47 protein-coding genes (1 of these 47 running past the window's edge) are annotated in these 57,671 nt (G+C 35.8%); 25 read left to right on the top strand and 22 right to left on the bottom strand.

What is annotated here, in order from left to right; genetic code table 11:
- Positions 1-21: 21 nt before the first annotated feature.
- A complete protein-coding gene (gene ribH, locus AO058_RS11090) occupies positions 22-519 on the bottom strand; it encodes a 6,7-dimethyl-8-ribityllumazine synthase (protein ID WP_075326620.1) in 498 nt (165 codons plus the stop codon).
- A 2-nt stretch (positions 520-521) separates the two neighbouring features.
- On the bottom strand, positions 522-1,295 hold the full coding sequence (locus tag AO058_RS11085; protein ID WP_075326619.1) for a tetratricopeptide repeat protein: 774 nt from the start codon (positions 1,293-1,295) through the stop codon (positions 522-524).
- A 146-nt stretch (positions 1,296-1,441) separates the two neighbouring features.
- On the opposite strand from AO058_RS11085, the gene recF reads away from it, so the two are divergent.
- The 6 genes from recF (at position 1,442) to AO058_RS11055 (ending at position 5,044) form a co-directional block, all read left to right on the top strand.
- Positions 1,442-2,521: a DNA replication/repair protein RecF gene (gene recF / locus AO058_RS11080; RefSeq protein ID WP_075326618.1), complete on the top strand. Its 1,080-nt coding sequence runs from the start codon at positions 1,442-1,444 to the stop codon at positions 2,519-2,521.
- On the top strand, positions 2,518-2,952 hold the full coding sequence (locus AO058_RS11075; RefSeq protein ID WP_083634172.1) for a lipocalin family protein: 435 nt from the start codon (positions 2,518-2,520) through the stop codon (positions 2,950-2,952). Before recF ends, AO058_RS11075 begins: the two co-directional genes overlap by 4 nt.
- Positions 2,936-3,232 (top strand): DUF721 domain-containing protein, encoded by a 297-nt coding sequence (locus AO058_RS11070; protein ID WP_075327954.1) that lies wholly within the window; start codon positions 2,936-2,938, stop codon positions 3,230-3,232. Before AO058_RS11075 ends, AO058_RS11070 begins: the two co-directional genes overlap by 17 nt.
- Positions 3,233-3,242: 10 nt before the next feature.
- Positions 3,243-3,815, top strand: a complete 573-nt coding sequence (locus tag AO058_RS11065) for a pseudouridine synthase (protein WP_075326616.1) — start codon at positions 3,243-3,245, stop codon at positions 3,813-3,815.
- Between the two features lie 76 nt (positions 3,816-3,891).
- Positions 3,892-4,683 carry a HipA family kinase gene (locus AO058_RS11060; protein ID WP_075326615.1) on the top strand — a complete coding sequence of 264 codons (792 nt, stop codon included), beginning with the start codon at positions 3,892-3,894 and terminating at the stop codon, positions 4,681-4,683.
- Positions 4,661-5,044 carry a DUF3037 domain-containing protein gene (locus AO058_RS11055; RefSeq protein WP_075326614.1) on the top strand — a complete coding sequence of 128 codons (384 nt, stop codon included), beginning with the start codon at positions 4,661-4,663 and terminating at the stop codon, positions 5,042-5,044. Before AO058_RS11060 ends, AO058_RS11055 begins: the two co-directional genes overlap by 23 nt.
- 137 nt (positions 5,045-5,181) lie before the next feature.
- Here AO058_RS11055 and wrbA read toward each other — a convergent pair whose 3' ends face one another.
- The 6 genes from wrbA to AO058_RS11025 form a co-directional block, all read right to left on the bottom strand.
- A complete protein-coding gene (gene wrbA / locus AO058_RS11050; RefSeq protein ID WP_075326613.1) occupies positions 5,182-5,784 on the bottom strand; it encodes an NAD(P)H:quinone oxidoreductase in 603 nt (200 codons plus the stop codon).
- An 86-nt stretch (positions 5,785-5,870) separates the two neighbouring features.
- On the bottom strand, positions 5,871-7,589 hold the full coding sequence (ggt, locus tag AO058_RS11045; RefSeq protein ID WP_075326612.1) for a gamma-glutamyltransferase: 1,719 nt from the start codon (positions 7,587-7,589) through the stop codon (positions 5,871-5,873).
- A gap of 147 nt (positions 7,590-7,736) precedes the next feature.
- Positions 7,737-8,306, bottom strand: a complete 570-nt coding sequence (locus tag AO058_RS11040; RefSeq protein WP_083634171.1) for a biliverdin-producing heme oxygenase — start codon at positions 8,304-8,306, stop codon at positions 7,737-7,739.
- Positions 8,293-8,847, bottom strand: a complete 555-nt coding sequence (locus AO058_RS11035) for a response regulator (RefSeq protein ID WP_075326611.1) — start codon at positions 8,845-8,847, stop codon at positions 8,293-8,295. Before AO058_RS11035 ends, AO058_RS11040 begins: the two co-directional genes overlap by 14 nt.
- 49 nt (positions 8,848-8,896) lie before the next feature.
- Entirely contained in the window at positions 8,897-11,110 is a 2,214-nt protein-coding gene (locus AO058_RS11030; RefSeq protein ID WP_075326610.1) for an ATP-binding protein, read from the bottom strand.
- Between the two features lie 6 nt (positions 11,111-11,116).
- Positions 11,117-14,758 carry a chemotaxis protein CheB gene (locus tag AO058_RS11025; protein ID WP_075326609.1) on the bottom strand — a complete coding sequence of 1,214 codons (3,642 nt, stop codon included), beginning with the start codon at positions 14,756-14,758 and terminating at the stop codon, positions 11,117-11,119.
- Positions 14,759-15,146: 388 nt separating this feature from the next.
- Between AO058_RS11025 and AO058_RS11020 the strand changes: the two genes are divergently transcribed.
- From AO058_RS11020 to AO058_RS11010, 3 genes are read left to right on the top strand one after another with little or no spacing between them, the layout of a single operon-like run.
- The gene (locus AO058_RS11020) at positions 15,147-15,926 is read left to right on the top strand and encodes an MlaE family ABC transporter permease (RefSeq protein ID WP_075326608.1); all 780 of its coding nucleotides are present in this window, start codon (positions 15,147-15,149) and stop codon (positions 15,924-15,926) included.
- Positions 15,927-15,928: 2 nt separating this feature from the next.
- Complete coding sequence (locus tag AO058_RS11015) at positions 15,929-16,660, top strand: ABC transporter ATP-binding protein (RefSeq protein WP_075326607.1); 732 nt, start codon at positions 15,929-15,931, stop codon at positions 16,658-16,660.
- A 6-nt stretch (positions 16,661-16,666) separates the two neighbouring features.
- The gene (locus AO058_RS11010; protein WP_075326606.1) at positions 16,667-17,653 is read left to right on the top strand and encodes an MlaD family protein; all 987 of its coding nucleotides are present in this window, start codon (positions 16,667-16,669) and stop codon (positions 17,651-17,653) included.
- 60 nt (positions 17,654-17,713) lie between these two features.
- Here the strand turns inward: AO058_RS11010 and AO058_RS11005 are convergent, their stop codons facing one another.
- Both AO058_RS11005 and AO058_RS11000 read right to left on the bottom strand, forming a co-directional pair.
- Entirely contained in the window at positions 17,714-17,977 is a 264-nt protein-coding gene (locus AO058_RS11005) for a zinc ribbon domain-containing protein (protein WP_075326605.1), read from the bottom strand.
- A gap of 56 nt (positions 17,978-18,033) precedes the next feature.
- Complete coding sequence (locus AO058_RS11000) at positions 18,034-18,444, bottom strand: hypothetical protein (RefSeq protein ID WP_075326604.1); 411 nt, start codon at positions 18,442-18,444, stop codon at positions 18,034-18,036.
- Positions 18,445-18,762: 318 nt separating this feature from the next.
- Between AO058_RS11000 and AO058_RS10995 the strand changes: the two genes are divergently transcribed.
- A complete protein-coding gene (locus AO058_RS10995) occupies positions 18,763-19,770 on the top strand; it encodes a Crp/Fnr family transcriptional regulator (protein ID WP_075326603.1) in 1,008 nt (335 codons plus the stop codon).
- 337 nt (positions 19,771-20,107) lie between these two features.
- Here AO058_RS10995 and AO058_RS10990 read toward each other — a convergent pair whose 3' ends face one another.
- Positions 20,108-20,731 carry a WG repeat-containing protein gene (locus AO058_RS10990; RefSeq protein ID WP_198036108.1) on the bottom strand — a complete coding sequence of 208 codons (624 nt, stop codon included), beginning with the start codon at positions 20,729-20,731 and terminating at the stop codon, positions 20,108-20,110.
- A 181-nt stretch (positions 20,732-20,912) separates the two neighbouring features.
- Here AO058_RS10990 and AO058_RS10985 point away from each other — a divergent pair, with 181 nt between their 5' ends.
- From AO058_RS10985 to AO058_RS10940, 10 genes are all read left to right on the top strand, one after another.
- On the top strand, positions 20,913-21,767 hold the full coding sequence (locus AO058_RS10985) for a universal stress protein (protein WP_075326601.1): 855 nt from the start codon (positions 20,913-20,915) through the stop codon (positions 21,765-21,767).
- Between the two features lie 12 nt (positions 21,768-21,779).
- Complete coding sequence (locus AO058_RS10980; protein WP_075326600.1) at positions 21,780-22,628, top strand: universal stress protein; 849 nt, start codon at positions 21,780-21,782, stop codon at positions 22,626-22,628.
- A gap of 2 nt (positions 22,629-22,630) precedes the next feature.
- Positions 22,631-23,464: a universal stress protein gene (locus tag AO058_RS10975; protein ID WP_075326599.1), complete on the top strand. Its 834-nt coding sequence runs from the start codon at positions 22,631-22,633 to the stop codon at positions 23,462-23,464.
- 36 nt (positions 23,465-23,500) lie between these two features.
- Positions 23,501-24,337 carry a restriction endonuclease gene (locus AO058_RS10970; RefSeq protein WP_075326598.1) on the top strand — a complete coding sequence of 279 codons (837 nt, stop codon included), beginning with the start codon at positions 23,501-23,503 and terminating at the stop codon, positions 24,335-24,337.
- Between the two features lie 4 nt (positions 24,338-24,341).
- Entirely contained in the window at positions 24,342-25,715 is a 1,374-nt protein-coding gene (locus tag AO058_RS10965; protein WP_075326597.1) for an MBL fold metallo-hydrolase RNA specificity domain-containing protein, read from the top strand.
- Positions 25,716-26,177: 462 nt separating this feature from the next.
- Positions 26,178-26,981: a pyrroline-5-carboxylate reductase gene (proC, locus tag AO058_RS10960; RefSeq protein ID WP_075326596.1), complete on the top strand. Its 804-nt coding sequence runs from the start codon at positions 26,178-26,180 to the stop codon at positions 26,979-26,981.
- A gap of 40 nt (positions 26,982-27,021) precedes the next feature.
- Entirely contained in the window at positions 27,022-27,792 is a 771-nt protein-coding gene (proB, locus tag AO058_RS10955) for a glutamate 5-kinase (protein ID WP_075326595.1), read from the top strand.
- Between the two features lie 45 nt (positions 27,793-27,837).
- A complete protein-coding gene (locus AO058_RS10950) occupies positions 27,838-29,037 on the top strand; it encodes a glutamate-5-semialdehyde dehydrogenase (protein ID WP_075326594.1) in 1,200 nt (399 codons plus the stop codon).
- A 143-nt stretch (positions 29,038-29,180) separates the two neighbouring features.
- Complete coding sequence (locus tag AO058_RS10945; RefSeq protein WP_075326593.1) at positions 29,181-31,046, top strand: M61 family metallopeptidase; 1,866 nt, start codon at positions 29,181-29,183, stop codon at positions 31,044-31,046.
- A gap of 111 nt (positions 31,047-31,157) precedes the next feature.
- Positions 31,158-33,161 carry a monovalent cation:proton antiporter family protein gene (locus AO058_RS10940; protein WP_075326592.1) on the top strand — a complete coding sequence of 668 codons (2,004 nt, stop codon included), beginning with the start codon at positions 31,158-31,160 and terminating at the stop codon, positions 33,159-33,161.
- Here the strand turns inward: AO058_RS10940 and AO058_RS10935 are convergent.
- The gene (locus tag AO058_RS10935; protein ID WP_083634170.1) at positions 33,158-35,404 is read right to left on the bottom strand and encodes a bifunctional SulP family inorganic anion transporter/carbonic anhydrase; all 2,247 of its coding nucleotides are present in this window, start codon (positions 35,402-35,404) and stop codon (positions 33,158-33,160) included. The genes AO058_RS10940 and AO058_RS10935 overlap by 4 nt on opposite strands.
- Before the next feature lie 198 nt (positions 35,405-35,602).
- Here AO058_RS10935 and AO058_RS10930 point away from each other — a divergent pair, with 198 nt between their 5' ends.
- A complete protein-coding gene (locus tag AO058_RS10930; protein ID WP_075326591.1) occupies positions 35,603-37,273 on the top strand; it encodes an ABC1 kinase family protein in 1,671 nt (556 codons plus the stop codon).
- 57 nt (positions 37,274-37,330) lie between these two features.
- Positions 37,331-38,827, top strand: a complete 1,497-nt coding sequence (locus AO058_RS10925; RefSeq protein ID WP_075326590.1) for a S10 family peptidase — start codon at positions 37,331-37,333, stop codon at positions 38,825-38,827.
- Positions 38,828-38,959: 132 nt separating this feature from the next.
- Here the strand turns inward: AO058_RS10925 and thrC are convergent, their stop codons facing one another.
- The 5 genes from thrC to AO058_RS10900 form a co-directional block, all read right to left on the bottom strand.
- Complete coding sequence (gene thrC / locus AO058_RS10920) at positions 38,960-40,255, bottom strand: threonine synthase (protein ID WP_075327951.1); 1,296 nt, start codon at positions 40,253-40,255, stop codon at positions 38,960-38,962.
- A gap of 95 nt (positions 40,256-40,350) precedes the next feature.
- Positions 40,351-41,274: a homoserine kinase gene (locus tag AO058_RS10915; protein ID WP_075326589.1), complete on the bottom strand. Its 924-nt coding sequence runs from the start codon at positions 41,272-41,274 to the stop codon at positions 40,351-40,353.
- 3 nt (positions 41,275-41,277) lie between these two features.
- Complete coding sequence (thrA, locus tag AO058_RS10910; protein WP_075326588.1) at positions 41,278-43,725, bottom strand: bifunctional aspartate kinase/homoserine dehydrogenase I; 2,448 nt, start codon at positions 43,723-43,725, stop codon at positions 41,278-41,280.
- A 331-nt stretch (positions 43,726-44,056) separates the two neighbouring features.
- Positions 44,057-45,520, bottom strand: coding sequence for a magnesium chelatase (locus tag AO058_RS10905; protein ID WP_075326587.1), 1,464 nt, complete (start codon positions 45,518-45,520; stop codon positions 44,057-44,059).
- A 146-nt stretch (positions 45,521-45,666) separates the two neighbouring features.
- Positions 45,667-46,797: a vWA domain-containing protein gene (locus AO058_RS10900; RefSeq protein WP_075326586.1), complete on the bottom strand. Its 1,131-nt coding sequence runs from the start codon at positions 46,795-46,797 to the stop codon at positions 45,667-45,669.
- A gap of 190 nt (positions 46,798-46,987) precedes the next feature.
- Between AO058_RS10900 and AO058_RS10895 the strand changes: the two genes are divergently transcribed.
- Entirely contained in the window at positions 46,988-47,803 is an 816-nt protein-coding gene (locus tag AO058_RS10895) for a phosphatase PAP2 family protein (protein WP_075326585.1), read from the top strand.
- Positions 47,804-47,871: 68 nt separating this feature from the next.
- On the top strand, positions 47,872-48,948 hold the full coding sequence (locus AO058_RS10890) for an endonuclease/exonuclease/phosphatase family protein (RefSeq protein WP_075326584.1): 1,077 nt from the start codon (positions 47,872-47,874) through the stop codon (positions 48,946-48,948).
- On the opposite strand, the gene AO058_RS10885 is transcribed toward AO058_RS10890, so the two are convergent.
- The 4 genes from AO058_RS10885 to AO058_RS10870 form a co-directional block, all read right to left on the bottom strand.
- On the bottom strand, positions 48,945-49,355 hold the full coding sequence (locus tag AO058_RS10885) for a response regulator (RefSeq protein WP_083634169.1): 411 nt from the start codon (positions 49,353-49,355) through the stop codon (positions 48,945-48,947). The two genes, AO058_RS10890 and AO058_RS10885, sit on opposite strands and share 4 nt — an antisense overlap.
- A gap of 23 nt (positions 49,356-49,378) precedes the next feature.
- Entirely contained in the window at positions 49,379-51,133 is a 1,755-nt protein-coding gene (locus tag AO058_RS10880; protein ID WP_075326582.1) for a PAS domain S-box protein, read from the bottom strand.
- Positions 51,134-51,261: 128 nt separating this feature from the next.
- Positions 51,262-53,433: a PAS domain-containing sensor histidine kinase gene (locus AO058_RS10875; RefSeq protein WP_075326581.1), complete on the bottom strand. Its 2,172-nt coding sequence runs from the start codon at positions 53,431-53,433 to the stop codon at positions 51,262-51,264.
- A 27-nt stretch (positions 53,434-53,460) separates the two neighbouring features.
- A complete protein-coding gene (locus tag AO058_RS10870; RefSeq protein ID WP_075326580.1) occupies positions 53,461-54,819 on the bottom strand; it encodes a capsule assembly Wzi family protein in 1,359 nt (452 codons plus the stop codon).
- Positions 54,820-54,895: 76 nt separating this feature from the next.
- Here AO058_RS10870 and AO058_RS10865 point away from each other — a divergent pair, with 76 nt between their 5' ends.
- A complete protein-coding gene (locus tag AO058_RS10865; protein WP_075326579.1) occupies positions 54,896-55,627 on the top strand; it encodes a tyrosine-protein phosphatase in 732 nt (243 codons plus the stop codon).
- Between the two features lie 47 nt (positions 55,628-55,674).
- Here the strand turns inward: AO058_RS10865 and AO058_RS10860 are convergent, their stop codons facing one another.
- Positions 55,675-57,671: the 3' portion of a GumC family protein gene (locus AO058_RS10860; protein WP_075326578.1), read on the bottom strand. Its footprint extends 406 nt past the window's final position; only the last 1,997 of its 2,403 coding nucleotides appear in the window; its start codon lies off the right edge, out of view; its stop codon occupies positions 55,675-55,677.

Genomic DNA, 57,671 nt, shown 5'->3' with positions numbered 1-57,671 from the left:
AATGCCGATGTATATTTTTATTTAAAATCTGGCGTCCTGGCGTAATTTAGCCATTTTAATAGCAGCTATGGCAGCTTCAGTACCTTTATTACCGTGCTTGCCGCCACTTCTATCAATGGCCTGTTGCATATTTTGATCGGTTAAAACACAAAAGATAATTGGAGTATCGTTTTGTACGTTCAAGTCTTTTATACCCTGGGTAACGCCTTCACAAACAAAATCAAAATGTTTTGTTTCTCCTTCAATTACGCTTCCAATAGCAATAATCGCATCAAGCATATCATAACTTTCCTGCATTTTTTTGCAACCGTAAATAAGTTCAAAACTGCCGGGTACATTCCACCGAACAATTCTCTTTTCCTGCACCTTATTTTCTATAAGCGCGTTAAAAGCGCCTTCATAAAGGCCTTCGGTAATTTTATCGTTCCATTCTGAAACAACAATCCCGATGCGAAAATCACTCGCATCGGGAAGTTGGTCTTTATCGTAATCTGAAAGGTTATTTCCTTCTGTAGCCATAATTATTGTTTTGCAGCACGAGCCTGCCCCATATAGATTGGCACCTGCTCAGCTTCTGGAGCTTCTGGATACTCATCTTTTATTTTCTGAAGGTGTTCTTCAGCTTCAGCTGGTTGCCCTACTTCTAAAGCGGTTATTGCTGCTTTAAGTAAAAATTTTGGTGTTGTAAATTCATTAGAACGCATAGAAGCAGCCTTTTCGTAATAATCTAGAGCTTCTTCCGGTTGTTCTAATTGCATAAAAGCATCTCCAATTCCGCCAGTAGCTAAAGCAGCCAGCACTTCATCTTCGCTATTAAAATCTTCTAAGTAATTGATTGCTTTCTGGTAGTTTCCTGTATTCAAATAAGCAAAACCGGCGTTGTAAGTAGCAAGGTTTGCTGCATCTGTACTTCCATAATTATCTATAATATCAAGAAAACCGTATTTACCTTCACCACCATTCAAAGACATCGTGAAAAGTGAATCGCGCTCAGCGCCAGATGCATTTAAAGCCGAAGCAAAATAGTTTTGAGCCTGGGCCATTTCATTGGCCGCTTCCTCTTGTTTTGGTTCACTTACAAAACGCTCGTAACCAAGGTAACCTAAAACGGCTACGATTGCTACTCCAACAATGATATAAATATACTTTTGATTTTCTGCTACCCAGGTTTCGGTCCTGCCAGCACCTTCGTCAAGAGTGTTAAATACTTCAGCAGTTGTAGATTCGTCTTCTACCTGTTTCTGCTGTTCTTCCTTATTAGATGGTTTATATCCTTTTTTCTTGTAAGTTGCCATAAAAACTGTTTAATGCGTGGCAAAAATATGATTTTTATTCAAAATTAAAAGGGAAATTATTTGTATTTTTTTAATATTTTCGGGTCATTCGCTTTACTTTCAGAATTCTATTATACAAATATCAAAAAGCTGAACAACAGCATTTTATGTTTTTAAAACAACTCTCTTTAGTTAATTACAAAAACCTGGATTCAGCTTCTTTCGAGTTTGACACGAAAATAAATTGTTTTGTAGGCAATAATGGCGTAGGTAAAACCAACGTTTTAGACAGTATTTATCATTTGGCTTTTGGAAAAAGCTATTTTAACCCAATTACCAGCCAAAACATTAATCACGATGCCGATTTTTTTGTGGTTGAAGGACAGTTTGAAAAATCACAAAAAGAGGAACAAATATTAGTAAGCGCTAAACGCGGACAAAAAAAAGTTATAAAGCGGAACAATAAGCCCTATGAAAAATTTAGTGATCATATTGGCTTTATTCCTACCGTAATTATTTCTCCGGCCGATCGTGACCTTATAATTGAAGGAAGCGAAACCCGCCGAAAATTTATGGATGGTGTGATCTCCCAGAGCGATAATGTTTATCTCAATAAACTTATTCAGTACGGAAAGATAAACGCGCAGCGTAATTCTTTGCTAAAATACTTTGCCGCAAATCATAGTTTTGATCGTGATACTTTAGAGGTTTATAATCTTCAGCTTAGTGACCTAGGCCAGTATATTTTTGAAAAAAGAAAAGCCTTTTTAGAAGAATTCATTCCTATTTTTAATAAGCGATATGCTGATATTACTAAAAACAAGGAACAGGTAGATATAAGTTATAAAAGTCAGCTGTTTGATAGTGATTTAGCTTCTTTACTTGAAGCAAACCTTCAAAAGGATATGACCTTACAATATACAAGCGTAGGCACACATAAGGACGATCTAAGTTTTGAAATTGAAGGTCACCCTATCAAAAAATTTGGCTCCCAGGGGCAACAAAAATCTTTTTTAGTTGCGTTAAAATTGGCGCAATTCGATTTTATTAAAGCTATAAGTAAAGTAAATCCAATTTTACTGCTCGATGATATTTTCGATAAATTAGACGAGCAACGTGTGGCACATATTGTAGCTTTGGTGGCTACAGATCAATTAGGTCAAATTTTTATTAGTGACACTCACGCAGATCGTACAGAAGCTGTGGTTAAAAGCAGTAATCAATCTTATAAACTCTTTAAATTGTGAATAAAAAAATTCTTTTTTTCCTCTTCGGAATCGTACTTTTAGGATGCGCGAAAAACAACCCTGAAGAACAATTGGAACACCTTACCGGTTACTGGGAAATTGATCGAGTGGAGATTACAGAAGATTCAGTAATTAACTACAAGGTGAATGCCACGGTAGATTATATTGAATTTGATGGCGAAGAAGGCTTTCGCAAAAAGGTTAAGCCGCAATTTGATGGCAGTTATAAGACTAGTGAAGATATAGAAGAAATTTCAGCACAAATAGAAAACGACAGTTTGCGTTTACATTACAAAACCCCATTTGACGAATGGACCGAGACCGTAATTTCTGCTGAAGAAGATAAGTTTAGTGTACTAAACCGGGATGGGAAAATTTACCATTACACAAAATTCACCTCCTTATTAGATGAAAATGAAGAAGAGAAATAGTGAAAATCAAAGTTTAAGCGAAGTTTTAAAAGAATTTGTAGACCATAACAAACTCCAGGGTGGTCTCGATAAAGTTAGCGTTAAAGATGTCTGGTACCGTGAAATGGGTCCTGCAATAGAAAAATATACTACAGCCATAAAACTTCAAAATGAAACGCTTTTCGTGCAATTAAGCTCTTCGGTTTTAAGGGAAGAACTTAGTTATGGTAAAGAGAAAATAATCAATATGCTAAACCGGGAATTAGGAAAAGACCTGATTAAAAAACTGGTTTTACGCTAAAATTATCCCCGTGTACCGCCATTTCAAAATCTATAAACCTTACGGATATTTAAGTCAGTTTATAACTAACGAACGTCCCCGAAAGAAAAAGAAACTTTTAGGAGAGTTAGGTGATTTCCCTGCGGAAACAATGTCGGTTGGCCGGCTGGATCAGGATTCAGAGGGTTTGCTTTTTCTTACCACCAGTGGTAAAGTAAGCGCCAAAGTTAACGGAAACAAAATTGAAAAAGAATATTACGTTCAGGTAGATGGACAAATTACTTCTAAAGCTATTCAACAACTAAAAAACGGGGTAGAAATAAGGATTAACGGTAAAAGCTATGAAACGCTTCCCTGCAAAGCTTTTATACTAGAAGATAGACCTATCTTCCCTGAAAGGGCTAAGAAAATTAGGGATGAGCGCCATGGCCCTACCAGCTGGATTTCCATAACACTCATAGAAGGTAAATTCCGCCAGGTGAAAAAAATGACTGCCGCTGTTGGTTTTCCTACCTTAAGATTGGTGCGCGTAAGGATTGGAAACGAAAAACTTGAAGGAATGGATGCCGGTGAAGTTAAAGAACTTTCCGAATTTTCTCTTTAAATAATACTTTATTAACCAAATGTCCATTATCTCAAATTGAGCCATAAACCTTAACTTTAACGCTTTATAACAATTTATGCAAAAAGCAGAATTAAGAACGGTTACGGTAACCCGCTATATCACTCCGCTAAGGGAAGGTGGCTCTTTGCCGGCACTCACCGAAGCTGACGATGATTTTAAATATGTGCTGAAATTTAAAGGTGCAGGCCACGGAGTAAAAGCTTTAATCGCTGAACTTCTAGGGAGCGAAATTGCCCGCGCGTTGGGCTTTAAGGTGCCAGAACTCGTTTATGCTAATTTAGATGAAGCTTTTGGAAGAACCGAAGGCGATGAAGAAATTCAGGATCTATTACAAGCCAGCCAGGGATTAAACCTGGCGCTCCATTTTTTATCTGGTGCTATAAATTTTGATCCCGTGGTGACCGAAGTTGATGAATTTGAAGCTTCAAAAATAGTTTGGCTGGATGCTCTTATCACAAATGTAGACCGCACGTATAGAAATACCAATATGCTGATGTGGCACAAAGAATTATGGCTTATAGATCACGGGGCCTCATTTTATTTTCACCACTCGTGGACTAATGTTCAGGAAAAAGCAAAAACGCCCTTCAGCTTTATTAAAGATCACGTGTTACTTCCAAGAGCCAATAAGTTGCAGGAAGCCGATGAGTATTGCAGGAAATTAATTACTCCCGAAAAAATAAAAGAAATTGTATCCTTACTTCCTTCAGAATGGCTACAATGGGAAGATACCGATGAAACGGAAGAAGAAATTAAAAATGTTTATACGCAGTTCTTAACAACTAGACTCGCACATTCAGAAATTTTTATAAAAGAAGCAGAAAATGCAAGAAAAGCACTTATATGAATATGCTGTAATTAGGCTGGTGCCTAAGGTTGAACGCGAAGAATTTCTAAACGTGGGGATTATCTTGTTTAGCAAACAGTCTAAATATTTAAAAGCTTTATTTGAAGTTGATGAAAAGCGATTGGCTGTTTTCTGTGAAGAACTGGACAAAGATGAACTTTGCACTAATCTTGATTCTTTTAAAAAGATTTGCGAAGGAAGTAAAAATGGCGGCCCCATTGCGCAATTAGATTTAGCTTCCAGGTTTAGATGGCTTACCGCGGTACGCAGTTCTATAATTCAAACTTCACGACCACATCCTGGAATGACCAGTGATCTTGATAAAACTTTAAATAGGCTTTTTACAGAACTTGTTTTATAAAAAAGAGATTATTTGAAGACTTGAAATTGTCATCCTGAACTTATTTCAGGATCAAAGCAGTTATCAAACTAGAGGCTGAAACAAGTTCAACTTGACGATTCAACATTTTCAAATAATCCCAGTTTAAGATTTAATTTCTAGCTTTTAAACTTCCCAGCCATTTCTACCGTTCTTTTTACCTGGTGATTTACTGCTTTTTTAATATTATCGCCGGGAGCATTCCCATCTGCAGTTACACTAATTCCATAAGGGTTTCCTCCGGCTTCGAATAAGCAAGGATCTGTATAACCCGGAGCTACAATTATAGAACCCCAGTGCATCACAGTTTTATAAAGGGACAGTAAAGTGGCTTCCTGACCACCGTGTGGGTTTGCAGCACTTGTCATTCCGCTTACAATTTTATTGGCTAATTTTCCGCTAGACCAAAGCCCGCCGGTAGTATCAAAAAATGCCTGTAATTGTGAAGGTAAGTTTCCATAACGCGTTGGGGTGCTAAAAATAATAGCATCTGCCCATTCAAGATCGTCTAATTCTGCGGTTGGGAAATCTTTATTTTCTTCGGCATATTTCTTCCAGGATTCATTTTGATTTATCGCTTCCTGTGGCGCCGTTTCCTGAATTTTTTTTACCCTTACTTCTGCTGCTCCTGCTTGTTTTGCCGCTTCCCCGGCCCATTGTGCTAATTGGTGATTTGTGCCAGTGGCACTATAAAATATCACTGCTACTTTTGGTTGACCCATAATTTATCTTTTAAAATTGATTAATCTTTTCAGATAAATATAAAACAAAATAAAGCGAATAGTTCTAAGGTTATTATAAAATTGAATTAAAATCCGGAGGCTTTCCCATCATAGCTACGGGAATCTGCAGCGCCATAAATTAAATTATTTTCCCAATCTATATAAATACCCATTGCCTGTCCCTGGTTTCCTGCTTCATAAATTTCGTGTCCCATTTCTTCATAAATACGTTTTGTATCGGGAGAAATCCCCCAATCTTCAAACCGCGTACGGTTGGGGAGCCATTGGTGATGAATTCTAGGAGATTCAATAGCTTCAGCTACATTCATTTTATGATCTATGGTATTTACAATTACCTGTAGCACAGTATTAATAATAGTTCTTCCGCCGGGACTACCTATTACCAAAAGTGGTTTACCGTCTTTTGCTACAATGGTAGGCGTCATACTGGAAAGCATACGTTTTTCGGGAGCAACTAAATTAGGTTCTGTTCCAATTAGTCCGCGAGTATCTGTATGTCCGGGAATTGGATTAAAATCGCCCATTTCGTTATTCAGCAGAAAACCTGCGCCCTCTACCACGATTTTAGAGCCGTAACTTCGTTCTAGAGTATAGGTTAACGAAACCGCATTTCCCTCATTATCTACTACTGAAATATGGGTGGTTTGCGGACTTTCATATTGTAAATGTGCATTATTAAAATTGGCAGAATCACTTATAGAAGCTTTTTTAATTTCAATACCATCCCGCAACTCAGCAGCATATTTCTTAGAGATTATTTTTTCTATAGGCATTTCAGGATTAAAATTAGGATCTCCTAAATAGAGGGCCCTGTCGGCATATGCTCTGCGCATGGCTTCGGTAAGTAAATGCAGGGAAGCCGCAGAATTATGTCCAGCTTCTTCTAAATTGAAACCTTCCAGAATATTCAGCATTTCTATAAGAGCTACTCCCCCTGAGCTTGGCGGAGGCATAGCAACTATTTCGTGACCACGGTAAGTACCGGTAACAGGTTCCAGCTCTTCAGCTTTATATTTTGCAAGATCCTCTTCGGTGATAAGTCCGCCGTGCTTTTTCATAAAATCAGCGATCAATTTTGCTGTTTTTCCTTTATAAAAACCATCGGCTCCATTTTTCTGAATTCGCTTTAAAGTTTTAGCAAGGTCAGGTTGTTTCCAGGTTTCTCCAGGCTTATAAACTTCCTCTCCATTTTTAAGAAAAGCTTTAGCGGTGGCCGCATACAAAGCATCATCTTTTTTATCCTTTACCCAATTTAGAAACCAGTTCATATTATAGGTAGATTCAAAACCGTTCTCAGCAAGTTCTATGGCAGGCTGTAAAAGTTCTTGCCAGGGCAAACTTCCCATTTTCTGATGCGCATCATAAAGTCCCGCAACTGTGCCTGGCACTCCAACGGAAAGTAAACCTTCGTGATTAGAATTGTCCTTAATCTTTCCATCTTTTCCTAAAAACATATTTGGAGTAGACGCTAAAGGTGCTTTTTCACGAAAATTAAAAGAAGTTTTATCACCGTTACTCCCGTGATAAACCAAAAAACCACCTCCACCAAGATTTCCTGCGGAAGGCAGAGTAACAGCGAGTGCAAAAGCCGTTGCTACACCGGCGTCTATGGCATTACCTCCTTGGGCTAAAATATCTCGCCCCACTTCTGAAGCAAGATAATGACTGGTAACCACCATTCCATTTTCTGCCCTAACAGGCGTGCGGCCAGATTGTGCTACACTTAAAAAATTAAAACTGAACGCCAGAAAAAGGCAAAACAAAGGTTTAAACTTATGTTTCATATATTTTGGAAGCTTGGGTTATAGAATCTTATATATTTCGATATATGTAGTATAAAATCGAATAGAACAAGGAAATTTATTCCATTATTAGGTAAACCTAAAGAAAAAGGTGGCAGAAAACAAGACCCAAAAATAAAATATAAGAAATTAAGTATTTTGGGGAATAATTGAAGTTTCCCTAAAAACAAGCCCAAAAAATTCAAAAGTCTCCTGAGCTTTTTTAGAAGCTATCGCAATTTGAGCTTCATTAAAATCTTCAGCTTTAAGTTCTTTTACAAACTTATTCCAGGATTTCACTCCATCACGATCGCCATTAAAAAAATATGGCTTAGATATCTGAGCTAAATTAGGGCAATTAGGAATTTCTTTGGAAATATAAATCCCGCCTAAAGCAGAACCTAAAACTACGTAAGCCGCTCCCAGGGCTTCTTCACGCGATGTGATGCTGAATTTACCCTGAAATTCTTCAGAAATAGAAGTATCTACATTCAAATTCTCAAGGTCTTTTGCCAGCTGATCGCTTTTATCTAATTTGCAGGCTGGAATAAATTTAGAAATTTCAGCTTCGGTAATTTTATAAGCAATATAATTCTGATGTAATAAAAGCTTATAATCTTCCAGGCTTATTTCGTGTGAAATAATCTTTCCGGCAAGATTCTCTTTTTCCAGTTCTTCGTGTAATTTCTGGGTAGCATTTCTAAGGTTATTCAGCATCATCTACACTAAATTTATCAAGGTTCTTCCTTATTTTTGCAATATTTTCCCGCTGTTCTTTATCATCGGCTTTCATACTGTCCAGATAACTATAAATTTGGTGAACGGCTATTTTATTTTTTCTAATTCTTTCCCTTAATTCGTCGTGCTGTACCATATTATAGATCGCCTGTTTTAATAAAGGCTCTAATTTTTCGGCAAGAACACTCATATGCTTTTTCAAAATAAAACCTGAAGCTCCAGAAAGAATAGTATCAGCCGCCAATTCATCATCGTCTAAGGCTCCGGTGACGAAAATTAATGGAATGGTCTCGTCTATAGATTTTGCCAACTGCATAATATCAAGTCCTGTGCTGGTAGGAAGGTTATAGTCTGAAATTATTACATCGGGTAGAAAACTGGTAAAAATTCCTTCAAAACCTGGTAAATCTTTAACCACTTTTATCTGGGGCTTCTCTACAATTTTAGCAATTTGTCTTTTTATTAAAACTGCATCAGTTTCCTCATCTTCCACCAGAATTATGCGCAACGGGGTTTTGATCATTACTTCTAAATTTTTACAAAAATACTAAACTTGTTATTGTAAGTTCTAATTAAAGGTGGAAGAAAAACGTACTGCCCTTTTCTGGTTCACTTTCTACCCAAATTTTTCCGTTATGCTTTTCTAAAATCCGGGCTACAATGGCCAGACCAATACCAGTGCCCTTAAAATCTTTTTTTGCAAACCTGGAAAACATTTTAAAGATTTGATCCTTTTGGTGTTCAGCAATTCCAATCCCGTTATCTTTTATATAGAAAACATTTTTATTTTCTCGTGAAAAACTTCCAATTTCAATCTGCGGATAAGGCGCTTGTTGAGTATATTTTAAAGCATTTCCCAATAGGTTACTCCAAAGTTGCGATATCATTGGGCGGTCTCCATAGGTATCGGGAAGATTTTCAGCTATTTCTATATTAAAATTCGGGTAATTTGTTTTAATGTTGAAACTCACTAAAAGCTCTTGCAGTAATTTTTTAGTACTAAAATTTTTCTTCTGAAGTTCGCCTCCGGTAATCTTTGAAAAGGAAAGAATATCGTCTATAATTCCTTCCATACGGTTAGAAGACTTTAAAATTGTATCTATAGTTTCTAAAGCTTCTGCGGGTAAATTTTCACTAAAATCTTCTTTTAAAATTTGGGCATAACCATTAATACCGCGCAACGGGCTGCGCAAATCGTGAGAAATTCCGTAGCTAAAAAGTTCTAAATCCTTATTAGCTTCTTGCAGATTTTGGTTTAATCTACTTATTTCTTCTTTTTGCTTTTTTAAAATACATTGGTTTAAATTTTCCCGAAAAGCTTTAGCAGTTTCAATATCATAGTCCTGCCAGGAATTAGAAATTCCGTCCAGCTTTTCTGTCCATTTTTCAAAAGATTTTCGCGGACTTAAACGCTGTTTTTCTTCGTTATAAGTAAGCTTTTTATTAGGATTTCCACCCCAGCTTACAGTTTCAGCCACTTCAGGTCTAAACCAGATTATAAAATTGTTGTTTGCGCGCCCCAGTTTAAAACTTAAAATTCCTGAAGCCGATTTTTTGTAATTTTCGGCTGCCGAGAAATGATTTTTGAGATGTTTGGTGTAGAATATAATTTCTTCATTTTCAGCAAGAAAATCACTTAAATCTTTAACTTCAGCTTCAGTTGGCGTTTTGCCAAAAAGTTTAATTTCATCATCTAAAACCACTGCGCCGCCCCCATTTTCCATTAGTGAAATAAACGGAATTTTGGCATTTTCAAGTCCCTCACCTAATGTATTTTCAATCTTAAGATCCGCTAAAATCTTAGCTCTTAATTCAGAATTTTCACTGAATTTCTTATTGAAAATACCGGTTTGAATGGAAGCTATATTATTAGAAAAAACCTGCGCTAAAAATTTACAGGTTTCCCGCTGAAAATAATTAATAAATTTTGCCGAATAATGATGGCAGGCTATAAGACCCCAGAGTTTGCCGTGAACAATTATTGCGGCCGTTAAAGAAGCTCCCACCTTCATGTTCTGCAAATATTCAATATGAATGGGTGAAACCCCGCGTAAGGTAGATTTTGAAAGATCTAAAGGTTTTTTGGTAATTTGAGAAAGGTAAGGAGAAATAGGAACAGGTTCATAATTCACATCTGAAATTATTCTCACTTTATGTTTTAAAAATAAATTTCGGGATTGCGAAGGGATATCGCTGGCAGGATAATGTAGATCCAGCCAACTTTCTAAATGCTCTTCTTTTTCTTCGGCAACTACTTCGCCATTCCATTCTTCGTCAAACCGGTAAACCATAACACGATCGTAACCGAAGATGCTTTTCATTAATTTTGCGGCTGTATTGCAAAGATTAGGAATAGTTTCATTCGAATCTAATCCATTTATTATATTGGTTAATTGCTGCTGAAGAAACATTGGCTCCCAATACTCGCCCAGCACTTCAAAATCTAAAATAAGATGGTCTTCTGAAAAATGTGGTAAGACTATAAAATGCTTATTGCCAATTTTTAGTTCTTCGGCTTTAAATCCAGTTTTTTGGTCTATTGCGGTAGTAATCTTTTCAAATGCAGCCTTACCAATAAGGCTTTCGAGACCGTCGTTCAAAAGAACTTTATGTGAGATACCGAAAAACTTTAAGGTATTTTCACTGGCCTGAATAATTTTAAAAGTTTTAGGATCTACCGCGAGAATTACACCGTGAGCCTGAGCTTTTCCAATTAAATGAATTGGTTCTTTTTCACAATTTCGAATATCTATCTTTTCGGGATACGAAAGCTGCTCTGAGCTCATACACAGCTATGCTTTTAATTTAAAATAAAAGGTACTGCCCACACCTACCTGGCTATCTACCCAAATGGTACCTTCGTGTAGTTGTACAATTTTCTCTACGTGCGCCAGGCCAACTCCCGTACCATCATTTCCATTGGTTTCTTTCACACGGTTAAAAATGGTAAAAATGTTCTTTTTATCTTCTTCAGAAATTCCGTAGCCATTATCCATTACCGAAAAAACCCAAAATTTACCTTCGCGATAAGCTGCAATACGAATATCGGGATTGCGTTCTTTTGGAGTATATTTTATTGCGTTACTTATTAGGTTTTGAAATAACAGGCGTAATTCTACTTCGTAACCCATAATTTTTGGAAGCGTACCAGCATTTACTCTGGCATTGGTGTCCTTTATTCTTTTACCGAGATCATATTTTACAACCTCAACAACTTCTTTTATGTTCACCAGGCTTTTTTCTCCATTTCGGCCAATTCTGGAGTGTTCCAGTAAAGCTTTAATTTGTTCTGAAAGTCTTGTAGAAGCATCTTTTATATACTTCACATAATCTTTTCCTTTTTGGTCTAATTGCGAAGAATACATTTTACCCAAAACATCACTACCAAATTTAATGGTAGAAAGTGGCTCCTGGAGATCGTGAGAACAAATAGATACAAATTGTTCCAAATCTCTATTAGCACGTTCAAGATCTTCGTGCTGCTGCTTTAGTTTTAATTCAGCATCTTTTAGAGCAGAAATATCAACGCAGGTGTACCTAATGGTCATTATCTTACCATCAGTATCTTTTTCGGCAGTAGCATTTAATATAACCGGAAGTAAATCTCCTGTAGCAGTTAACATTTCCTGCTCCATATTCACAATAACACCGGTATCTTTGAATTCTTTATTAGATTTTAAAGCTCTTAGTTGAGACTCTTCGTTATAAAGATCAAAAACAGGTTTATCTATTAAATCTTCTTTAGAGGTATATCCCAATCTACTAACAGCCATCTCGTTGCATTGTACAATTAACTGGGTTTGAGGGTCTACACTAATATGAATTACCGGGTCTTCTTCGTAGAAAGATTTAAAACGTTTTTCACTGGCAATTAATTTTTCTTTAGAACGTTGCAGCAATCCTACATCTATAAATGTTATCACTACCCCATTCACTTCATCGTTAGAATTAATGTATGGAGAAATTCTGCGCAGATAGTAAGTCCCATCTTTGGTCATAATTTGCTTTTCCAGAATTTTGCCGGTTCTAAGTACTCGTTTGCAACGCGTAATTAAATTGCTTTTACCCATACTGGACGTAAAGTGCTCTATTGGCCGACCTTCATCAGATTCTATTAAGTTAAAATGCCTTTGTATAGCAGGGGTAAATTTTCTTATTCGTAGTTCATCATCCAGGAAAATAACGCCAATTTCTGTACTTTCAAGCAGGTTATTCATATCGGCGTTTAATGCAGCCAGATCATCAACCTTCTGAAGATTTTCTGCATTTACTGTATTAATCTCTTCGTTTACACTTTGCAATTCTTCATTGGTACTTTGCAATTCTTCGTTAGAAGCCAGGAGTTCTTCATTTGCTGCCTGTAACTCTTCGTTACTGGTTTCAATTTCCTCCAAGGAAGTTTGCAGTTCTTCTTTAGTCTCTTTGAGCTCCTCTTCAAGATCTGCAACAAATTCTTTGGTGCGATTGGTAAGTGTAAGTTTATCGAGTGTTTTAACCTCTTTTAGGTTTACTTCCTTCTCTACAAAAATAATTACAAAACTTGCGTTTGAATCTTCAAATTTATACTGATAAGGTTTTATTATAATATCTACCGATTTTTTTTCACCATTATGATCAAAAGCAGCATCCGGATACCTTAAATTCTCATTATTCTTTTTAGCTTTTTTTACGCTACTTTGAATAATAAACTTTAGATCTACGCCCAGCATATCTAAAAGATTCACCGAAAAGCCATTTACCGGTAAGTTTGCATATTTTCTAAACTCCCCTACCGCCTGTAAAATATTAAAATCGTTATCTATAAAAACACTGGCACCGCCAAAAGTTTCTAAAATAGTTTCATGTAGTTCTTCGGTGAGTTTATTTTTAACTGGATTTGATGTTTTTCTATAATTTGGCCTTTGAATTTCTTTTGTATTAGAAAGTGACCTACTTTGAGAAGTTGCTGCAGAAATATTTGAGTTTAGACGCTTATCAGCATTTTCATTTTGATAAATTCTAGCCGAACGATTTATCACCTTAAAGTTATTTTTTTGGGACGAAACATTTTCTGAAGTGCCCAAAACCAAATAACCGCCAACTTTTAAAGCATATTGCAAAAAGTTTAAAGCTTTATTCTGAATTCCGGGTTGGAAATAGATTAATAGGTTTCTGCAAGCCACCATATCCATATTGCTGAAAGGTGGGTTTTTAATAATATTATGCCTTGAGAAAACCACCATTCGGCGCATCTTATCAATTACCTTATAACCGTTGGGCTCGCTTATAAAATATTTCATTAATAAATCTGAATCGATATCGGCCACAATACTTTCAGGATAAAATGCTTCACTTCCAATATCGAGGTGTTTTTGCGAAATATCTGTCGCAAAAATCTTTAGATCTATACTTTTTCGTTGCTTTTCAATTTCTTCATTAATAAGCATGGCAAAAGAATAAGCTTCTTCTCCACTGCTACAGGCAACATCCCAAAGTTTTATAACCTCTCCATCCTTTTTTTCTTCTACCAGTTTAGGAATTACCTCTTCTCTAAGTATTTTCCAAACTTTTGAATCTCTAAAAAACTTGGTAACCCCAATTAAAAATTCACGATGTAAAATTTCTACCTCCTCATCGTTATTTAATAAAAATTGATAATAATCTGAAAGGCTATTGCATTTACATACATTAACCCTTCTGGCAATTCTACGGGCAAGCGTAGCGTGTTTATATTCCCTAAAGTCAAGACCTGTTTTTTCGTCTATAAAGCGAAGAATTTTCATTAATTCGCTTTCATTGTAATTATAATCACCGTCTTTGAAATGAAAAACTGCGGGAGAATCTATAAAATTCTTAAGCTCCAGCGCCATATTAGAAATTGGTAATACATAATCTACCAATCCTGTATTTATAGCACTTTGCGGCATCCCGTCAAACTTAGATTCTTCGGGATCCTGCACCATAATCATTCCGTCGCGTTCTTTTATAGCCCTTACTCCTCGGGTACCGTCACTGCCGGTGCCGCTTAAAATTATTCCTATAGCTTTTTCTTTACGTTCTTTAGAAAGTGCTTCAAAGAACATATCTATAGGCAGGTTTAAACTTTGATCTTTAGGTTTTTCTACCAGGTGAAGTTTATTATTTTCAAAAGATAAATTATTGGCCGGCGGAATTAAATAAATATGTCCCTGCTTCAGCTTCATTTTATTCTTAATCTCCCGAATAGGCAGGTTGGTGCTCTTTTTAAGAAGTTCTCCCATCATACTTTTATAGTCTGGGGAAAGATGCTGGATAACTACATAAGCATTCTTATCGGTTTCGGGTATGTCTTTGAAAAAAGCTTTAAGCGCTTCCAGCCCCCCGGCACTTGCACCTACAGCAATAACACGCGGTTCGTCAATTTTAAGCTTAGTTTCTAACTCCGATTTAGAAAGATAGTTATTTACTTTTGTCATTTAGAAATGATTAAGTCAGTCTTATATAATTAAAAAGGCAAACACCAAAAATATATGTTAAGTCAGAGAAATGTGAACCCATTTGCCATTTATATTAACAAAATCGCCTTAAAACTGCGGATTGCACCACTTCACAGTGTCAAAATTTAATTTTTTAAAAAGCTAAAATTAACAAGTTTTTTAAAATTAAAATGTTAAAAAAATATTTTAGTTCGTTCCGGTAACTTCCAACTCTATCTAAATTTTTCCCTTATAAGCTTTAATAAGCTGATTTATATCATTTCTATTAAAAGCGTTTAGAACTAAATTTACCTGGTATTCAAGCAGTTCTGTATTCAATTTATTTGAATAAAAATAAATACCTGGTTCTCTACTGAAATAATCTAAGATGAAAATACTATCCTCATATCAATCGGGTTTAAGTTCGTTTTTCCTGGAGATCGGGGAAATGGGGAAGTTTACCGGCAGGTATTTTAGAGAACTTTTTAGTAGGCCGTTTGAGTTCAGGGAATTCCTGAAACAATGCTACCAAATGGGCAATAAATCTTTGCTTTTAGTTAGTGTGACAGGATTTATTTTAGGCCTTGTGTTTACCCTACAATCCCGCCCTACCCTAATGGAATTTGGTGCGGTTTCGTGGATGCCGTCTATGATAAGTATTTCTATAGTTAGAGAAATTGGCCCGGTGATTATCGCCATTATTTGTGCCGGAAGAATTGGTTCAAGTATTGGAGCCGAACTAGGTTCTATGCGGGTTACCGAGCAAATAGATGCTATGGAAGTTTCAGGAACAAATCCGTTTAAATTTCTGGTAGTAACCAGGATATTGGCCGCTACCTTTATGCTACCCATTTTAGTAATAGTTGGAGATTTTGTGGCCTTAATTGGTTCTGCAATTATAGAGAACATAAAAGGTGACGTTTCTTTTACACTATATTTTAACCAGGTATTTGCCGCGCTGGAATTTACAGATCTTCTTCCGGCAACGGTAAAAACTTTTTTCTTTGGGTTTGCCATTGGCCTGGTAGGTTGTTTTAAAGGATACAATAGCAAAAAAGGCACCGCGGGAGTTGGGAAAGCCTCCAATTCTGCCGTGGTTTTTACTTCTATGCTACTGTTTGTACTGGATTTTATCGCCGTTTTTATCACTGATATTTTTTATAACTAAAAATGGAAAATAAAGCCGTAATAGAAATAAAAGAACTGTACAAAAGCTTTGGCGATGTTGAAGTTTTAAAGGATTTCAATTTAAATTTATTTGAAGGTGAAAACCTTGTTCTAATGGGAAAATCGGGTTCAGGGAAATCGGTGATGATAAAATGCCTGGTAGGTTTAATGGATTTTGACAGGGGCAGTATTAAAGTTTTAGGGAAAGATATTTCTAAAATGAAACAAAACGAGCTGGATGAAATAAGAACCGATATAGGTTTTTTGTTTCAGGGCAGTGCTTTATACGATTCTATGACGGTTAGGGAAAATTTAGAATTTCCGCTAAGAAGACATAGAAAAAACTCTGAAAGAAAAACTGAAGAACTGGTAAAAGAGGCGCTGGAAAATGTAGGCTTGCAACAAACTATAGACCTAATGCCCGCAGAACTTTCGGGAGGGATGCAACGTAGAATTGCTTTAGCAAGAGCACTTATTCTTAAACCAAAGATTATAATCTACGACGAACCCACAACGGGTTTAGACCCAATTACCGCAAAAGAAATTATTTTATTGATGATGAATATTCAGAAAAAATATGCAACCTCATCTATAATAATTACTCACGATGTAGATTGTGCAAGGGTAATTTCTAACCGAATGATCTTATTACTTGACGGAAAAAATTATGCTGAAGGAACTTTTAACGAACTGGCAGCATCTGGTGATCCAAAAATTAAAGCATTTTTTAAATAAAAAGCTATGAAATCAAATTCTGCACAAAATATAAAACTTGGGGTTCTCATTATTTCGGGGCTTATTATTTTCACCCTTGGAGTTTTCTTTATTGGAAACAAGCAAAACCTGTTTGGAGATTCCATTCTGGTAAGTTCTGTTTTTAAAAACGTAAACGGATTGCAATCGGGGAATAATGTTCGTTATTCTGGTGTGAACGTTGGTACGGTAAAAGAAATCAAATTTTTAAATGATACGGCAATTTGTGTAGATATGCTTATTAATAGGGAAGCCGGAAATTTAATTAAAAACAATGCACTGGCTACCATAAATTCAGACGGACTAGTTGGAAGTATGGTTTTAAATATTTTACCCTCAAGCCAGGCACCTTCTCCCACCATCAAGGAAGGCGACACACTTGCTTCAATTAGCCAGGTGGCAACTGCCGATATGCTAAACACCCTGAATAAAACCAATGAAAATGCAGCATTATTAACCCAGGATTTATTAAAAATTACAAATAGTATAAATTCTGGAGAAGGCGTTTTAGGAGATTTACTCAAAGACAAAACCCTGGCTAAAAATGTACAGGAAAGTGTTGAAAACTTAAATGAAACAACCAAATCTGCCAGGTTGGGATTGGCAAAACTAAATGGAATTTTAAATAATGTAGATTACGAAAATTCTGTGGCGGGTTTGCTTCTTAGCGACACCAGTGCACAAAAAAGTTTCAGCACAATTATTAAAGATTTGGAAAAAACATCTTCGCAAATAAAGGGGATTAGCGTAGATCTGGGGGAATTTTCTAACAATCTTAATTCAGAAAAAGGAGCGCTTAATTATGTGCTAAAAGACAGCAGTTTTGTGAATCATTTAGATCAAAGTATGGAAAATATTGAAGAAGCTACCCATCGCTTTAACGAGAATATGGAAGCTTTAAAGCATAATATTCTATTCCGTGGATATTTTAGAAAACTGGAACGCCAAAAAGCGCGAGCCGAAAAAGAAAATTAATAATTAATCTTCTACAGAAATTTTCTTTTTAAAACGAAATATGCTTCTGGAAAGGAAGAATTAAATATGTTCCATTCGCCACCGTTTAAGCTCGGGTAGCTTTTTTATAAGTTGCCGGGCTTCTTCCAGACTAATATCTTCGTGCATTTCTGCCATTTCTAATAATTTCACTTCTAATTGATGTAGATTAAGCGATTTATCAGTAAAAGCGCCATCCTCGTAACAGTCACGACAATAATCGGGATTTTCTGATTTATCGCGATTTGTACCTACAGTGGCTTTTGTAAATGGCCAGCCACAACTTTGGCAAATTAAGGTTTTCATCAGCTAATTTTATTAAAATATACGAAGAAAAATTAATATAATACGTTCAATTTTAATCATTTAAAAAGCAGCATTTTTAATTTTGAAAGCATAATAAGCTCAGATTTATTTTTTCCTGCAAACGAAGCTGCAATAGCATCTGCTGTTTCCCAAATTAACTGTTTAATTGGCAAAGTAAACAAGCCTTCATTTTCCTTTTTGTATTGTCTAAACTCCTTAAATGCCCATGTTGCTTCAGGAGAATTTTCTTCAAGCCAATCAAAGACCATTTCAATCTTATAGGCTTCATCGGTTCCATATTCGTCAGTTTTATTATCTATTGGCACCCATTTCTTTTGCACCAGATTGTTAAGCGTTTTAATCTCTTCGGCTTGCACTACTTTATCAGAAGCCGCAATGGCGTAAAAAAGCATCCCGATATTCTGATAAAATTCTTCGGTGAAGACTTGTTTTTTCGATAGTTCCATAATAAAAATTTTACTCGCTTAGCGAGAGTTAATGCTACGCGATTTTCTCGAAATAATTCGCTCTTTAAAGATAAGTCTCAGAAACTTAGCTGAAAATGATAAAAATCAGTTTTTATGCGGAGGTATTCTTTTTCTAAAGAATAGCAATAATAATTAAACATCTGAATTTCGGCTGTTTAAATAATTTCTCCGCTATCTACGTTTTAAAAATAACTTTGTATATTTAGGTGTTGTTTAAAGCATTTCCCCAACTTCCCCCCGCCTGGAATGCGAAACAATCCCCAATCAACGTATTCTTAATATTTAAGCTCTGCAGGGATGAAGCGTATTCTATATATTTTAGATAAAACTTCCAGTCATCTAATTCCAGATGAATTGGCGATGAACCTCGATTATAAATTTATATACTCAAATTCCCCAACAAGCTTAGAAAGTTTATTAATAAAAAATAAACCAGATTTGCTTATTTGGGCAGTAAAAAACCCTATTCCACCTAAAGTAATTCATAGAAATCCCGGGATTTTAAAGCTTCCTATACTTTCTATTATTGCTGAAACCGGCACCCAAAAACCCCTTCATAAAAAACATCGCTTTTTAGCAGAGAATTCTTCGAAACAGGAGCTAAAGAAGAAAATTTTATTTCTCACCAATGCTAAAATGGAAAATTTTAGAGCATCTAAAAAGCCAGACAAATCTTTAGTTCCAAATATTGAAGCTTTAAAAAGTTATATGGAAAAAAAGGGTGAGTTAATAAGCCTGGATAAACATAAAATATTATTTCACGAAAACTGGCATTCCAGTTTTATCTATTTAATTAAACAAGGTTTGGTTAAAACCTCCAGGATGGACCAATTGGGAAAAGAATTAATTACTGGTATTTACCGGAAAAATGACTTATTGGGACTTTACGGATTTCATAAGCATCCCGTTGCAACTGAAATGGCAACCACCTTAGAAGCTTCTCAATTTTACAGGATCTTATATACTGAATTTAGGGAAATACTACAGCAAAACCAGGAGTTAAGCCTGGATTTAGCCCAATATTTAACCGATACGGTTTTAGAATTAAAATCACAACTTTTAGAAATGGCTTATGCGTCGGTATTAAAAAAAACTTCTAATACTATTCTTCAGTTTGCAGAAGAAATGCAAAACCCAGAATTTAAAGGACTTAATATTTCGAGAACCGATTTGGCCAGTATAGCCGGTATTTCTACCGAAAGTTTTATTCGAAGCCTTTCCAGCTTAAAAAAAGAAGGAATCATTGCAATAAAAGGTAAAAAAATAAACATCCTGAAACCAGATAAACTACAGGAAATCACATAGTCCTAATTTTTTGTTAAATACTGATTTTCTGACATTTGTCATTTTTTTTAAGTATGTTTTCGTCTATTTTTAAAACAGGAAATTTATCTATATATATTCAAAAATTTGTTTTTCCTAAACTCGCAGAGTTGGAAATCAAATTAGAAGATATCAAAGGTATTTTTTAACCTGATATACAAATTTTATTTCGTGTAAGATCACTGATATCAAACCAGTGTTAAAGAATAAACTTAATATCTTCTTAAGAAACAGGAGGCAATGGTCTCCTGTTTCTGTTTTTAGAGCTTTCTTTCTATCCTATTTACAATTAAATTTAAGCAACTATAAAAGGAACTTTTTAAAACTTATGAATTCGCCATTTTTTATTGGGACCTTTTACACTTAGCAAATTCTCGCCCAACCATTTTGCATTAATCTCTGGTGCCTCTCGTAGTTTTTGTTTAGAAACAGCTACTGGAAAAGGCCCTTCTAAATATTTTAGTACTTCCCCATCCTTATCAATAAGAACTACATCATATTTATAAGACAGCACATTCTTACCCAAAAGCTGGTTCTCACCAAGTCTCTCTTCTTCTAGCTTTAATGCCAAGGCTTTCCCCTTAGAAAAGTTGCTTACATTTAGAAATTCAGGTTCAATTACTGTTTTTCCTTCAGCATTTATAAAACCATAATAGTTAACGCCATCTTTCTTTTTACTAATAATAGCCCTTTCTTCTTTTAGTTGAGGATATTCAATTCCCGCAACGCCAATTCTATTATTTTTAGGGTTCTTATTCATAACGAGATCGTTTCTAAGTTCAAACAGCACCTCGCCACTCGTATCTATAAAACCCCAATTATCGCCTAATCTTACCGTACTAAAACCATCTTCCAGATTGGAAACAAAATCAAATTCTTTCGGTTCTTGCGCAAATAACACAAACGGAATACTTATTAAGATTCCTAATATTAAATTTTTCATCTTCAAAAGTTTTAAAATTACCATTAAATGTATTTCAAAATATTGATAATAAATATGATACACGTCATACTAAGCTAAAACTTTCTTCTCCTGTAAAAGCTTAAAATTAAATTACAAACTGATTTTCCTCATAGTTTAAACTTAGGTGTTCTCTTAACTTTATTATTCAAAGTCCAAGAAGATGAGAAAGATAATCTTACCCACCGATTTTTCAGAAAATGCCTATAACGCATTGCGATTTGCCTGCCAGCTTTTTAAATATGAAAAGAGTGAAATAATTCTTTTAAACACTTACGCCGATAAGGTGTATACCGATGAAAATCTGTTAAGTAAAGAATTGATAGATGAGCTTAAAGCGGTTACCAAAACAAAGGCCGAAATGGCTTTAAATGAAATTAGCACTAAGGTTCACGACGAATTTTGCAATCCCAGACATAAAGTTAAATATGTAGCTGCATTTGGTGATCTGGTAGACGAGGTAAACAGCCTGGTAAATTCAGAAAATGCCGATCTTGTTATTATGGGTACTCGTGGGGCTACAAACGATAGGAAACTTGGTTTTGGGAGTAATACTTTACTTGTTTTAAAATATGTGCAATGCCCGGTTTTGGCCATTCCAGAAAATTTTAGCTATCAGGAGCCAAAAAATATCTTATTTCCAACCAATTTTTTAATTCCGTATCAAAAACGTGAATTGAAAGTTGTGGGAGAAATTGCTCGCGATTTTAAGTCTGTTATTCATTTTCTGTATTTATCTAAACATAAGGCAACTTCAGCAAGACAAAAGGATAACCTGGAATTCTTGCACGAGCAATTCTATAATATTCGCTTAGAAAAACACCAAAGTGAAGAGTTGCAAAAGGAAAAAGCAATAGAAGAATTTATAGTAAAAAATAATATAGATCTTTTGGTGATGGTGAATTCCCGTCACACTTACTTAGAAGATATGCTCCTTACTTCTACCATAGATAAAGTGGGTCTCCATCCTAAAGTTCCACTACTGGTATTACAAAATTTTAATAGGGAATGCATTTAAAATTTAGAAATCATGAAAAAAATACTTTTACCCACAGATTTTTCAGAAAACGCTTATAACGCGATTTCTTATGCCATTAAAGCATTTAAAGATGTAGAATGTACTTTTTATCTTCTAAATACATATACCCCGGTTTTGTATGATTCTGAATATATTTTATACAACAGTACACAACCTAATCTCGCTGAAGCTTATAAAAAAAACTCCCTCACAGGATTGCGAAAAGTTGAACGGAAGATTTATCGTGATTTTAATAATCCAAAGCATAATTTCGAAAAAATTTCAGCTTTCAATCTCCTTATTGATGAGATGAAAGAACAGGTGAAATCTAAAGAAATAGACCTGGTAGTAATGGGAACTCAGGGTGCAACCGGGGCTGAAGAAATCTTAATAGGTACCAATAGTGTGCACGCAATTAATAAGCTAAGAACGCCATTTTTAATGATCCCTTCGGGATATCAATATCAACCTCCGGTAAATATTCTATTTCCCACAGATTTTGAATTGAATTTTAGCACTGCGCAACTGGAACCAATTTTAAATTTAGCCGAAGAGCATACCTCAAAGCTTAATATTTTGCACGTTTATTTTGGAAAAGACCTAGACCAAAATCAGGAAAAAAATAAGAAGAACCTCAGCAAAATCCTGGAAGATACTTCGCACCAATTTTATACAATTGAAGACAAAAGCGTACCAAAAGCTATAAAAAAATACCAGGAACAGCACGAGGTAGATTTACTTTTTATGGTCAATAACAAGCGTAGCTTTTTTGAAAATCTTCTTTTTAGACCGGTAGTTAATAAAATAGGTTTTCATATTAAAGTACCCTTTATGGTCATTCAATCAGGAAAATTCAACTAGTTATGAAAAATATACTCATCCCCACAGATTTTTCGGCTAACGCCTGGAAAGCTACCGTCTACGCCTTTAGTTTATTTCAAAATGAGCTGTGTAATTTTTATTTTTTAAATGCCTGCAAACCCGAATTCTATACTCCAGATATTAATGGCGCTAGTTTAGCCCAGGCAAAAAGCGAAAATAAAGTCCTGATGAATAAGTTGCTGAAAGAAGTAGCTATAATTAATAAGAATCAAAACCATAGGTTTAAGTCTATAATTATAGAATCCTGGTTAAACGATGCGGTTGTTGAAATTCAAAATGAAATAATTTTTGATCTTATAGTAATGGGAACAAAAGGAGAAACCGAAGCAGACGACAGGATTTTTGGCACAAATAGCATGAATGTAATTGAAACCGTAGACCATATGCCGGTTTTACTTATACCAGAAAATTGTGTGTATGTACCCGAAGTAAAAAAAGAACTGGTATTGGCAACCCGGTTTGATAAATCATTTTCAGATTATGAGATAAGTTTTTTAATAGATATGGCTAAGAAATTTAAGGCCTGTATTAGGATTCTTTATATTCAGGATACCGAAAATTTATCTGAAGAACAGCTGAATACAAAAGAAGAGCTACACAACTATTTTAAAGATGTTTCCCATAGTTTTCACACCCTAACCAATATTGAAGTTACCAAAGGAATTCACAGTTTTATTCAAAGTAGAAATAGTGATGTGTTGGTTTTGAACCATAAAAAAAGAGGCTTTTTTCAAAATTTATTTTCAAAATCTCTACTAAAAGAATTAGGGAAAAAACCCCAAATTCCTATGCTTTTTATGCCTTCAGATCTATAATTTTTTACAAAATTAATTCTTGAAAAACCTGCAAAAATGAATATTTCCAATCTAAAAATCATAAAAGCCTCTGGTGAAAAAGCTAAATTTTCTATAGACAGGGTTGCAGAATCTTTAAGGAGGTCTGGCGCCAATGAAGAACTTATTCAAAAAACCCTGGAAAAGCTCAAAACCGAACTGTACGAAGGTATCACCACCAAAGAAATTTACAATCGTGCTTTTAATTTGCTCAAAAAAGATAATAAAACCAGTGCTTCAAAATATAAATTAAAAACCGCTATTTACGAATTGGGCCCAACCGGATTTCCTTTTGAAAAATTTATTGCCGCGCTTTTAAGTTATAGTGGTTATAAAACCCAAACCGGGAAAATATACCAGGGAAAATGTGTTACCCACGAGATAGACGTGGAGGCCAAAACAGATTCAAAACTAATTTTAATAGAATGTAAATTTCACAATGCAGGTAGAAATTGTGATGTAAAAATTCCGCTTTATATAGATTCCAGGTTTCGGGATATAAAAAATTTTAGAAGTAATGGAGAGAATAAATTAACTTTTGAAGAAGGTTGGGTGGTTACCAACACACGGTTTACATCCGATGCAGTAAAATATGCCAAATGTGCCAATCTTAAATTATTAAGCTGGGATTATCCAAAAGGCGAAGGACTTAAAGATAGAATAGACCAGTTAGGTTTATACCCTATAACTGTTTCTACCCTACTTTCAGAAAGAGAAAAAAACTTTTTGTTAAGTCGAGATGTGGTTTTGTGCCAGGAACTTATAAACGATACCTTTTACCTGGATCATTTAGGCATCAGCAATCCTCGCAAAAAGAGAATACTTGAAGAAATGAGAGATCTTTGTAAACATTAAAATTATGGAAAATCAAATAAAAATTCATTTTCTGGGAGGTTCGGGAACAGTAACGGGATCAAAATTTCTCGTAGAAACCCCCGAATTGAATTTCCTAATAGACTGCGGACTCTTCCAGGGGATTAAAAGTTTGCGGGAACTCAATTGGAAAGATTTTCCGTTTGATCCTAATAATATAGATCTCATATTGCTTACCCACGCCCACCTGGACCATACAGGATATCTCCCAAAATTGGTAAAACAGGGATATAAAAATCCTATTCTTGGCACCCTACCAACTTTAGGAATTGCAGCGGTTATTTTAAAAGACAGTGCAAAGATCCAGGAAGAAGATGCAGAAAGAGCCAATAAGGAAGAATATAGCAAACACCATCCCGCTTTGCCTTTATATACCATGAGTGATGCCGAAAAAACTATAGGTTTATTTAAAAGTATAAAGCTGAATGAGTGGCATAGAATTTCAGAAAATATAAAATATCGCTACCAGACCAATGGCCATATCTTAGGTTCAACGTTTATTGAAATTGAGATTTTTGAAAAGCGCTTTGTATTTTCAGGCGATATTGGGCGGGAAAAAGATTTACTTTTAGAAGCACCCAATAAGCCGGAATGGGCAGATTACTTATTTTTAGAAAGTACCTACGGTGATAGACTTCATCCCGAAGATGATTCAGACGAAATTTTTATTGAAGCAATTAAGGAAACCGTAAACAAAAAAGGAAATCTTATTATACCAAGTTTTGCAGTAGAACGTTTGCAGGGAATTATGTACAAGTTATACCTTTTAATCAAAAAGAATAAAATCCCAAAAATTCCTATTTACATAGATAGCCCAATGGGTAATGAAGTTCTTGGTTTATTTGAAGGTTTTAGCAAGTGGCATAAAATTGAGCAAGATGAATTTAGAAAAATGCTATCCTATTTTAATATAATCACTTCATACCGCGATACCTGGAAAACTATAGATGAAAACAGGTCTAAGATTGTAATAGCCGGCAGCGGAATGGTAACCGGCGGCCGTGTACTCACCTATCTTCGTTATTTAATAGACAAACCGGAAACCACAGTGCTATTAGCAGGTTACCAGGCCGAAGGCACCAGAGGCAGGCAGCTGGAAAACGGAGCTTCAGAAGTAAAAATCTTTGGGAAATATTGCCCGGTAAAAGCAAAAATTTTAAAGATGGAAAGTCTCTCTGCTCACGCCGATCAAAAGGAACTATTGGATTGGATGTCAGAAATAAAAAATATTCCTGAAAAGATATTTTTAATCCACGGCGAGCCCACCGCTTTAGACTCATTAAGAGTAAAAATAAAAGATCGTTATAATTATGCAGTGAGCATTCCCGCCTTTAACGATGTTGTAACGCTACAGCTATAAATTCACAAAAACTCAACGAAAACCTTTTCGTTCAATTTAGCACCTTTTTTCTGCAATAATGGCAGTAAAAATGGCAGTTTTTTAATGGAATAAAATTTAAATAAAAATTTAGGTTTTATTCCATTTTCAGCTAAAGGCATAAGTAAAACTTCCTAAATTCAATAATTCTTAACGTTTTTCATAATCTTTATTATCTCAAAAGCTAATAATAAAAGGTCTTCGATCTACCTAATTATAAGGCTTAAGCACCATCCAAGTTTATTTAAAAACCTCTGAAAACAGCTGTTTTTAGATTAGTTTAACCTAATATTTTATTAGTTACGGTCAAAATAAATTAATTTAATCCTTGCTTTTGGCAGGCAAGTACGGTTTTATTGGGAAACATTGCATGGTCTTTGTTCTTAATGGCCCAGACTTGAAAGTCTAAAAGTTGAAATAAATTAATTAACCAAAAAATAAAGAATGAAAGTATTAGTAATTGGAGCAGGAAATATGGGACTTACTTACGCCGAAGGAATGGCGAAGTCTAGTTTACTTAATCACCGAAATCTAATGATTTTTGATAAATCGGCTGAAATAATAACTACACTTAGCAAAGTAGACCATTTTGATGTATACGATGATATTGAAGAATGCTTACCAAAGGCAGACATCGTATTCCTTGCTGTAAAACCCTATCACTGTGATGATTTATTTGAGGAAATAAAACCTTTAGTAAACGACCAGCAAATATTTGTCTCTTTAATGGCCGGCGTTACTATAGATAAAATACAACAAGGTTTAAACGTGAAAAAAGTTGTGCGTTCAATGCCTAACCTTCCTGCACAGGTAGGAAAAGGAGTTACCTCGTTTACCGAAGCAAAAGAAATCTCTCGGGTAGAACTTCTTATGGTTAGAAATTTATTAGACACCACGGGAGCTTCAATTCATGTAGAAACAGAAAAATTTATAGATGCTTCTACAGGAATTTCAGGAAGCGGGCCGGCTTATGTATTCTATTTTATGAATTCTATGATGGAAGCAGCATTAAAAATGGGCTTTTCCAAGAACGACTCTAAGGTTTTGGTCAGCCAAACATTTGAAGGTGCCGTAAAACTTTTTAACGAATCAGATCTGTCGGCCAGCACCTGGATGGAGCGCGTTGCTTCTAAGGGAGGGACAACCCGTGCAGCTTTAGATTCTATGGACGATAATAACGTTGAAGAATTAATTAAAGATGCGGCTTACGCGGCATTTGACAGAGCTGTAGAACTGGGAAAAGAGTAATCTAAATCTAAAAAAGGAAGTTTAAATATAACTTTATAAAATGGAAAAAAAGAGAATCGTAGTTAAGGTCGGGACCAATGTAATGACCAATAAAGATAACAGGATTTTAGGCCCTGTACTAAAACATCTTGTAGAACAAATAGCTACACTATATGAAGAGGATGTAATGGTAGTTCTCGTTTCTTCAGGATCGGCAATTGCCGGAAAAGAAGTTCTTGGAGATGTAGATATTGAAGATGCCTCAAAAAGAAGACAGGTATTTTCTGCAGTGGGCCAACCACGTATGATGCGTCACTACTATAGTATCTTCCACGATTTTGGAATGCGCTGTGCACAGGTACTGGCAACTAAAAGAGATTTTAGCCCGGGTATTCACCGCGAAAATATGATTAACTGTTACGAATCTTTATTATCTGAAGGAATTATCCCTATTGCTAATGAAGATGATGCAGTATCGGTAACAATGTCTATGTTCTCTGATAATGATGAACTTGCAAGCCTTGTTGCTGAATTAATTAATGCTGATGCCTTAATTATTTTAAGTGATACAGATGGATTATATACCGGCCATCCAGAGGACGATGAATCAGAAAAACTTAACAAAGTTACGGTTGATGAAAACGTAGAAAAATACGTACAGGAATCTGGAAAAGGCGAAGGTGAAGGCCGTGGTGGTATGGAGTCTAAAATTAAGATTGCCAAAGGTACCGCTGCTAAAAACATTACCACTTATATCGCAAACGGTAAACAGAAAAATGTAATTCTGGATATCGTAGCAGGTAAACCGGTAGGTACAAAGTTTACCGCATAGAAAAATAAAAATTGAAGTTTAATCAAACTAAAAATAAATCGAATAATGAAATTATTAGATTCTAAAACCAAAAATAACGTTTTGCAATCCATGATTAATATTTTGGATAAAAGACGTGAGGAAATAGTAGCCGCAAATAAAAAAGATCTTGACGCTTTTGGCGAAGGAGACCAGGCTATGCGTGATAGATTGGTAGTAAACAATGCCAAGGTAGACGATATGATACGCTCTGTAAAAGAAGTTATGGACCAGGAAGATCCTGTAGGCCAAACTATAGAGCATAGAAGATTGGATACCGGTTTAGATATTACCAACAAAACCGCACCATTCGGAACGATCATGATTATCTATGAATCCCGTCCCGATGTTACAATTGAAGCCGCTGTACTTGCTTTTAAAGCAAATAACAAGATCTATTTAAAAGGTGGAAAAGAAGCAAACCATTCTAATAGAATTCTTGAGGAATGCTGGCACGAAGCGCTTCAGGAAAACGGTTTGGAAAAAGACTGGATCGAGCTATTACAAATGAATAGAACCGAAACCCAGGAGTTCCTTAAAAATCCGCCACAACATATAGATTTAGTAGTTCCAAGAGGTGGAGAAAAGCTTATTGCTTTTGTAAAAGAACATTCTACAGGTGCAGTTTTAGTTAGCGGACGAGGAAATAATTTCCTTTATGTTTCTAAGAATGCCAATTTTGATACCGCTAAAAAAGTAATGTTAAATGCTAAAATCGATAAGATTTCAGGATGTAATGCATTAGATAAGGTATTAGTTGATAAAAACCTACCAGACTTTGAAAAAAGAGTAAAAGAATTGTATGATATGTTCACAGAGAATAAAGTACATATTCAGGTAGACGATGATATCGCTAAGATACTTCCAAATGAAGAAAAAATACCATCTGAAGATACCTGGTATGAAGAATTCCTGGCCATGAGAATTGTACTTGGTGCTATTGATGGTAACGACGCCGCAATGGATAAAATCAATAAATATTCAGGAGGACATTCAGCTGTGATTATCACTGATGATAAGAAAGAAGCCGCCAACTTTATGGAGCAGGTAGACAGTGCCGCTGTGTACCACAACGCTTCTACTAGATTTACAGATGGTGGCCAAATGGGAGTTGGTGCAGAGCTCGCTATTAGTACCGATAAACTTCACCACCGTGGGCCACTTGGTTTAAAACAATTGGTTACTAATAAATACTATGTATTAGGAGAAGGCCATATTAGAGAGTAGTTTTTTCTCTAAAATAAGCTTTAAAACCGCTGAGAAATTCAGCGGTTTTTTTATGCTCAATTTTTATAAAAACAAAATTTTTTCTTTTATAAATGTAACTTTTACGCACTTCTTGAGTCTTATAAAAAAAGAAACGTTTATCAATGAAAAAAGCTATTTACACGCTGGCCTTTATTGGCGCCCTATATAGTTGTAAAACCACGCAAACCTCAAAAGAAAATCAACCCGTAATTGCAAGCATAGATCTTGTAAATGTTGAAGAAGACAAAGTTTCGGTGAGCGTTGATCCCGATAGGTTTACTAGTGACAATACTACTTTTTATATTCCTAAAACGGTGCCCGGCACCTACTCTACAGATAATTACGGAAAATTTATCGAAAATTTTAAAGCGCTGGATTACGATGGAAATGAACTGGAATTTGAAAAAATTGACGATAATTCCTGGAATATTCCAAACGCTGAAAATTTAGACAAAGTAAGCTATCAGGTTAACGATACTTATGATATTGAAGACGAAGAAGGTGTTTTCTCGCCCTCGGGAACCAATATTGAAGCAGGTGAAAATTTTATGCTTAACCTCCACGGATTTGTAGGTTATTTTGAAAATAAACAGGAAGAACCTTACCGGCTTCTAATTAAAAGACCACAAGGTTTAATTCCCGGTACAGCTTTAAGCAAAACGGTTGCTGCCTCAGAAGATATGGCATTTAAAGAAGATATTTATTCTCTGGGCCGATATTTTGAAGTTATAGACAACCCAATTATGTATGCTAAACCAGATACCACTAGTTTTATGGTAGAAGGTATGGAGGTGCTCATTAATGTATATTCTCCAAATGAAAAATATACTTCAGAAAGTATAAAACCGGGAATTGAAGAGATGATTAGCGCACAAAAACGCTTTTTAGGAGAAGTAGATAACACCGGCAAGTATGCAATTCTGTTATATCTTTCAGATAGCGAAAAACAAGATGCACGTGGTTTTGGTGCTTTAGAACATCACACTTCTACGGTAGTTGTACTTCCCGAAGCTATGCAGCCTGAACAATTACAAAAAACAATGACCGATGTGGTTTCTCACGAATTTTTCCACATACTTACTCCCTTAAATGTTCATTCAAAAGAAGTTCATTATTTTGATTATAACGATCCTAAAATGTCTCAGCATTTATGGATGTATGAAGGGGTAACCGAATATTTTGCGAACCTTTTCCAAATAAACCAGGAGCTTATAGAGAAACAGGATTTTTACGATAGAATTTCAGATAAAATAAAATCGGCGCAACAGTTTGACGACACAATGCCATTTACCGAAATGAGCCAAAACATTCTGGAAGATCCTTATAAAGACAGTTATTACAACGTATATCAAAAAGGAGCCTTAATTGGAATGGCTTTAGATATTCGGTTAAGGGAATTAAGCGATGGCGAAATGGGAATTCTGGATCTTATGAAAGCCCTTAGCGATAGATATGGAATGGACAAGCCTTTTGAAGATGAAGAATTATTTGATGATATTGTTGAACTTACTTATCCTGAAATTAGAACTTTCCTGGAAACCTATGTTAGCGGAACAACACCAATTCCCTACAACGATTTTTTTACCAAAGTAGGACTTGAAGAAAGTGAAACCGAAATTAATACCGGCTATTTTATTAAAGGGCAAACCCCTTATATAGATGGTGATCCTGCTAAAGGTGAATTGTTTTTCAGAGAAAATATTCAGTTCAACTCGTTTTTACAGGAACTTGGTGTAAAAGGTGGCGATATAATCAAAACGGTAAACGGCGAAGAATATAATATTCAGAATGTTTATAATCTAATTATGAAAGCTGAATCCTGGGAAGAAGGTGAAGAAGTGAGTTTTGTAGTAATGCGAGACGGCGAAGAGGTAGAACTTACAGCTACTACTGCCCAACCCACTGATACCGATACTACAATAACCGAAAAAGATCTGCCTGAAAGTAGCAAAGAAGTAAAACTTAGAAATGCTTGGTTAAAAGGTTAATAGATTTTAATTTAAGTATTTTCAGCGGCGGGAATTCCCGTCGCTTTTTTATTTCCATAATCGGGTTTTATCTTTTAAATTGGAAGACCTAACCAACTTGAAGATTAATTTATGGAAATTCCTATTTTACAGGATATTGTTATTATCCTGGGACTCTCAATTTTGATAATTCTTTTATTTCAAAAGATAAAAGTGCCATCAATCCTGGGGTTTCTTCTCGCTGGTATAATTGCAGGTCCATATGCCTTTAACCTTATAAGTTCTTCTCACGAGGTAGAATTACTATCAGAAATTGGTATTATTTTCCTGCTTTTTGTTATTGGAATTGAGCTCTCTATAAAAGAGCTTATTTCTATGAAAAACACCGTCTTAATTGGCGGCGGGCTCCAGGTAGGTGGCACAATTCTATTCACTACAATCGTTGCTTATTTTTTCGGTTTACCTTTAAATTCGGCAGTTTTTCTAGGGTTTTTGTTCTCTTTAAGTAGTACCGCAATAGTTTTAAAACTCATCCAGGAACGTGGAGAAATTACCGCACCGCACGGCCGGGTTGCGCTTGGAATTTTAATTTTCCAGGATATAATTGTAGTTCCCATGATGTTGCTCACCCCAATATTAGCCGGTGATGGCGGCGATCTCCTTACTACCCTCTTAATTCTTATTCTTAAAATTGTTGGTGTTGGCGTGGTTATTTATTTACTGGCGCGATATATTGTACCCAGAATTTTTAGTATGGTGGTTAAAACAAAAAGCAAAGAGCTTTTTATATTAACCACTGTAGTTTTTTGTTTTGCCATTGCCTGGCTCACCTCTTCTGTAGGCCTATCTCTTGCTTTAGGTGCCTTTTTCGCAGGACTTATTATTTCTGAATCTGAATACAGCCACCAGGCTACAGTAAACGTTTTGCCATTTAGAGAGATTTTTATCAGTTTCTTTTTTATCTCGGTTGGTTCTCTCCTGAATTTAGAATTTTTTATCAATAATATTTTGATGATTCTTCTATTGGTTATTGGAGTTGTATTTTTAAAAATGCTGGTAGTTGGTGCTACGGTTTTATTGCTGAAATATCCGCCAAGAACAGTTTTATTAAGTTTATTCAGTTTATTTCAGGTAGGTGAATTCTCCTTATTGCTTTCTGGAGTTGGTTTAGATAATAATATTATACCAAATAGTGTTTATCAATATTTTTTAGCGATTTCAATAATTACTATGGGGCTTACCCCTTTTCTAATTGCGGCGGCGCCAAAGATTACTTATTCAATACTTAAGGCCAGGGTGCCTTCATCCGTAAGGCATAGACTGGAAAGTTTAAATAAACTTAAGACTACTGAAGAAACCGATGAACCTAAGAAACTGGACGATCATTTAATTATTATTGGCTACGGAATTAATGGTGAAAATATTGCGAAAGCCGCCCGAAACGCTGAAATTCCTTATGTTATCTTAGATACCGATCCTGTAACTTTTAAAAAGGCGAAAAATAATAATGAACCTATTATTTTTGGAGATGCAACCAACTCCTTAATTCTAAAACATCTTCACGTCCAGGAAGCAAGGGTTATTGTTATTGCAATTTCTGACCCGGGAGCTACAAAAAAGATTATTAGTAACGTACGTTTATATTCTAAAACAGCTTTTATTATTGTAAGAACTCGTTATGTTAGGGAGATTGAAGAAAATATTAAACTGGGAGCCGATGAAGTAATTCCAGAAGAATTTGAGACTTCTATAGAAATCTTTAACCGGGTGCTTAAAAAATACCTGGTGCCTTATAACGAGATAATGGATTTTACTGCCAGTATTCGTTCGTCAGATTATGAGATGTTAACTTCAGTAAAAGGAAGGCCGCATAAACCTTCGTTACAGCATTTACATATTCCAAACCGGGAAATTGTAACCTTAAGTGTGCAGCAGAATAACAGGGATATTGTTGGAAAAAGTATTCAAACTTCCGGAATTGGTAAGAACTTTAGAGTTACTGTACTGGCCATAAAAAGAGATACTCAATACATTACTGAAATTCTCCCGGACACTAAAATTAAACAAGGAGACTTATTATATATTTTTGGAAATCCGTTAAATATTAACAGGCTAAACGAAGCGCTTTCATATTAGGAAACTGTTGCAGAATCATATAATTCAGAGAATTCAATTTTTCCGTTTTCCCGGTTAAAGAATGCAGTGGCGAGTCCTAATTTACCCTGTGATATTCGTTCCCTTAAATATGGATTTTCTTTTATAATACGCTTTTGTGATTCTTTTACACTCCAGCGTGTGATAAGATCGGCATAAGTATATAAATCTTTTTCTTCAAATTTAGCCGGGATTTGTTTCGCTTTTAATGCTTCAGCAATAAGGGAATCGGGATTTTGATATCCGTTTTTCATATATTCATTTAAAGCTTCCAGGTAAATTTTATTCGACGAATTTCCCATAAGAAGTATAAAACGTGAGCCCTGCTGTTTACAGGCAATTTCAATACTCTTAATAATATGACTATCTACAAGATTACCGGCGGCTCTAATGGGAATTAAATCTCCAATCCCGGTATTCATCATAACATTTAAAGGCTCCCTTAAATCTATGCAGTTTACTACAGTAGCAAGTGGCGGCGAATTGATAAAATCCATTAATTCTTTATTCCGAAGTCGTCTGGAAACCAATTTTCCATCTACGTATCTTGAATTTCCCTCCTTTAAATAATCCAGGATTTCCTGCGGTGTAGATCTTTCTTTAGATTCTTCAATATCCTCCCGAACAAAATCTAATTCTTTCCCTGCAGAATATTTATCTTTAAGGCCAATAATACTTACGTTAATATTATTTTCTTCGGCAAAAGTGGTTTTAAAATCTTCAAAGATCTCCAGTATATCGTGATCTATATAACTGGAAAAAGTAGCATCAATAATCACGTTAGAATTCTGCGGCACATTCCATAAACTGTTTTTAATTGAAGCTTTATTAAAAAATGAAACTTCGTTAGAAAGCTCTAATCTTATGGTTTCTCCTTTAAATATTTTAGTATTTTCAATAAAAAATGCGTTGTGATAATTACTGCGCAGTAAAAAGAAAATACTCACCAGGGACCCAATAAAAATCCCGATTAATAAATCGGTTAAAATAATAGCCACAACGGTCACAACAAAAGGAATAAATTGGTTCCATCCCTTTTTATACATCGTGCTAATTACATCCCAGGAGGCCAGTTTATAACCCACTACCAATAAAATTACCGCAAGGCTGGAGAGCGGAATAAGGTTTAAAATGGAACTTAAAAACAAAACGCTTAAAAGCAGGAAAATTCCGTGTAAAATTGTGGAAAGCTTGGTTTCGGCCCCGGCATTAATATTTACCGAGCTTCGCACAATTACTGATGTTAACGGAATACCTCCTACTAATCCGGCTATTGTATTTCCAATTCCCTGGGCTACCAATTCCCGGTTTGGAGGCGTTTTCCGCTTATGCGGATCTATTTCATCTGCAGCTTCAATGGCCAATAAACTGGCTATAGAGGCGATAAGTGTTATTGTAATTGCAACACCCCAAACTTCAGGGTTAGTGATAGAATTGAAATCTGGGAAAGTTACAAGTTCGCTTACACGATCTATTTTTGGAATATTCACCAGGTATTTTTCACTTAAATGGAGTACGGGAGCTATATACTTGAAAAGTAAATTTAAAAATACGCCAAGAATTACCACAATTAAGGAAGGCGGCAAAAGTTTAAAATTCTTAAGCGGACTTTTCTCCCAGAAAATAATGATTGCTAGTGAAATTATAGACAAAACTACTGCGCCGGGGTGCAGAGAGTAAAAAAAGTTTTTAAACATAGCAATAGCCTGTTCCAGAAGGTTATCTCGTGCTCCAAAATTTGCTCCTGAATCTTGAATGAATCCAACGGCATAAGGAAGCTGAGCGATGATTAAAATAATTCCAATCGCTGCAAGTAGGCCTTTAATAATATTGGAAGGCATATAATCGGCTATAAGTCCGGCTTTAAGAATTCCCAGGATAAACTGAAAAATTCCACCAAGAACAACCGCCATTAAGAACACATCAAAACTCCCAAGAGAAGCTATAGAAGCTAAAACCACCGCAGTTAAACTGGCAGCAGGACCACTAACACTTACCGATGAATGGCTTACGCTTCCTATTACAATTCCACCAATAATTCCCGATATTAATCCGGAAACCAAAGGGGCACCGCTTGCAAGTGCTATTCCAAGGCACAAAGGAAGGGCTACAAGAAACACTACAATACTGGAAGGAATATCTTTATCCATTCGGGAGAATAAGGGTTTGCTTAAAGCAGCCTGATCTACCTTTTCCCTGAAATTAAAATTGCCATTTTTTCCCATTAATTTTAAGTATGAAAAAAGATTAAAATTAAATGCTGAAAATAGGAAATTTAGTGGTTAACCAACTAATTTCTGTAAAACATTCAAAAGGTTTCTTAAATAACACCAAAAAAACGGACTGCTTTTCGGTACATATTGGTGTTATAATTTTAAATAGATATCTTTAAAAAACTAAATAACATAACAACCAATAATCTTATGTCTGTACTTCCCGACGATCTTTTGCGTTACCAGAAATTTATAGGCTTTATGCTAAAATACTGGAACAGCGATCTATTTGCCAATACCGCGTCGCAGGCAATGGATGAAAAATCAGATTCAGATAATTCACAGAATTCATACGATCAAAGCCCAGATGAACTGGTAGAAGATCTAAAAAATATGGGGCCTACCTATATTAAAATGGGCCAGCTGCTTTCTACCCGTCCAGACCTTCTTCCAGATGCTTATTTAAAGGCTTTAGCCACTTTACAGGATGATGTTCCTCCTATTCCTTACGAAGAAGTTCATCGCATTGTGGAAGAAGAAATAGGCACCAGGATTTCTAAAGCTTTTGATAGTTTTGATGAAGAACCTTTGGCCAGTGCTTCCATAGGGCAGGTACATAGGGCTACTTTAAGATCGGGAAAACCAGTGGCGGTAAAAATTCAAAGACCGGGAATTAAAAAACAATTCCTTTCAGATTTAGATACTTTAAAAGAACTGGCAGAGCTGGCTGTAAAACACAGTACAACCGCCCAAAAATATGCCTTTGATGATGTTTTAACTGAACTTAGGCGTATTCTACTCCAGGAGTTAGATTACCATCGTGAAGCACAGAATTTAATTACCCTTGGAGACAATTTAAAGGATTTTAAATATTTAATTGTACCGCAACCTATTCAGGACTATTCTGCGGCTAAAGTCCTTACCATGGAATATATTGAAGGCAGAAAGATCACTTCAATATCTCCACTTAAACAAATTGAAGTAGATTATTCGCCCCTTGTAGATGAACTGGTTAAAGCCTATTTGCAACAAGTAATTAATGATGGGTTTGTTCACGCCGATCCACACCCCGGGAATATTCAATTTACAAAAGATGATAAAATTGCCCTGATAGATCTTGGGATGGTTGCCAAGTTTAGCCCGGGAATTAAACAATATATTTTAGAACTTTTATTAGCTATTAGTAATAATAATGGAGAAGAAACCGCTCGTGTTCTATTAAGTATGAGTGAGGTTACAGAAGATGCCAACCTTAAATTCTTCAAAAAGACCATTTCTGATATTATTATGGATAGCGAGCATAGTACGGCTAAAGATATGCAAACCGGTCGGCTTCTTATTCAATTAAACAGGCTTGCAGCCGAAAGCGGAATTCACCTCCCTGTAGAAGTGAATATTCTTGGAAAGATTCTTCTAAATATGGATCAGATAATCGCGGTTTTAGATCCAGAATTTGATCTTAGAGATGCCATTAAAAGACATTCTACCAAGATAATGCGAGATAAGATGTATGAAGAATTAAAGCCTGAAAACTTTTTCTCTTCGGTATTAGCTTCAAAGAAATTTCTAGAATACTTACCCGATCGTTTAAATACAATTTCAAAGAATTTATCTGAAAATGAATTTAAAATTAAGATTGATGCCATAGATGAACAACGGGTTACCGATGGTTTCCAAAAAGTAGCCAATCGTATTACTCTGGGCCTAATTATAGCAGCAATGATTATAGGTGCTTCAATGCTTATGCAGGTTCCGTCAGATTTTACAATTTTCGGTTACCCGGGTCTCGCAATGATTTTCTTCTTACTCGCAGCAGTTGGAGGCATTATTCTTAGTTATATCATTATTTTTCGGGACGAAAATCTCAATAATAAAGATTAGCCTGTTTGGGGAATTGTGGATTTCAGTGTATTTTTCGGTTCTAAAAATTAGAACCACATGAAAAACATCTTTACCCCTCTTTTTTTACTTGTTTTTATAACTACGGCCTGGAGCCAGAAAGTTGAAATTCCGGTAGATACTACGGTCACCACCAGTCATTCGGTGACTATTAATTCAAAAAATATAGATTATTCGGCCACTACGGGCATGCAGCCACTTTGGAATAATGATGGTGAACCAATTGCCAGTTTATTCTATACTTATTATAAAAGAAGTGATGTAAAAAATACGGAAAACAGGCCACTGGTTATTTCTTTTAATGGCGGACCGGGCTCTGCTTCTGTTTGGATGCACGTTGCCTATACAGGCCCACGAGTGTTAAAAATTGATGATGAAGGATATCCAATTCAGCCTTATGGAATTAAGGAAAATCCTCATTCAATTTTAGATGTTGCAGATATTGTTTACGTAAACCCCGTGAACACTGGCTACTCCCGCCCTATTCCAGATGAAGATGGAAAAGTAGACAGGGAAAAGTTCTTTGGCGTTCAAGCCGATATTAAATATTTAGCCGAATGGCTGAATACTTTTGTAAGCAGAAATGAACGCTGGTTATCGCCAAAATATCTTATTGGTGAAAGTTATGGAACTACCCGTGTTTCAGGTTTAGCTCTAGAATTGCAAAACAGCCAGTGGATGTACCTTAACGGAGTAATTTTAGTTTCTCCAACCGAAATTGGCATAGATCGCGATGGCCCGGTGGGCATAGCAAATAGGTTGCCATATTTCGCAGCCGCAGCCTGGTACCATGATGCTTTACCGGCAGAACTTCAGAATAAAGAGTTAGAAGATTTGCTGGAAGAAGTAGAAAAATATACTATAAATGAATTAACGCCGGTTCTTGTAAAAGGCGGTTTCACTGAAACTGCAAAAAAAGCGGAAGCAGCCGAGAAAATGGCTTATTATTCAGGAATTTCTAAAGAAGTAATTCTTCAGAATAATCTTGATGTAGATTATCGTTTTTTCTGGAAAGAATTAAAGCGAAAAGATGGCGTAACCGTTGGTAGACTGGATTCCAGATATCTTGGAATAGACGCCAAAGAAGCCGGAGATTCTCCAGATTATAATGCTGAGCTTACTTCCTGGTTACACTCGTTTACTCCCGCCATAAATCATTACCTGAGACAGGATCTTAATTTTAAAACAGATTTGAAATATTATATGTTTGGCCCCGTTCATCCCTGGGATCGCAGCGGTGATAATAGCGGTGAGAATTTGAGACAGGCAATGGCGCAAAATCCTAATTTGGATGTAATGATTCAATCGGGTTACTTTGATGGCGCTACTACCTATTTTAATGCAAAATACACGATGTGGCAATTAGACCCAAGCGGAAAAATGAAAGACCGACTTAGTTTTAAAGGCTACGAAAGCGGACATATGATGTATCTGCGAGCAGAGGATCTCAAAAATGCCAATGAGGATATTCGGGAATTTATAGAAAACAGTCTTCCAAAAGAAGGCGCTCCTGCGAAGTATTATTGCAATAAATAGTTTGGGAAGAATTGTTCATCTAACGTCACCCTGAACTCGTTTCAGGGTCTAATATCTACTTCAACTTAGATTCTAAAATAAATTCAGAATGACGAAATTCAGATAATCCTTCCCAAACATTTTCTTTCTTAACTATTGCATCAAATAAGCTTTCAATTCATTATAATCTGAGATATTGAAAGCCTTTTTCTCTTTTTTCATCGCTTCTTGAATGGAAGCCGGAATTTCCACTTTTTCTCCAATCACATCCTCTACAGTTTCCAGGAATTTTACCGGATGTGCAGTTTCCAAAAATATACCGTAATAGTCGGGGTTTTCGGCTAAAAATTCCTGAAGCCCAAGATAACCAACTGCTCCGTGAGGATCCATTACATAATTATACCTTTCCTTTACTTCTTTAATGGCCTTTCTGGTTTCTTCATCAGAATAACTAAAAGAAGAAAGTTGTTTTGATAGCGGTTCAAATTCATTATTGAACAATTCCAGGATTCTTACAAAATTACTGGGATTTCCAACATCCATCGCGTTAGAGATAGTCTGTACGCTGGGTTTCGGACTATATTCTTGCGATTGCAAATAACGTGTCACTACATTATTTTCGTTATTGGAGGCGATAAAACGGTCTATGGGAAGCCCCATTTTTTTAGCTAACATTCCCGCACAAATATTTCCAAAATTTCCACTGGGAACTGAAAAAACCAGTTTTTCCTGTTTTTCAGTCAATTGTTTATAGGCAAAAAAGTAATAAAACATTTGTGGTAACCAGCGCGCAACATTAATGGAATTAGCTGAAGTTAGTTGGCGTTTTTCACTTATTTCAGCATCAGAAAAAGCTTTTTTAACCATATCCTGGCAATCGTCAAAATTTCCATTTACTTCTAATGCGGTGATATTCTGGCCAAGGGTGGTAAGTTGTTTTTCCTGGATTTCACTCACTTTCCCTTTAGGGTATAGAATTACTACATCTATTCCTTCAACACCTAAAAATCCATTAGCCACCGCGCCCCCGGTATCTCCCGACGTAGCTACTAAAACTGTAATTTTCCCAAGATTTCCTTTCTTTACAAAATGCCCCAGGCAACCCGCCATAAAGCCTGCACCCACATCTTTAAATGCCATCGTTGGCCCATGAAATAATTCAAGCGTTCCTGTGTTTTCTGAAATTGGAACTACCGGAAATTCAAAGTTTAAAGTTTTCTTTAGAATTTCCTGAAGACCGTTTTTATCAATTTCTTCACCTACAAAAGGTTTTATGGCTTCAAAAGCAATTTCCTCTTTGGATAGTTCTCCTAAATTCTGAAAAAAATCTTTAGATAAATTAGGAATTTTTTCAGGAAAATAGAGTGCTTTTCCCGGTGCAAGTCCTCGAACAACTGCATCTTCAAAGGAAACTTTATGATTTTTATCGTTTAAACTAATGTATTTCATCTGTATAAATTTTATCCCCATTTAAGTTTTGGCAAGAGCTAATTATAATGCTCCTATTAGTGCTAATTTCAGGGTCCAGCATCATGCTGGTTTCATTATGATAGTATTTTTATGCCTTCGGGATTAATTTTAGATAAATGCAGATCGAAATCTATATTTTTATCCTGATAAAATTCCTGGAATTCGGCTTTTACTTTTTCGGCTACCGTATCACCTTTGCACATAGCAAAAACTGAAGGTCCCGAACCAGAAATTCCAAAACCAAGGGCTCCATTTGCTGCAGCCAAATTTTTAAGTTCATCGAAATACGGAATTAAAATAGACCGCACCGGTTCTATAATCTCATCTTTTAAACTTCGGCCTAAAAGTTCATAATCCTGGGTATAAAGCGCACTTACAAGTGCTGCTAAATTCCCCCATTGGCTAATTGCTTTTTTTAGTTCTACATTTTGCCTAATTACCGACCTTGAATCACGGGTTTTTAATTCGATTAACGGATGCAATATCAACATTCTTAATTCAGGTAAACCAGGTAAGCTAATTATCTCCAGAGGTTCGTAGCTTTTCACCAGGGTAAAACCGCCCAGGAGTGCCGGGGCTACATTATCGGCGTGAGCATTTCCACTTGCAAGACGTTCCCCTTCCATCGCAAATTTTATTAATTGATTTGCTGAAAAAGGTTCACCCAGCAATTTATTAATTCCGAAAACGGCGCCTGCAGCGCTAGCTGCGCTACTTCCAATTCCACTCCCAGCTTTAATATTTTTCTTTATTTCAATATCAAAACCCTGTTTTTCATTTAATTCGGAAAGCATAGCATTTGCCGCAACCCCGGCCACGTTTTCTTCAACCTCTAAAGGTAAATCCTGGCCGGTGATTTTAGTGATTCTTAGTTTTTGTGCTGAATTTTTCGAAATAATCATCTCGTCACCAACGCCGTCTAAACAACAGCCTAACACGTCAAATCCGCAAGAAAGGTTAGCCACCGTTGCCGGTGCAAATAGTTTTATTTTATCCATAACCTATTTCTTTCCTATTCTTATTACATCGGCAAATATTCCTGAAGCGGTAACCTCGGCTCCTGCACCGGCTCCTTTTACAATTAATGGTTGTTCAGGATAACGCTCTGTGAAGAATAACACGATGTTATCGCTACCGCTCAAATTATAAAATGGATGCTGAGAATCTACCGATTGTAGACCTACCACAGCTTTTCCATCTTCCAGTTGCGCCACGTATTTTAATTGTTCTCCTTTTTCTTCTGCCGATCTATAGATTTCCTGAAATTTTGGTTCATCTTTTTTCAGCAACTCGAAAAAATCTTCATTATTAGTGGTTGCCAAACTTTCTTTAGATAAGAAATCTTCACTTTCAATATCTTCAAGCTCCATTTCGTATCCACTTTCACGGGCAAGGATCAAAATTTTACGTGCAACGTCTACACCACTTAAATCAATTTTAGGATCTGGTTCTGTATAACCTTCTTTCATTGCCATTTCTACAGTTTTATAGAAAGGATCTTCAGCTTTATAGGTATTGAATACAAAGTTTAGACTACCAGAAAGCACGGCCTGGATTTTAGTAACCCTATCTCCCGAAGCAACCAGGTTTTTTAGCGTATCTATAATAGGCAAACCGGCTCCCACGTTGGTTTCGTATAAAAATGAAGCACCATATTCCCGGGCCAGGTTTTGTAATTCCTGATAGTTTTCAAAACTATCTGCACAGGCAATTTTATTACAGGTTACCACCGAAACCGAATTTGCTAAATATTCTTTATACCAGGCTGATATATCGGGACTTGCCGTATTATCTACAAAAATGCTGTTTCGTAAATTAAATTCGTCCACTTTTTTAAAGAATTCAGCCTTATCGGCTTTTTCTCCTTTTTCAAGAGCTTTTTCCCAGTTTTCTAAATCAATCCCATTTTCATCAAAAAGCATTTTTCGGGAATTAGATAAGCCATGAACCCTAACCTTTAATCGAAGTTTTTCCAATAAGAATTTTTCCTGCTTCTTCAATTGGTTTAGTAGTTTACTCCCCACATTTCCAACACCGGTGATAAACAAGTTGAGCTCTTTAGAAGGCACTTCAAAGAATTGTTCGTGTAAGGTATTAAGCGCTTTTTTTACATCTTTTTTAGAAATAACAGCAGAAATATTTCGTTCTGAAGATCCCTGGGCAATTGCCCGAATATTGATATTATTGTTACCCAGGGCACTAAACATTTTCCCGCTTAATCCGTGGTGACTCTTCATTCTATCCCCTACAAGCGCTACAATGGCCACATTCTCTTCAATCTCTACCGGTTTGATTTTTTTATACTGAATTTCAACCTCAAAAGCTTCATCTAAAGCTTCTTTAGCAAGTTCAGCTTCATCATCCTTCACTGCGATACAGATACTATGTTCTGAAGATGCCTGGGTAATTAAAACAACGTTTATATTTTCTTGAAAAAGCACTTCAAAAAATCTTTTGGAAAAGCCCGGAATACCAACCATCCCGCTACCTTCAATATTCAGAAGTTTTATAGAATCAATATGCGTTATCCCGGTAACCCAACGGAAATTCTTCTCTGAAGATTTTGAAATAAGCGTGCCCGTTTCATCGGGTTTAAAAGTGTTTTTTATTAAGATATTTATTTGTTTATCCAGCAAAGGTTGAAGCGTTGGCGGATAAAGGACTTTAGCACCAAAATGTGATAATTCCATCGCTTCCTGGTAAGAAATATCCTTTAGCGGATATGCGTGTGGCACAATTTGCGGATTGGCGGTGTACATCCCGTTCACATCGGTATAAATAAGCACTTCCTTTACATCTAAAGCAGCACCGTAAAGGGCCGCCGTAAAATCTGAGCCACCACGGCCAAGCGTACTGGGAACACCTTGTTCGTTCCTGGAAACAAAACCTGGTGCGATATATAACGAAGCATCTTTTGTTTCAAAATAGTCTTCAATATTCGCATTGGTTTGCGCATAATTTACCTGAACTTTTTCATTGGTGTTTTTACAAACAATTAGTTCACGAGAATCTATATATTGAGAATTTACGCCAAGATTTTTGAAATATTCAGCAATAATTAGAGAAGATAAAACTTCCCCAAAACCAGCAACTACGTGGCGGGTTTTATTAGAAAGTTCGTTGAGTAAATAAACACCTTCATACAAAGTTTCCAGGCGATTAAGTTCGGTTTTTACTTTACTTAAAATACTGCTTTGTGCGTTTACCGGAATTAACTCACGAACTGCTTCAAGATGTCTTTTTTCATTTTTTATAAGAATATCTTTGTAAGCAAGATCTTCACGAGAAGCGAGATCTGCCATTTCCAGCAAATCGTTGGTAACACCGCCAAAAGCGGAAAAAACTACCAGGGTTTTATCTTCTTTTAAATGTTTTTGAACAGTTTTAGCTACGAGTTTTATTCGTTCTGGAGAGGCCAAAGAGGTACCTCCGAATTTTAGGACTTTCATAAGTCAAATTAGTTAAATTAGAATGATTGTGTTTAAAAAAAACAGGCGTGTACGGAAGTGCTATGTAGAATTATACCCCAAAAGGGGTAATACGAATAATCGTCATGCCAGAAATGCCCGCGTTAAAAACGCTTCTTGAAGTGCCGAAATTTATGCTTTCTGTTATCTTCATTTTTGACCTTATTCTGGTGATAAAAGTATATATTTTTAAGTGTAATAAAAACAAAAATGACAATTTACCGGCAGAATTATGAATTTCATTTTATTCAATAAAAAAAATACCCGATTAATAATTTAACCGGGTATTTTTTCGTTTTATTTTAATAATTACTTAAAGATCACTTATATAACTTCCGTAGAGATCTTTAAACTGAACACCGGTGGCGAAACGATGCTTGCTTAGTTTCTTGTATTCTACTAATGCCCAAAGCAAAAATTCTTTTAAAAAGTAAGAATCTTTCTCTGAAATTTCCGGTTGATACTTTTTAATCAGTTCATTTAATGGTTCTACAGAATCCAGTTTTTCTTTGTATTCTGCATCAGAAAGATCATCGGGTAACTCAAAACCGCTTTGTTCAAAAAACCATTCTACTAAATCGTCGTAAGGCGTGGTTTCATCAGGCTTTTGTAACTTTTCTATCTTAGGAAAATACTGTGGAAATAAAGTTTTTACTGAATCTCCAATTAGCTGAAGGGCAACACTTGCCGCTCCTTCTTCTTCCCCTTCATAAACCAGTTCTACTTTTCCCGTAATGGAAGGAACTACACCCAGAAAGTCTCCAAACCTCAACAAGGTTTTATCGTCTCCAGATTTCAATGAACGTCTTTCTGCTGTACTTAGTAGATTTTCATAAGCCGTGATACTAAGCCTGGCACTAATTCCGCTTTTTTCATCTATAAATTCACTTTCACGAGCTTCAAAACTAATTTGTTCCAAAAGATCTTTAGCGAGTTCCGGTACATGAACCAATTCGCTTTGTCTTTTATCCAGTTTTGCTTCCTGTGCGGTAATTGTTTTAGCAATCTTAATACTATCTGGATAATGCGTTAATATTTGGGAGCCAATTCTATCTTTTAAAGGAGTTACAATACTACCACGGTTGGTATAATCTTCAGGGTTAGCGGTAAATACAAACTGAAGGTCTAGCGGTAATCTTAATTTAAAGCCGCGAATTTGAATATCGCCTTCCTGAAGAATGTTAAACAAAGCTACCTGGATTCGCGCCTGCAAATCGGGTAACTCGTTGATTACAAAAATACTACGATTGGCCCGCGGAATCATTCCGAAGTGGATTACACGATCATCGGCATAGCTTAATTTTAAATTTGCAGCTTTAATTGGGTCTACATCCCCAATAAGATCGGCCACGGTTACATCTGGTGTAGCGAGTTTTTCAAAAAATCGTTCCTCTCTATGTACCCAGCTAATTGGAGTTTCATCTCCTTTTTCTTTTACTAATTCTGTAGCATAACGGGAAATTGGATTTAGGGGATCGTCGTTAATTTCTGAACCCTGAATCACCGGCATGTATTCATCCAGTAAATTCACCATTAAACGTGCGAGACGGGTTTTTGCCTGGCCTCTTAACCCAAGTAGGTTAATATTATGCCGGGACAAAATTGCGCGTTCCATTTCAGGAATTACACTATCCTCATAACCGTGAATTCCGGGGAAAGTAGGTTCGTTCTTCTTTATTTTTTCAATTAAATTTGCCCTGAGTTCTTCTTTAATTCCGCGACTTTTATATCCAGATTTTTTAAGTTCTCCCAGTGTATTTATATTTTCTATTTTCATATTTGTTATTTTATTTCTGATCTAAAATTCGGAATGATTTTTCTAACTATATACGTCAAGCTAAACTTGTTTCAGCTTCTATTACATTATGATTTCTAACATCTTAGATCCCGAAACAAGTTCAGGAAGACGGTAAAATAATTTTACTAATTCCCCCTTACTCTCTTTTTCCTATTGGTTTCATAATCTTCAAAAATCATTTCACCAAGGCCTTTTAAGCCGGTGTAAAAAGCTTTCCCCTGGTTGGCATAGGTAAACTCCCTTACAAACTGCATTAAATAAGGATCTTGCGCGATCATAAATGTAGTAATAGGAATATGTAGTTTTCTTGCCTGGCGAGCCATTGTATAACATTTGCCTAAAATATAAGGATCAAGACCCATACTGTTTTTATAATAAGAGCCGTCGCGTTCTCGCAGGCAACTCGGCTTTCCATCGGTTATCATAAAGATTTGACGGTTTGTGCTCCTTTTTCTTCTAAGAATATCCATAGCCAGTTTTAAACCCGCCACGGTATTGGTATGGTATGGTCCTACTTTAAGATAAGGAAGATCGGCTATAGAAACCGGCCAGGCATCATCTCCAAAAACAATAATATCCAAACTGTCTTTGGGATATCTGGTAGTAATCAATTCGGCCAAAGCCATCGCTACTTTTTTCGCCGGAGTAATACGATCTTCGCCATATAAAATCATACTATGACTAAGATCTATCATAAGCACAGTACTCATTCTGGATTTGTAATGGGTTTCCTCCACCACCAAATCCTCTTCAGTCATATTAAAATTCCCGATACCGTGATTAATTTGGGCATTTCTTAAACTTTCGGTTACCGAAATCTTATCAGGCGAATCTCCAAATTGAAAATTCCTGAAATCACCCGTATGTTCGTCTCCCCTACCTACGTGATTGGTTCTATGACTTCCCGACGCACTTTTCTTCAGTTTTCCGAAGATCTGGTCTAAAGCCTGTTTTCTAATAGCTCGTTCGGTTTTGGCTGTAATCGCCATACCACCACCCTCGTCTTCCGTTTCCTCTTTTATGTAACCTTTCTTTTTAAGGTCTTCTACAAAATCATCCAGGGTGTAATCTTCCGTGGTTAATTTGTATTCGTCGTCTAACTGTTTCAGCCAATCCAGGGCTTCATCTAAATCTCCTGAAGTATGAGTAATTAATTCTTTAAAAACTTCAAAAAGCCTGTCAAACGGTGACTTTTCAGGCTCCTCAAACTTATTAAAAACAAATCCGCTTCCCTGTCTATAATCTTTCTTCTTCATATTCTAAAATTACGGTATTTTATATAGAATTAGAAAATCTTTAGCTGCAACAGGAATTAAACTTATGTTAATCTAAAAATTGCTTGTATTATATTTAGAAGGCCAATATTGTTATTCTTTTCTTAAAAACTTCAGTGTTTACGATGTAGTTAAGAGATTTGAATATAATTAAAACCACAATAAGAGATTAATGAAAAATTTGCTTTTACTCAGTTTTTGTTTTGTTCTTAGCTATACTAGTTTTTCCCAGGGTTCCCCCTATAAAACCGATGCCTGGACAGATGGCGCCTATATTGCCGGTACCGTTGGATTAAATGTATTAGGATTCACTTTTATCCAGAATAAAGATGCACTTACTGAAGCTGAAGTTGCAGATTTAGATAAAAATGATATTTGGGGAATAGATCGTTGGGCAGCTGGAAATTATTCTGAAGAAGCTGATGCTTTAAGCTATATACCCTTTTATGCAGCCCTGGCCGCTCCGCTTGCTTTACTACCCGGTGAAGCAGAGCGAAATAATTTTGGACAAATAAGTGTTTTATTTGTAGAAACCATGGCTACTACGGGCGTCTTTTATACTATGACTGCCGGTTTAATAGATAAAAGCCGACCTCTTGTTTATAATGAAAATCTTCCGTTGGACGAACGTGCCGAGGGTGGTGCACAACGCTCGTTTATTGCAGGGCACACTGCAGTTGCTGCTGCCGGCAGCTTTTTTGCCGCCAAAATTTTTAATGATTTTCATCCTGATTCTAAGGCCGTTCCTTTTGTTTGGGGTGGAGCCACAGGAGTTTCGGTTTTAATGGGATATTTAAGAACAAAAGCCGGGAAACATTTTCTTACAGATAATATTGCAGGTGCCGTAGTAGGTGCCGTTAGCGGAATATTAATTCCTGAATTGCATAAAAAAGGCAAAGAAAATATTGATCTTTATCCTACCGCTAATTTTAATATTAACGGCACGGGAATCAACACTAAAGGCCTTGCGCTTTCTTATAAGTTCTAAGTAAGACTATTGTTTAATTTTCGAGGCAAGCCTCGAAGCATTTAAAACTCGGTTATCGAGCAAACTCTATGGAGGTTTCAGAAATTATAATGCTTATATTGTGCGGAATATTTCTAATTCCAAGTCTGGCGTCTGCCACACGATTTGACCAATGGTGGATTCGTGCTTTCGATTTTCCTCGTATTCAAATTTCAATTCTAATTAGCACGGTTATAATTATCTCTATTATGGTTTTTGATTTTTCTGAAACTATTCATTTTATAGCTATTGCTTTAATTATTCTAAGTCTTATTTATCAACTTCATAAGATTTTTCCATACACCTGGTTCGCAAAAAAAGAAGTAATGAAATTTGAGGACGGCGACCCCAGCGATAATATTTCTATTCTGGTAAGTAATGTACTCACTCCCAATACCCAGTATCACAAACTTCTTGAAATTGTACACCGGCGGCAACCCGATATTCTTCTTACGCTGGAATCTGATAAAAAGTGGGAAGAAGCACTTAAAGATATAGAAGAAGAGTATAAATACACCGTAAAAGTGCCTATGGATAATCTCTACGGAATGCATCTATATTCTAAACTAAAATTAGAAGAAACCGAAGTTAGATATTTAGTAAAAGATGATATTCCCTCTATACACGGCTTTGTACGTTTAGACGATAATACTAAAGTTAGAATTCACTGTATGCACCCAAGACCTCCAAGCCCTTCTGAAGCTGATACTTCTACCAACCGCGATGCCGAATTATTGATGTTGGGAAGGGATGTTAGAGAACAGGATGATAGCGTTTTGGTTTTTGGAGATTTAAATGATGTTGCCTGGTCTCGCACCACAAGATTATTTCAACAAATGAGCGGGTTATTAGACCCCAGGATAGGGAGAGGCTTTTTTAATACTTTTCACGCCGGTTATCGCTTTTTTAGATGGCCGTTAGATCACGTTTTTCATAGCAACGATTTTACTTTAATAGAAATTGCGCGAGAAAAACCTATGGGATCAGATCACTTTCCTATGTATATTAATTTAAATTTTGAACGTCCAGCCGAAGAAGAACAGGAAAAACCTGAACCTGATGAAGAGGAAAAAGAATGGGCACAGGAGAAAATTGATGATGCAGAACCCAGGGAAAACGGTGTTTAAGCCGTTTCGAAAAAATGACTTATTTCTGAGATTTCTTTGATTTTCTCACAATCTGCAGCAGAGATTGGTTTTTCTATAAAAGAACGTACTGTGCTATAATTATTAGCTTTTTCTTTGTCTTTTGCATCTATAGAAGAAGTTACCATAATAACGTGATATCTGGATTTTTGCGGATGAGCTTCTAAACGCTTTAAAAAATCCCAACCATTCATATTAGGCATATTAATGTCTAAAAGAATAAGAAAATCCTTTTGCCTGGTGTGATTTTGATCTTCTATAATATAATTTAAAGCATCTGCCGCCTGACTAAAGCTTATAGGGTTTTGGGCGATCTCGTGGTTGCTTATCATCTTCTTCTGAATAAATACCACAATTTGATCGTCATCTACGATAAGTACTTCAAGCATTATAAGAAATTTAGGGCTAGAGCTTAGAATTCTTCTTCAGTTTTAATGGTGATCTTTCTAATCACTTTATCAAGCTCTTCAGACGAATTTAAGATATTATCTATAATTTCCTCAATATTATCAAGGTTATTTCTCTGATTTTTCAGTAATTCTATTAACCCCATAATTCTGGCTAATGGCGCCCGCACTACGTGAGATTGTGTCCATGCTATTTCTCGAAGCCTTTCGTTACTGCGCTCTATAGCATTAATGTATTTTCTTCTTTCGGTAATATCTTGCATAGAACCAATTATACGCGAGGGTTTACCGGTAGCATCGGTAATTACATAGCTACGATCAAGAATGTATTTGTATTCTCCGTTTGCACATTTAAAACGGTATTCTATGCCAAGAATCTTTTGCCCGCGCTCGTATATTCCTTTAGCAGCTTCAATAACGCGTGGTTTATCTTCAGGGTGAATTCTATCCTGCCACCATTCTTTTGAGGTTTCTAATTCTTCCTGGGAGTAACCAAAAATATCGTATATGGCATTGCTATACTGAAATTCATTTTTTTCAACATCAAAATCGGTAATAAGGTCACTGGTGGCTTTAGCAACGATATCGTACCGCTCCAGGCTTTCCCTTAATTGCTGTTCCTGTACTTTAGCTTTAGTAATATCCCTGGAGTTTGCAATTAATCCTTTTACAGCAGGATCATCTCTTAAATCACTAATTATGGTTTCAAACCAACGCCACTCCCCCTTCCCATCTTTATATCTATAGGAAGGTAACTGATAGGATTTTCTGCTGCCTAAATACTGGATTTTGCCTTCAATTTTATCACGGTCTTCCCTATGTATAAAGTCAAATACATTTTTACCTTCAATTTTTTCGGGATCTACTCCTAAAATATTCTTTACGCTGGGGCTTACATAAGCATAATGAAAATTTTGATCTATAATACTTATAAGATCGCTACCATCCTGAACCAGGGCTTTAAAACGCTCCTGGCTGTGCCTTAATTTTTCTTCGGCTTTTAACTTTTCAGTGATATTATGCGCCTGAGTAACCCTGGCTTCGCGCCCACCAAATAGAATAGGATTGCTCTGCACATCTATATAAAGCAGGTTTCTACTTTTTGTATAATGCTTGACTTTTAAAGTAAAAAAATCGTGAAAATTTTCTTCTACAGTTTCTTCAATTCTCGCTTCATCATCGGCCCATAAATCCCTTACAGACATCTGCATAAATTCTTCGCGGGTATATTCGTATAAATTTATAGCAGCCTGGTTTACACTTAAAAACTCCAGAGTATTCCTATCTAAAACCCACATTGGCAGCGGACTTGAATCGAAGAGAGTTCGGTATTTTTCTTCAGATTCATAGAGTTGGTGCTGTACTTTCCTCCGTTCCATGCTGTAATGGATACTTTTAGATAAAATGGAGGCATTTATTTCGTCTTTCAGCAAATAGTCTGAAACTCCCCAGGAAAGTGTTTTTACGCCATAATCTTTATTGGTATAACCGGTAAGTACAACTACGGGCGTTCCGTTAGAAAATGCAAGAATATCTTTTACAAGTAATTCAGTATTATTAATATCTGGAAGCGATAAATCGAGTAAAACAGTATCAAAATCTGAAGTTTTCTGAAGAATCGTTTTAGCAATTTTAAAGTTCTCGGCACGCTGTATTTCCAGGGCATGGTGTTCTTCAGACAGGTAATCTTCAATAAGCATAAAATCACCTGGGTTATCTTCAATAACCAAGATTTTTAATTCCCCGGAATTTTTCGTCATTTAAAATAATTTTAAACCTCAGTAATTTAATAGCTAACTTCTGAAAAATTTTTCAGCTTATAAATTGAAAAGACAAGGTAACCCGGACTAAACAATAGGAATTTAAATTACATGGATTAGTAAATATACTAAAATTGTTTTGGGATTGTAAAATAAAAACTACTACCCTTACCATACGCTGATTCTACCCAAATTTCACCTCCAAAGTGGTCTACAATTTTCTTACAAATTGCTAATCCTATTCCAGTGCCTTCATATTCATCACGATGATGTAAACGCTGAAAAATCACAAATATCTTTTCTTTAAATTCTTCCTCAATTCCTATACCATTATCGCTTATTTTAAATTCCCAGTAAATATCTTTTTCTTCAGCTGAAATTTCTATAACAGGCCGCCGATCTTTAGAATGGTATTTTAATGCATTTCCAATTAAATTAGAAAATAACTGTTTTAAAGGAAGTTCTTCAACTTTTAAATCTGGTAGTTCTCCTAATTTAATTTCTGCATTTTGCGCTTCAATACATCTTTTTTGAAGCAATAAAACTTCAGAAACCGAATCTTTAGTATTTACTTCAACAACTTGATACTCTCCTCTCCCAACCCTTGAATATTCAAGTAGATCTAATATTATTTGTCGCATTCTGGTAGCACCATCGTGGGCAAAATAAATATATTGCTGGGCCTTCTCATCCAGTTGATCGCTGTACTTTTTCTTAAGTTGTGTAAGAAAACTGGTTACCATTCTAAGCGGCTCCTGAAGATCGTGTGATGCGATATAAGCAAACTGCTCGAGTTCTTTATTAGAGAGTGCAAGCTCTTCCGTATGTTTTTTTAACTCACGGTTTAATAATTCTAAGGCTTCTTCTTTTTGTTTTATTTCAGTAATATTCCTGGAAATTCCCACCAATCCTTTTTTATTATCTCCAAACTTAAAGGGCACTTTAGTTAAAAGCGTATAATCAATTTTATCATTAAAATCTCTAATAATATCTTCACGATTTATAATAGGGACGCCCGAATTCATCACCCACGTATTATCATCTATTATTTCTAAAACTTCTTTTTCTGGAAAAAAATCTTTGGGAGTTAGCCCTAAACTGCTTTCCTCAGTTTCAGCACCTAAATAATTATTGTAAAAAGCATAGTTGGTTAAAATTATTTCGTGATTTTGATTCACCACAAATATATGGTCTGGAATATAATCTATAATTGCCCGGAACATATTACGCTCTTCCCTTAATTTCTGTTCAATTTCAACCTGCCGGGTAATATCTTTGGCAATACCATATACACCAGTGATTTTTCGGTTAACATATATGGGAAAATTCGTGACATCCAGAACTCTTCTAGTCCCTTTAAGACCAATAAAATTAGTTTGATAACGCTGAATCTCTCCTGAAGCGGCTTTAAGAGAAATATTCAACACGCGCTCTTTATCTTCCGGAGCTATTAAAGGCAAAAAATTCGCCGCTTTCGCATTTTCTTTTGTTCCTTCAATAAATTCTAATGCAGTTTCATTAAAATCGATAAAATTCCCCATAAGATCAAAGGAATATACTGCATCGGGATTATAATCGAATAAAGATTGAAAGGCCTGCATACTGTTTTCTGCAATTATTTCCTGATTTTTCCTGTCTGAAATATCTATAATTGCAGTACTGGTTCTCTGTTCTCCATTATGATTTGTATAGATAACCGAGTGTACTTCGCACGGAAAATTCTCTCCATTTTTCTTTTTTCCTGTTAATTCATGTCTTAATTCCCCCACCAAATTTCTTTGGTTAAGCGCATTCTTTAAATTTTCGTTTTTAAGTATAATGTCTTCCCTGCTTAACCGCTTAAATTCTTCAAAAGTATAACCGAACATCCTACAAGCAGCTTTATTAACCTCTATAACCGGCCCGTTAGGATCTGAAAGGAAAATTGCTAATGAAGAGTTTTCTACTACATTTTTTGCCTGAATTATATTCTCGGGTGAGACAGCATCATTTTTATCGACTAATTTTAAACATATAGAAAAAGCTTCTACATCACCATTTTCGTTTAAACAGGGACTACACAGTATTTTTAAATTCTCTGATTCTGAAAATGAATATAGCTTATGAAAGATACCATCGCCTGAAGTAAAATCACTTTTAAATCTTTTAGATATTTCTGAAGAAAAAACTTTTGAAATACCAAGTTGAGTTGCTAAACGTTTATTGAAATTTTCTCTTACAAAAATTTCCGCAGAAGAATTCCAGGTTAAAATCTTATACGCTTCGTTTATTTTTAATACAGGCGTGGTGCATTTCTTCATTGGGGAAGTTTAAAGTTGCCGGCGCTGTTATAAAAATGATTTGGAAACAGAAATTCCTGCGCCAAAATTAGAGCCTTCAATTTCATCAAAATCAGCTCCCAATTGAAGGTTTAGATTCACTATATTTTGTAATAAATTTAAGTCAAGATAAGTTGAAAGTACATGTTGCCCGTTTGTATTAGCGCTTCCTTTACCTCCGTAATTCTTTCTAAAACTCCCAAGAAATTTGTAAGGAATTTTACTGAAAGCCATTCCGCTTACACCAATATGGTGAACAAGTACTTTATTATTAGTTATTCTATACCTATCTGGACCCAGGGTGATAAACGGCAGACCTAAAACTCTATTCTCATAGGTCCATCCAGAGCGATACAGGTTATTATTAAAATAATTATCCTGACCATCTGTTGTTGGGGTGTTCTTACTTTGGTTTTTAGTATAATAAAATTCGTACATCACCGCCTGAATCCAGGAATCTATAGCTGCTGTAGGATCTTCAATAAAAACCCCATAGCGGCCATCTGGTGTATTTCTAAGTAAACTTCCAGAGCCATCTTCAAATAAATGGTTGTAAATAATTTCAACATTATAATTGGCCAAAATAGTTTTAATATTAACCTCGTAGCTTCCCAAATGATTTCCCAGGCCATTAATTTCCTGTTCAGAAATTCCATCGCCGGTATCATCTCCCACTCCTCTACCAGTAATTGCTCTTGTATATGCCTTAAAATCTGAAGGTAAATCGCCAAATTCGGGATGGGTACCACCCCACTGAACAAAATGTCTTAACCCTGCAGAAATTTGGAATTGCGGTGAAGATTTATAAACTAAATGAAAGCTTTTATGATGAAGTCTTGTGTCTTCAACATAGCGCTCGTCATCCATAAAATATTCCTCCAGGGAAGCTTCAAAACCGAGCCCACGATTGTCTTTAAAAAAGATTGGGCGTTTAGTAAAAAATCTTATTCCGGGTAATGGTCTTGCATTTAAAGACCAAAGAATACTTTGGTTTGTAGCGCTTAGTCCTCTATATAATTCTTTACATTGTTTTCTTCCTGCAACAATTCCCAACCAGGAATTGTTGAAGGCAAGGTAAGATTCGTCTAATTGTAATTTATCAGTAAAACCATCTTGATAAAGCACTCCCAAACCTCCTTCTAAACTAGCATTTTCAGAAAATCTATAAATCCCTGAAACATTGGCTAATCCAGAAAAATTAGTAAGTTCATCTATTCTGCCGCGTTGGTTGGTATGTAACCAAAAAGGAGAATTGTCTTCACTAAAAAGTAAGCCGGTAGCATTTACATGGCCCTTAAAATCTATTTGCTGGGCATTAACCGATAAAAATAAGAGCGAAAATAAAAATGTAAGATAAAAGTGTTTCATAAGTAGGTTTTAAGACATTTTAAATATGCTTAATTTGATTTAAAAATATGTAATTTTATGCTTCTAAAACTTAGAAATGCTATCCATTTTTCAGAAAAAAATATTCTTAGCCGATTTAATGGAAGGTTTTACCGATTTCCATAACCATTTGTTACCTGGAATAGACGATGGTGCTAAAGAAGTTGAAGATTCTTTGAGTATGATCCAAAAATTTAACGAATTTGGAATAACCGATTTCGTAGCCAGCCCCCACGTAATGGGAGAGTTCTATCCAAATACACCAGAGATAATACTTCCAGCCCTGGAAAAGATAAAAACTAATTTACCTAAAGGAAACTCAATAAGAGCTGCTGGAGAGTATATGATGGATCAATTTTTAATAGATCAGTTAGAAAAGGAAAACGTATTAAATGTAGTAGATAACTATGTTTTAGTTGAAATGTCTTATTTCCAGGCGCCAATTAATTTAGCTGAAATTCTTTTTAAAATTCAAAATAAAAATCTGAAACTTATTTTAGCACATCCGGAGCGATATGCATTTTATCATGGAACCAGCCTCAATAAATATGAAGATTTAAAAGCAAGAGGCTGTAAGTTTCAGCTTAATATGCTTTCTCTAAGCACTCACTACGGAACGGGAATCCACAAAAAAGCATTACAACTACTGGAAAACGGAATGATAGATTTTATTAGTAGCGATGCGCACCGTATGGAACATCTTGAAAAAATAAGAAATCTTAAACTGAAGAAAAATCAGGTAAAGTTAATTCAGCCGGTAATTGAAAAATCCAAAGCTTTATTTAATTAAATATAGCTCTGGATTTTATTTTATTTTATCACCAAATTAGTGATGTATTATTTCTTACCGAACATTGTGTTTTTAATTCGCTGCCAAGGGGATTCTTTATCTACCCCGTAGCCGTAACCATAGCCATAAGAATAGCCGTATTTTGCTCCATAAGAGAATTTAGAATAATCTACATCATTCAGAATTATCGCCGGACTTTTAATTTTTCCCTGTTGCTTAAGTTCTTTTGGAAAATCTAGCATTTTTTTATCGGTTAGATCTGCTCGTACTACATACAGTGTAGTATCAGCCAACGGACTAATAAGCAAGGTATCTGTAACAATCATTGTTGGTGCAGTATCAACCAGAACATAATCATAAAGCTTAGCCGCATAATTTATAAGCTCCTCCATACGGTCATTCATCAGTAATTCTGCAGGGTTTGGAGGTATCGGTCCTGAAAGTACCATATCCATTTTTATACTGCTATCCTGATCTTTAGAAATTATTTGATCTTCAGTCACGTCAAAATCATATAAATAATCTGAAAGCCCTTTCTCTCCTACAGTAACATCGGCATAACGATGCAATTTAGGATTTCTAATATCGGCTCCAATTAAAAGAACTTTTTTTCCAGTACTACGTAAAGTTCGGGCCATATTATACGAAACAAATGTTTTTCCTTCTCCTTTAATAGTAGAAGTAACAAAAATCACCTCACCCCGATCTTTATTTTTATTCTGAATTAGATACGCCAGGTTGGTTCTTAAAATTCTAAAGGATTCTGCCAGGGGAGATCTATCATTAAGTTCAATCTGCTCACTTTGATCACTGGCTATTCGAGGTACTTCCCCAATAAATGGCACATGTTTAGTTAGACTTTGCAATTCTCCTTTATGGTGAACTTTAGTATCTAACATATTCTTAAGGAAAATGATAAGAATAGGAATAATTAATCCAATTAGAAATCCACCTACCAAAATCAACCAGGGTTTCGGATCTACCGGTGAGTTATTCGTAAATGCCTCATCAATTACTCTTGCAACAGAAGCGGTAGCTGCAAAGGAGATAGCGGCTTCTTCCCTTCTTTGTAAAAGAAATAAATAGAGCTGTTCTTTAATTTGCTGTTGCCGTTCTATACTTCGCATCCCTTTTTCCAAACCGGGGAAGGTGCTAAACTGGCCCTGAGCGACATTTTCCCGTTGATTAAGTTCCCTCAGCCTGACATTAATCGAACGCCTTGTGCTTTCTATATTCTCATATAGATTTTCTCGTAAACTATCAAGTTGCTCGGTTATAGTTTCTACAATAGGATTTTTTTCAGTTCCGGCTTTTAAATACATATTACGCTCCATCACAAGCGTGTTGTATGAGTTTATTAGTCCAGCAACACCACCTTCACTTATCCCTACTTCCGGTAATAACTCATAATTTCCTTGATTTCGTAAAACCTCTTCTATAGATTCTAGCAGGGATAATTCCGTTTCCAAAGCAAAAATTTCCTGCTCTGCTGCAGAAAATTTTGATTGGAATTCTGAAGCTCCACTAGAGATATCCATCAACCGATTCTCACGCTTAAATTCAGCTATGCCTACTTCTACCGAGTCCAATTCGGTAGTGATCATTTCAAGCCTATCCTGAATAAATTTGGTAGTATTTTCTGCAACCTCTTGTTTATCCTTTACTCCTTCTTCATTAAAACGCTCCATCAATTTATTCAAAAAATCTTCCGATTTCTCTGATGATGCCTGCACCATACCTAAAGCTAAAATATCTTTGGCCTGACCTTTTTGAGCAATTTGAAGTTTGGAAATATAATCTGCAGCTACTGAGCGCAAAGGTTGAATTCTAATATTTACAGAACTCGTTTTTCTAAAAGTACCTTCTTCTTCACCTGATTTGGGAAGAATTGTAAATTCCAGATCATCTAATTTAATGACTTCTCCAATATTGTGATTTTCAGAATATCCAGTGGACTCTTCTTCTAGGGTAAAAGAGGTATCTGAATTGGGTGTCACCACCAGATTTCTGGATGCTGAGTGTACAAGTGTATCTGGTGTAATAA

This window comes from Salegentibacter sp. T436 (assembly GCF_001932675.1).
GTDB classification, from domain to species: Bacteria; Bacteroidota; Bacteroidia; order Flavobacteriales; family Flavobacteriaceae; genus Salegentibacter; species Salegentibacter agarivorans.
This window is presented reverse-complemented; position numbering and strand designations above follow the sequence as displayed.

Coding starts and splice junctions, on each gene's coding strand:
- AO058_RS10985 (WP_075326601.1), top strand. CDS start 20,913: ATGAGAAAGATAATCTTACCCACCGATTTTTCAGAAAATGCCTATAAC.
- AO058_RS11020 (WP_075326608.1), top strand. CDS start 15,147: ATGAAAATACTATCCTCATATCAATCGGGTTTAAGTTCGTTTTTCCTG.
- proB (WP_075326595.1), top strand. CDS start 27,022: ATGGAAAAAAAGAGAATCGTAGTTAAGGTCGGGACCAATGTAATGACC.
- AO058_RS10940 (WP_075326592.1), top strand. CDS start 31,158: ATGGAAATTCCTATTTTACAGGATATTGTTATTATCCTGGGACTCTCA.
- AO058_RS10945 (WP_075326593.1), top strand. CDS start 29,181: ATGAAAAAAGCTATTTACACGCTGGCCTTTATTGGCGCCCTATATAGT.
- AO058_RS10995 (WP_075326603.1), top strand. CDS start 18,763: ATGAAGCGTATTCTATATATTTTAGATAAAACTTCCAGTCATCTAATT.
- AO058_RS11060 (WP_075326615.1), top strand. CDS start 3,892: ATGCAAAAAGCAGAATTAAGAACGGTTACGGTAACCCGCTATATCACT.
- AO058_RS10970 (WP_075326598.1), top strand. CDS start 23,501: ATGAATATTTCCAATCTAAAAATCATAAAAGCCTCTGGTGAAAAAGCT.
- AO058_RS10900 (WP_075326586.1), bottom strand. CDS start 46,797: ATGAAGAAGAAAGATTATAGACAGGGAAGCGGATTTGTTTTTAATAAG.
- thrA (WP_075326588.1), bottom strand. CDS start 43,725: ATGAAAGTCCTAAAATTCGGAGGTACCTCTTTGGCCTCTCCAGAACGA.
- AO058_RS10885 (WP_083634169.1), bottom strand. CDS start 49,355: ATGCTTGAAGTACTTATCGTAGATGACGATCAAATTGTGGTATTTATT.
- AO058_RS10905 (WP_075326587.1), bottom strand. CDS start 45,520: ATGAAAATAGAAAATATAAATACACTGGGAGAACTTAAAAAATCTGGA.
- AO058_RS11085 (WP_075326619.1), bottom strand. CDS start 1,295: ATGGCAACTTACAAGAAAAAAGGATATAAACCATCTAATAAGGAAGAA.
- AO058_RS11000 (WP_075326604.1), bottom strand. CDS start 18,444: ATGGAACTATCGAAAAAACAAGTCTTCACCGAAGAATTTTATCAGAAT.
- ggt (WP_075326612.1), bottom strand. CDS start 7,589: ATGAAACATAAGTTTAAACCTTTGTTTTGCCTTTTTCTGGCGTTCAGT.
- AO058_RS10965 (WP_075326597.1), top strand. CDS start 24,342: ATGGAAAATCAAATAAAAATTCATTTTCTGGGAGGTTCGGGAACAGTA.
- AO058_RS10980 (WP_075326600.1), top strand. CDS start 21,780: ATGAAAAAAATACTTTTACCCACAGATTTTTCAGAAAACGCTTATAAC.
- AO058_RS10930 (WP_075326591.1), top strand. CDS start 35,603: ATGTCTGTACTTCCCGACGATCTTTTGCGTTACCAGAAATTTATAGGC.
- AO058_RS10875 (WP_075326581.1), bottom strand. CDS start 53,433: ATGAAGAAATGCACCACGCCTGTATTAAAAATAAACGAAGCGTATAAG.
- AO058_RS10895 (WP_075326585.1), top strand. CDS start 46,988: ATGAAAAATTTGCTTTTACTCAGTTTTTGTTTTGTTCTTAGCTATACT.
- AO058_RS10935 (WP_083634170.1), bottom strand. CDS start 35,404: ATGGGAAAAAATGGCAATTTTAATTTCAGGGAAAAGGTAGATCAGGCT.
- AO058_RS11010 (WP_075326606.1), top strand. CDS start 16,667: ATGAAATCAAATTCTGCACAAAATATAAAACTTGGGGTTCTCATTATT.
- AO058_RS11040 (WP_083634171.1), bottom strand. CDS start 8,306: ATGATGCTGAATAACCTTAGAAATGCTACCCAGAAATTACACGAAGAA.
- AO058_RS10925 (WP_075326590.1), top strand. CDS start 37,331: ATGAAAAACATCTTTACCCCTCTTTTTTTACTTGTTTTTATAACTACG.
- AO058_RS10870 (WP_075326580.1), bottom strand. CDS start 54,819: ATGAAACACTTTTATCTTACATTTTTATTTTCGCTCTTATTTTTATCG.
- AO058_RS10975 (WP_075326599.1), top strand. CDS start 22,631: ATGAAAAATATACTCATCCCCACAGATTTTTCGGCTAACGCCTGGAAA.
- AO058_RS10990 (WP_198036108.1), bottom strand. CDS start 20,731: ATGAAAAATTTAATATTAGGAATCTTAATAAGTATTCCGTTTGTGTTA.
- wrbA (WP_075326613.1), bottom strand. CDS start 5,784: ATGGGTCAACCAAAAGTAGCAGTGATATTTTATAGTGCCACTGGCACA.
- AO058_RS10950 (WP_075326594.1), top strand. CDS start 27,838: ATGAAATTATTAGATTCTAAAACCAAAAATAACGTTTTGCAATCCATG.
- AO058_RS11030 (WP_075326610.1), bottom strand. CDS start 11,110: ATGAGCTCAGAGCAGCTTTCGTATCCCGAAAAGATAGATATTCGAAAT.
- AO058_RS11015 (WP_075326607.1), top strand. CDS start 15,929: ATGGAAAATAAAGCCGTAATAGAAATAAAAGAACTGTACAAAAGCTTT.
- AO058_RS10865 (WP_075326579.1), top strand. CDS start 54,896: ATGCTATCCATTTTTCAGAAAAAAATATTCTTAGCCGATTTAATGGAA.
- AO058_RS11055 (WP_075326614.1), top strand. CDS start 4,661: ATGCAAGAAAAGCACTTATATGAATATGCTGTAATTAGGCTGGTGCCT.
- AO058_RS11070 (WP_075327954.1), top strand. CDS start 2,936: ATGAAGAAGAGAAATAGTGAAAATCAAAGTTTAAGCGAAGTTTTAAAA.
- ribH (WP_075326620.1), bottom strand. CDS start 519: ATGGCTACAGAAGGAAATAACCTTTCAGATTACGATAAAGACCAACTT.
- recF (WP_075326618.1), top strand. CDS start 1,442: ATGTTTTTAAAACAACTCTCTTTAGTTAATTACAAAAACCTGGATTCA.
- proC (WP_075326596.1), top strand. CDS start 26,178: ATGAAAGTATTAGTAATTGGAGCAGGAAATATGGGACTTACTTACGCC.
- AO058_RS11025 (WP_075326609.1), bottom strand. CDS start 14,758: ATGACAAAAGTAAATAACTATCTTTCTAAATCGGAGTTAGAAACTAAG.
- AO058_RS11035 (WP_075326611.1), bottom strand. CDS start 8,847: ATGATCAAAACCCCGTTGCGCATAATTCTGGTGGAAGATGAGGAAACT.
- AO058_RS10890 (WP_075326584.1), top strand. CDS start 47,872: ATGGAGGTTTCAGAAATTATAATGCTTATATTGTGCGGAATATTTCTA.
- AO058_RS11005 (WP_075326605.1), bottom strand. CDS start 17,977: ATGAAAACCTTAATTTGCCAAAGTTGTGGCTGGCCATTTACAAAAGCC.
- AO058_RS10915 (WP_075326589.1), bottom strand. CDS start 41,274: ATGGATAAAATAAAACTATTTGCACCGGCAACGGTGGCTAACCTTTCT.
- thrC (WP_075327951.1), bottom strand. CDS start 40,255: ATGAAATACATTAGTTTAAACGATAAAAATCATAAAGTTTCCTTTGAA.
- AO058_RS10880 (WP_075326582.1), bottom strand. CDS start 51,133: ATGACGAAAAATTCCGGGGAATTAAAAATCTTGGTTATTGAAGATAAC.